This is a genomic window from Mycobacterium paraffinicum (assembly GCF_025822865.1).
Classification (GTDB): domain Bacteria; phylum Actinomycetota; class Actinomycetes; order Mycobacteriales; family Mycobacteriaceae; genus Mycobacterium; species Mycobacterium paraffinicum.
The window spans coordinates 287,823-344,766 of record NZ_JACKUR010000010.1 but is presented as its reverse complement, the minus strand read 5'-3'; the positions used below and the strand labels follow the sequence as shown (position 1 = coordinate 344,766).

Annotated in this window: 53 protein-coding genes, 1 tRNA gene and 3 pseudogenes (2 of these 57 only partly in view); 35 read left to right on the top strand and 22 right to left on the bottom strand. The window is 69.2% G+C overall.

Going from position 1 to position 56,944, the window contains the following annotated elements:
* From sucT to H7J89_RS01655, 3 genes and pseudogenes are all read right to left on the bottom strand, one after another.
* Window positions 1–1,398, bottom strand: the 5' portion of a protein-coding gene (gene sucT, locus H7J89_RS01665) for an acetyltransferase SucT (protein ID WP_264035818.1). It extends 753 nt beyond the left edge of the window; the window shows 1,398 of its 2,151 coding nt (coding positions 1–1,398); it begins with the start codon at window positions 1,396–1,398; the stop codon falls past the left edge of the window.
* A gap of 348 nt (window positions 1,399–1,746) precedes the next feature.
* Window positions 1,747–2,391 (bottom strand): annotated as a pseudogene (ripD, locus tag H7J89_RS01660) (NlpC/P60 family peptidoglycan-binding protein RipD); the annotation flags it as partial.
* Between the two features lie 319 nt (window positions 2,392–2,710).
* Complete coding sequence (locus H7J89_RS01655; RefSeq protein WP_264035816.1) at window positions 2,711–3,163, bottom strand: hypothetical protein; 453 nt, start codon at window positions 3,161–3,163, stop codon at window positions 2,711–2,713.
* A 62-nt stretch (window positions 3,164–3,225) separates the two neighbouring features.
* Between H7J89_RS01655 and H7J89_RS01650 the strand changes: the two genes are divergently transcribed.
* From H7J89_RS01650 to H7J89_RS01635, 4 genes are all read left to right on the top strand, one after another.
* A complete protein-coding gene (locus H7J89_RS01650) occupies window positions 3,226–4,530 on the top strand; it encodes an adenosylmethionine--8-amino-7-oxononanoate transaminase (RefSeq protein ID WP_264035815.1) in 1,305 nt (434 codons plus the stop codon).
* Window positions 4,531–4,705: 175 nt separating this feature from the next.
* The gene (locus H7J89_RS01645; protein ID WP_264035814.1) at window positions 4,706–5,854 is read left to right on the top strand and encodes an 8-amino-7-oxononanoate synthase; all 1,149 of its coding nucleotides are present in this window, start codon (window positions 4,706–4,708) and stop codon (window positions 5,852–5,854) included.
* Entirely contained in the window at window positions 5,851–6,531 is a 681-nt protein-coding gene (bioD, locus tag H7J89_RS01640) for a dethiobiotin synthase (protein ID WP_264035813.1), read from the top strand. Before H7J89_RS01645 ends, bioD begins: the two co-directional genes overlap by 4 nt.
* A complete protein-coding gene (locus tag H7J89_RS01635; protein WP_264035811.1) occupies window positions 6,531–7,040 on the top strand; it encodes a 2'-5' RNA ligase family protein in 510 nt (169 codons plus the stop codon). The genes bioD and H7J89_RS01635 overlap by 1 nt, the downstream gene beginning before the upstream one ends.
* On the opposite strand, the gene H7J89_RS01630 is transcribed toward H7J89_RS01635, so the two are convergent.
* From H7J89_RS01630 to H7J89_RS01615, 4 genes are all read right to left on the bottom strand, one after another.
* The gene (locus H7J89_RS01630; RefSeq protein WP_264035810.1) at window positions 7,037–8,401 is read right to left on the bottom strand and encodes a hypothetical protein; all 1,365 of its coding nucleotides are present in this window, start codon (window positions 8,399–8,401) and stop codon (window positions 7,037–7,039) included. The two genes, H7J89_RS01635 and H7J89_RS01630, sit on opposite strands and share 4 nt — an antisense overlap.
* Window positions 8,398–8,766, bottom strand: a complete 369-nt coding sequence (locus H7J89_RS01625) for a hypothetical protein (protein ID WP_264035809.1) — start codon at window positions 8,764–8,766, stop codon at window positions 8,398–8,400. Before H7J89_RS01625 ends, H7J89_RS01630 begins: the two co-directional genes overlap by 4 nt.
* A 3-nt stretch (window positions 8,767–8,769) precedes the next feature.
* Window positions 8,770–10,614, bottom strand: coding sequence for a hypothetical protein (locus tag H7J89_RS01620; RefSeq protein ID WP_264035807.1), 1,845 nt, complete (start codon window positions 10,612–10,614; stop codon window positions 8,770–8,772).
* Window positions 10,615–10,698: 84 nt separating this feature from the next.
* Window positions 10,699–10,872, bottom strand: a complete 174-nt coding sequence (locus tag H7J89_RS01615; RefSeq protein ID WP_264035806.1) for a hypothetical protein — start codon at window positions 10,870–10,872, stop codon at window positions 10,699–10,701.
* A 130-nt stretch (window positions 10,873–11,002) separates the two neighbouring features.
* On the opposite strand from H7J89_RS01615, the gene bioB reads away from it, so the two are divergent.
* The 3 genes from bioB to H7J89_RS01600 are packed head-to-tail and all read left to right on the top strand — an operon-like array spanning window position 11,003 to window position 12,941.
* Window positions 11,003–12,037 carry a biotin synthase BioB gene (bioB, locus tag H7J89_RS01610; protein ID WP_264035805.1) on the top strand — a complete coding sequence of 345 codons (1,035 nt, stop codon included), beginning with the start codon at window positions 11,003–11,005 and terminating at the stop codon, window positions 12,035–12,037.
* A 14-nt stretch (window positions 12,038–12,051) separates the two neighbouring features.
* Complete coding sequence (gene bsaP, locus H7J89_RS01605; RefSeq protein WP_264035964.1) at window positions 12,052–12,279, top strand: biotin synthase auxiliary protein BsaP; 228 nt, start codon at window positions 12,052–12,054, stop codon at window positions 12,277–12,279.
* Entirely contained in the window at window positions 12,276–12,941 is a 666-nt protein-coding gene (locus tag H7J89_RS01600) for a DUF2567 domain-containing protein (RefSeq protein WP_264035804.1), read from the top strand. The genes bsaP and H7J89_RS01600 overlap by 4 nt, the downstream gene beginning before the upstream one ends.
* On the opposite strand, the gene H7J89_RS01595 is transcribed toward H7J89_RS01600, so the two are convergent.
* Window positions 12,936–14,276: a lipase family protein gene (locus tag H7J89_RS01595; RefSeq protein WP_264035803.1), complete on the bottom strand. Its 1,341-nt coding sequence runs from the start codon at window positions 14,274–14,276 to the stop codon at window positions 12,936–12,938. The genes H7J89_RS01600 and H7J89_RS01595 overlap by 6 nt on opposite strands.
* A gap of 161 nt (window positions 14,277–14,437) precedes the next feature.
* Entirely contained in the window at window positions 14,438–15,154 is a 717-nt protein-coding gene (locus tag H7J89_RS01590; protein ID WP_264035802.1) for an NUDIX hydrolase, read from the bottom strand.
* Between the two features lie 46 nt (window positions 15,155–15,200).
* Here H7J89_RS01590 and nadA point away from each other — a divergent pair, with 46 nt between their 5' ends.
* Genes nadA through nadC form a run of 3 tightly spaced genes read left to right on the top strand, consistent with a single transcriptional unit; the run spans window position 15,201 to window position 18,672 of the window.
* Window positions 15,201–16,250, top strand: coding sequence for a quinolinate synthase NadA (nadA, locus tag H7J89_RS01585; protein WP_264035801.1), 1,050 nt, complete (start codon window positions 15,201–15,203; stop codon window positions 16,248–16,250).
* Complete coding sequence (locus H7J89_RS01580) at window positions 16,247–17,821, top strand: L-aspartate oxidase (RefSeq protein ID WP_276041552.1); 1,575 nt, start codon at window positions 16,247–16,249, stop codon at window positions 17,819–17,821. The genes nadA and H7J89_RS01580 overlap by 4 nt, the downstream gene beginning before the upstream one ends.
* Window positions 17,821–18,672: a carboxylating nicotinate-nucleotide diphosphorylase gene (nadC, locus tag H7J89_RS01575; RefSeq protein WP_264035800.1), complete on the top strand. Its 852-nt coding sequence runs from the start codon at window positions 17,821–17,823 to the stop codon at window positions 18,670–18,672. Before H7J89_RS01580 ends, nadC begins: the two co-directional genes overlap by 1 nt.
* 5 nt (window positions 18,673–18,677) lie before the next feature.
* Here the strand turns inward: nadC and H7J89_RS01570 are convergent, their stop codons facing one another.
* On the bottom strand, window positions 18,678–19,244 hold the full coding sequence (locus H7J89_RS01570) for a TetR/AcrR family transcriptional regulator (protein ID WP_264035799.1): 567 nt from the start codon (window positions 19,242–19,244) through the stop codon (window positions 18,678–18,680).
* 40 nt (window positions 19,245–19,284) lie between these two features.
* Here H7J89_RS01570 and H7J89_RS01565 point away from each other — a divergent pair, with 40 nt between their 5' ends.
* Window positions 19,285–20,313 carry an alcohol dehydrogenase catalytic domain-containing protein gene (locus tag H7J89_RS01565; RefSeq protein ID WP_264035798.1) on the top strand — a complete coding sequence of 343 codons (1,029 nt, stop codon included), beginning with the start codon at window positions 19,285–19,287 and terminating at the stop codon, window positions 20,311–20,313.
* Window positions 20,314–20,411: 98 nt separating this feature from the next.
* Here H7J89_RS01565 and H7J89_RS01560 read toward each other — a convergent pair whose 3' ends face one another.
* Window positions 20,412–20,834, bottom strand: a complete 423-nt coding sequence (locus tag H7J89_RS01560) for a nitroreductase family deazaflavin-dependent oxidoreductase (protein WP_264035797.1) — start codon at window positions 20,832–20,834, stop codon at window positions 20,412–20,414.
* Between the two features lie 125 nt (window positions 20,835–20,959).
* Between H7J89_RS01560 and hisD the strand changes: the two genes are divergently transcribed.
* The 8 genes from hisD to hisI are packed head-to-tail and all read left to right on the top strand — an operon-like array spanning window position 20,960 to window position 27,334.
* Window positions 20,960–22,276, top strand: coding sequence for a histidinol dehydrogenase (hisD, locus tag H7J89_RS01555; RefSeq protein WP_264035960.1), 1,317 nt, complete (start codon window positions 20,960–20,962; stop codon window positions 22,274–22,276).
* Window positions 22,273–23,409, top strand: coding sequence for a histidinol-phosphate transaminase (locus H7J89_RS01550; protein WP_264035796.1), 1,137 nt, complete (start codon window positions 22,273–22,275; stop codon window positions 23,407–23,409). The genes hisD and H7J89_RS01550 overlap by 4 nt, the downstream gene beginning before the upstream one ends.
* Entirely contained in the window at window positions 23,406–24,026 is a 621-nt protein-coding gene (gene hisB, locus H7J89_RS01545; protein ID WP_067204021.1) for an imidazoleglycerol-phosphate dehydratase HisB, read from the top strand. The genes H7J89_RS01550 and hisB overlap by 4 nt, the downstream gene beginning before the upstream one ends.
* Window positions 24,023–24,643, top strand: coding sequence for an imidazole glycerol phosphate synthase subunit HisH (hisH, locus tag H7J89_RS01540; RefSeq protein ID WP_264035795.1), 621 nt, complete (start codon window positions 24,023–24,025; stop codon window positions 24,641–24,643). The genes hisB and hisH overlap by 4 nt, the downstream gene beginning before the upstream one ends.
* Before the next feature lie 20 nt (window positions 24,644–24,663).
* Entirely contained in the window at window positions 24,664–25,395 is a 732-nt protein-coding gene (gene priA, locus H7J89_RS01535) for a bifunctional 1-(5-phosphoribosyl)-5-((5-phosphoribosylamino)methylideneamino)imidazole-4-carboxamide isomerase/phosphoribosylanthranilate isomerase PriA (RefSeq protein ID WP_264035794.1), read from the top strand.
* A gap of 4 nt (window positions 25,396–25,399) precedes the next feature.
* Window positions 25,400–26,203, top strand: a complete 804-nt coding sequence (locus tag H7J89_RS01530) for an inositol monophosphatase family protein (RefSeq protein ID WP_264035793.1) — start codon at window positions 25,400–25,402, stop codon at window positions 26,201–26,203.
* Window position 26,204: 1 nt separating this feature from the next.
* Window positions 26,205–26,990, top strand: coding sequence for an imidazole glycerol phosphate synthase subunit HisF (gene hisF / locus H7J89_RS01525; RefSeq protein WP_264035792.1), 786 nt, complete (start codon window positions 26,205–26,207; stop codon window positions 26,988–26,990).
* Complete coding sequence (gene hisI, locus H7J89_RS01520) at window positions 26,987–27,334, top strand: phosphoribosyl-AMP cyclohydrolase (RefSeq protein ID WP_264035791.1); 348 nt, start codon at window positions 26,987–26,989, stop codon at window positions 27,332–27,334. The genes hisF and hisI overlap by 4 nt, the downstream gene beginning before the upstream one ends.
* Before the next feature lie 30 nt (window positions 27,335–27,364).
* Here hisI and H7J89_RS01515 read toward each other — a convergent pair whose 3' ends face one another.
* Entirely contained in the window at window positions 27,365–27,721 is a 357-nt protein-coding gene (locus H7J89_RS01515) for a WhiB family transcriptional regulator (RefSeq protein WP_308205045.1), read from the bottom strand.
* Between the two features lie 264 nt (window positions 27,722–27,985).
* On the opposite strand from H7J89_RS01515, the gene H7J89_RS01510 reads away from it, so the two are divergent.
* Window positions 27,986–29,080 (top strand): calcium:cation antiporter, encoded by a 1,095-nt coding sequence (locus H7J89_RS01510; RefSeq protein ID WP_264035790.1) that lies wholly within the window; start codon window positions 27,986–27,988, stop codon window positions 29,078–29,080.
* Here the strand turns inward: H7J89_RS01510 and H7J89_RS01505 are convergent.
* Window positions 29,070–29,540: a peroxiredoxin gene (locus H7J89_RS01505; protein ID WP_264035789.1), complete on the bottom strand. Its 471-nt coding sequence runs from the start codon at window positions 29,538–29,540 to the stop codon at window positions 29,070–29,072. The genes H7J89_RS01510 and H7J89_RS01505 overlap by 11 nt on opposite strands.
* Window positions 29,541–29,592: 52 nt before the next feature.
* On the opposite strand from H7J89_RS01505, the gene H7J89_RS01500 reads away from it, so the two are divergent.
* The 10 genes and pseudogenes from H7J89_RS01500 (at window position 29,593) to H7J89_RS01455 (ending at window position 40,672) form a co-directional block, all read left to right on the top strand.
* Complete coding sequence (locus H7J89_RS01500) at window positions 29,593–31,131, top strand: anthranilate synthase component I (protein ID WP_264035788.1); 1,539 nt, start codon at window positions 29,593–29,595, stop codon at window positions 31,129–31,131.
* Complete coding sequence (locus tag H7J89_RS01495) at window positions 31,124–31,813, top strand: TIGR02234 family membrane protein (protein WP_264035787.1); 690 nt, start codon at window positions 31,124–31,126, stop codon at window positions 31,811–31,813. The genes H7J89_RS01500 and H7J89_RS01495 overlap by 8 nt, the downstream gene beginning before the upstream one ends.
* Window positions 31,814–31,926: 113 nt before the next feature.
* Complete coding sequence (gene trpC, locus H7J89_RS01490; protein ID WP_066953187.1) at window positions 31,927–32,745, top strand: indole-3-glycerol phosphate synthase TrpC; 819 nt, start codon at window positions 31,927–31,929, stop codon at window positions 32,743–32,745.
* Between the two features lie 74 nt (window positions 32,746–32,819).
* Window positions 32,820–34,082, top strand: coding sequence for a tryptophan synthase subunit beta (gene trpB, locus H7J89_RS01485; RefSeq protein WP_276041549.1), 1,263 nt, complete (start codon window positions 32,820–32,822; stop codon window positions 34,080–34,082).
* Window positions 34,079–34,891 (top strand): tryptophan synthase subunit alpha, encoded by an 813-nt coding sequence (trpA, locus tag H7J89_RS01480; RefSeq protein ID WP_264035785.1) that lies wholly within the window; start codon window positions 34,079–34,081, stop codon window positions 34,889–34,891. The genes trpB and trpA overlap by 4 nt, the downstream gene beginning before the upstream one ends.
* Window positions 34,891–36,270 (top strand): prolipoprotein diacylglyceryl transferase, encoded by a 1,380-nt coding sequence (locus tag H7J89_RS01475; protein ID WP_264035784.1) that lies wholly within the window; start codon window positions 34,891–34,893, stop codon window positions 36,268–36,270. The genes trpA and H7J89_RS01475 overlap by 1 nt, the downstream gene beginning before the upstream one ends.
* A gap of 28 nt (window positions 36,271–36,298) precedes the next feature.
* Window positions 36,299–36,730: a DUF2752 domain-containing protein gene (locus H7J89_RS01470; RefSeq protein ID WP_264035783.1), complete on the top strand. Its 432-nt coding sequence runs from the start codon at window positions 36,299–36,301 to the stop codon at window positions 36,728–36,730.
* Between the two features lie 66 nt (window positions 36,731–36,796).
* A complete protein-coding gene (pyk, locus tag H7J89_RS01465) occupies window positions 36,797–38,215 on the top strand; it encodes a pyruvate kinase (RefSeq protein WP_067209610.1) in 1,419 nt (472 codons plus the stop codon).
* 18 nt (window positions 38,216–38,233) lie between these two features.
* A complete protein-coding gene (locus H7J89_RS01460) occupies window positions 38,234–39,130 on the top strand; it encodes an acyl-CoA thioesterase II (RefSeq protein WP_264035782.1) in 897 nt (298 codons plus the stop codon).
* Window positions 39,131–39,273: 143 nt separating this feature from the next.
* Window positions 39,274–40,672 (top strand): annotated as a pseudogene (locus tag H7J89_RS01455) (MprF family protein).
* On the opposite strand, the pseudogene cydC reads toward H7J89_RS01455, so the two are convergent.
* From cydC to H7J89_RS01425, 6 genes and pseudogenes are all read right to left on the bottom strand, one after another.
* Window positions 40,606–42,314: pseudogene (cydC, locus tag H7J89_RS01450) on the bottom strand (thiol reductant ABC exporter subunit CydC). The pseudogenes H7J89_RS01455 and cydC sit on opposite strands and share 67 nt — an antisense overlap.
* Window positions 42,301–43,914, bottom strand: a complete 1,614-nt coding sequence (gene cydD, locus H7J89_RS01445) for a thiol reductant ABC exporter subunit CydD (protein WP_264035957.1) — start codon at window positions 43,912–43,914, stop codon at window positions 42,301–42,303. The pseudogene cydC and the gene cydD overlap by 14 nt, the downstream one beginning before the upstream one ends.
* Window positions 43,915–43,988: 74 nt before the next feature.
* Window positions 43,989–45,029 (bottom strand): cytochrome d ubiquinol oxidase subunit II, encoded by a 1,041-nt coding sequence (gene cydB / locus H7J89_RS01440; RefSeq protein WP_264035781.1) that lies wholly within the window; start codon window positions 45,027–45,029, stop codon window positions 43,989–43,991.
* A gap of 34 nt (window positions 45,030–45,063) precedes the next feature.
* Window positions 45,064–46,536: a cytochrome ubiquinol oxidase subunit I gene (locus H7J89_RS01435; protein ID WP_264035780.1), complete on the bottom strand. Its 1,473-nt coding sequence runs from the start codon at window positions 46,534–46,536 to the stop codon at window positions 45,064–45,066.
* 87 nt (window positions 46,537–46,623) lie between these two features.
* Window positions 46,624–47,220, bottom strand: a complete 597-nt coding sequence (locus H7J89_RS01430) for an HdeD family acid-resistance protein (RefSeq protein WP_156622759.1) — start codon at window positions 47,218–47,220, stop codon at window positions 46,624–46,626.
* Between the two features lie 29 nt (window positions 47,221–47,249).
* The gene (locus H7J89_RS01425; RefSeq protein ID WP_264035779.1) at window positions 47,250–48,590 is read right to left on the bottom strand and encodes an adenylate/guanylate cyclase domain-containing protein; all 1,341 of its coding nucleotides are present in this window, start codon (window positions 48,588–48,590) and stop codon (window positions 47,250–47,252) included.
* Window positions 48,591–48,804: 214 nt separating this feature from the next.
* Here H7J89_RS01425 and H7J89_RS01420 point away from each other — a divergent pair, with 214 nt between their 5' ends.
* Entirely contained in the window at window positions 48,805–48,993 is a 189-nt protein-coding gene (locus H7J89_RS01420; RefSeq protein ID WP_156659506.1) for a hypothetical protein, read from the top strand.
* A gap of 337 nt (window positions 48,994–49,330) precedes the next feature.
* On the opposite strand, the gene H7J89_RS01415 is transcribed toward H7J89_RS01420, so the two are convergent.
* Window positions 49,331–49,407 (bottom strand) — tRNA-Leu (locus H7J89_RS01415).
* Window positions 49,408–49,520: 113 nt separating this feature from the next.
* Between H7J89_RS01415 and H7J89_RS01410 the strand changes: the two genes are divergently transcribed.
* A complete protein-coding gene (locus tag H7J89_RS01410; RefSeq protein ID WP_264035778.1) occupies window positions 49,521–50,138 on the top strand; it encodes an ANTAR domain-containing response regulator in 618 nt (205 codons plus the stop codon).
* 81 nt (window positions 50,139–50,219) lie between these two features.
* Here the strand turns inward: H7J89_RS01410 and H7J89_RS01405 are convergent, their stop codons facing one another.
* Window positions 50,220–51,416, bottom strand: a complete 1,197-nt coding sequence (locus tag H7J89_RS01405; RefSeq protein WP_264035777.1) for a lipid-transfer protein — start codon at window positions 51,414–51,416, stop codon at window positions 50,220–50,222.
* On the bottom strand, window positions 51,416–51,856 hold the full coding sequence (locus H7J89_RS01400; RefSeq protein WP_264035776.1) for a Zn-ribbon domain-containing OB-fold protein: 441 nt from the start codon (window positions 51,854–51,856) through the stop codon (window positions 51,416–51,418). The genes H7J89_RS01405 and H7J89_RS01400 overlap by 1 nt, the downstream gene beginning before the upstream one ends.
* Before the next feature lie 144 nt (window positions 51,857–52,000).
* Here H7J89_RS01400 and polA point away from each other — a divergent pair, with 144 nt between their 5' ends.
* The 3 genes from polA to coaE form a co-directional block, all read left to right on the top strand.
* Window positions 52,001–54,661, top strand: a complete 2,661-nt coding sequence (gene polA / locus H7J89_RS01395) for a DNA polymerase I (protein ID WP_264035955.1) — start codon at window positions 52,001–52,003, stop codon at window positions 54,659–54,661.
* A 207-nt stretch (window positions 54,662–54,868) separates the two neighbouring features.
* The gene (rpsA, locus tag H7J89_RS01390; protein WP_264035775.1) at window positions 54,869–56,308 is read left to right on the top strand and encodes a 30S ribosomal protein S1; all 1,440 of its coding nucleotides are present in this window, start codon (window positions 54,869–54,871) and stop codon (window positions 56,306–56,308) included.
* Window positions 56,309–56,332: 24 nt separating this feature from the next.
* Window positions 56,333–56,944, top strand: the 5' portion of a protein-coding gene (gene coaE / locus H7J89_RS01385) for a dephospho-CoA kinase (RefSeq protein WP_264035774.1). 603 nt of this gene lie beyond the right edge of the window; only the first 612 of its 1,215 coding nucleotides appear in the window; the start codon lies at window positions 56,333–56,335; the stop codon falls past the right edge of the window.

The following is a 56,944-nucleotide window of genomic DNA, read 5'->3' as shown; positions in this document are numbered from 1 at the left end:
TTCTTTGACCTCCAGCACGCTGGGCCGCATCGGCAACGCCGGCACCCGCACCCGTTCGGTCAGGGCGCGCGCCCCCGGATAGTCCTGCGGGTTGAGCACGCTGAGCTCCTTGCCCGCGGCGCGCAGGACGGTGACGTGCTGTCGCCACGTGAACGACGTCGCCGTCAGCGTCACGCCGAGCAGCACGATCGCGGTTCCCAGCGCCATCGTGGGCCGGGGCAGGCGCGCCAGCCACGCGGGTGCGGGCGCCGGTGATTTCCCGGAGGCGCGGTAGCGCAGGGGGTCCTCGACGAGCCGGGTGGTCAGGTAGGCGAGCAGGCCCGACACCAGCAGCACGGCCGTGCCTTCAACGAAGCTGGCGTGTCGGTGCCCGGTGAACGACAGCCAGAAGATCAGCAGCGGCCAGTGCCACAGGTACAGGGAGTACGCCATCGCACCCAACGCGACGAGCGGCCCGGCCGCCAGCAGGCGATTCGGCAGCGGCAGCCGGTCCCTGAGATCACGCTGCAGGTTCGCCCCGGCCAGGATCATCAGCATGGTGGCCCCGACGGGCACCAGGGCCCACGGGCCGGGAAACTCCTGCACGCCGTCGATCAGGGCGCCGCAGGACACGATCGCCGCCAGCGCGACGGTGGCCGACACCGTCCGCAACCACATCGGCCAGCGGATGGCCGGCACCACCGCGCCGACCAGTGCCCCGAGTAACAACTCCCAGGCGCGCCCGAAGCTGTTGTAGTAGGCGGCGGCCTGGTCGTCCTGATGCGCCACGATCGCGTACACGAACGACGCCACCGTCAGCGCCGTCAGCATTACCAGGAAAAGGGTGCGCAGGTGGGCGCCCAACGGACGCCGGAAAAAGTATGCGCAGCCGGCGATCAACAGCAGGAAGGCGACGTAGAACTGGCCCTGCACCGACATGGACCAGATGTGCTGCAGGGGGCTGACGGCTTCGCCCGCGCGCAGGTAGTCCGAGGCGGTGTTGGCCAGCTCCCAGTTCTGGAAGTAGCCGAGGCTGGCGAGACTCTGGTCGGCGAAGGTCTCCCAGCGGGTCTCCGGTTGCACCAGGATGGTCAGCACCGCGCATCCGGCCAGCACCACGACCAGAGCGGGGACCAGGCGGCGGACGAGCCGGATCACCTCGGCAACCGGCGACAGGGTGACGGCCGGATTGAGCGCCGCACGAATGATTTTGCCGCCGAAGAAGAATCCGGACAGCGCCAAGAACACGTCGACACCACCGGAGACGCGGCCGAACCAGACATGGAACACGGCGACCAGCGCGATCGCGATACCCCGCAACCCGTCGAGGTCATAGCGGTAGAACCCCGCATTACGCGTTCCCGCAGCGACCGTTTCCTCGGTCGCGATCGGCAGGGCAGGCGGGGACAGGGTCGACATGATCGACCGCTAATTTACCGAAAACCGCCACCCGCTCCCGTTTAGGAGCAGGTGGCGGCGGTCGATAGTCCCGGAAGCCCCGGGAAATTACCGGGCGGGGCCGGCGGCCGGGGGCAGGAACGGCGATTGCTGAGGCGGCAACAGCTGCACCGGGGCCTGTTGCGGCGGCACTTGCTGCGCCGGCAGCTGCGGGAGCAGGGCCCGCGGCGCCTGTTGCGCCGGGAGTTGCTGCAGCGGCGCTTGCTGCACCGGGGCCTGCGCGGACTGCTGCTGCAACGGTGCTTGCTGCACCGGCGCCGGTTGCACCGGTGCCGGCTGAGCCGGAGCCTGCGGCAGCGGGGCCTGCTGCTGGGCGGGCAGTTGCTGCAGCGGCGCTTGCTGCAATGGGGCCTGCTGCAATGGGGCTTGCTGCGCGGGCAGCTGCTGCACCGGGGGCTGTTGCAGCGGGGCCTGCTGCGTCGGCACCTGCTGCGGCAGTTGCTGGGCCGGCGACGGCTGGACCCCGAGGACCCGGACCAGATAGGGGGCCATGCCGTTGGCGCGCACCGGCGAAACCTGGACGACGTCGCCCACCTCGAGCATCTGGTTGTTACCCAGGTACATCGCGACGCTCTGCGTGCCTTCGGGGCCGTAGAAGATCATGTCGCCCTTCTGCGCCTGCTGCGGCAGTACCTTCTGGCCGACCTTGTATATCGCCCCGGACGACCGCGGCAGCTTGATGCCCGCGCCGGCGTACGCGTACTGCATCAGGCCCGAGGCGTCGAAGCCGACGGTGTTGATGCCCGTCCCGGTGCCGCGGGTGGGCCCGGTGATGCCGCCTCCGGCCCAGGAATACGGCACCCCTCGCTGCGACAGCCCGCGCGCGATCACCACGTCGGCGGCCTGCTGGTAGTCCATCGGCCGGATGCCCGGGTCGGCGGACGCGATCACGGGGGCGACCATCGGCGCGGCAAGCAGCGCCAAACCGATCGCGAAGGCGTAGATGCGGTTCATTTTCGTGGCCTCTCAAGGCTGTGTGGCGTCAGCGCGGTGACTTCACGCGTCCGCCGCCGATCCATGACCTGGGCGACGACCCCCTCGTTGGGGCCGGCGCCGCTGCATGACACTTGCGGATGTGGCAGCGGGCACGACGCCCCTGTTTTCACATCAGTCACTGCAACCACTCTGACAACAAAGGGTGTTAGCCGCCAGGTCCCGGCGGGATTTTTTGTCGTACCGTGACCGGACGGTGACTGGTCGGCGCGAATCCCGTATGCGCAGTTGTGATTTCGGTCTCAGTCGGGCGCGCGGCGGACCGACCGCGGCGGCGCGCCTAGAGCCAATAGCGTTCGCTGAAGGTGGTCAGCAGCGAGCCGACGACCGAGCTGACCATCACCAGCGTGAGGGCCAGAACCGGCCAGAAGGACATGTACCAGCCCTTCAGCATGGAAACGAGGGGGCCGACAACGGCGGCGGCGATCGCCGCGCCGATACCGCCCCAGACCACCGGGCGGATGTAGTAGTCGATCCCGAAGGGCACCGGCCCGCATGTCTCGTCGGCGCACACGTGCTCGAGGAAGCCGAAGAGGCGATCCGGCCACGTCGTCGCGGTGGCCAGGATGACGAGCACCACCAACAGCGTGACGGTGGAAACGACGTCCCACGGGGCCAGCCGCACGCGAATGACCCGCGGCGCTTCGTCGTCGTAATCGACCAGCGGGGAATTGGTTTTCGCGGTCGGAGACGCGCCCGCGGCGGGGTTACCGGGCGAATGCGGCGTGGCCATCGGATCCTATGCTCCCCGATGGGCGGGCTTTGTGCGACTCGGCTGCTTTACCCTCGATCACTATGCCTGCGGCGAGGGCCGGGTTGACGCCCGAGCAGATCAGCGCGATCGACGCCGCGCATCTATGGCACCCGTACAGCACCATCGGCGGCGAGGCCGTCGCGCCGGTGGTGGCCGTCGCGGCGCGCGGCGCCTGGCTGACCCTGATCCGTGACGGCCGGCCGATCCAGGCGCTCGACGCGATGAGCTCCTGGTGGACCGCGATCCACGGGCACGGCCATCCGGTGCTGGACGCGGCGCTGAGCAAGCAGCTGGGCGTGATGAACCATGTCATGTTCGGCGGGCTCACCCACGAACCGGCCGCCCGGCTGGCGCAGCTGCTGGTGGACATCACCCCGGCGGGGTTGGACACCGTCTTCTTCAGCGACTCGGGCTCGGTGGCGGTCGAGGTAGCGGTCAAGATGGCGCTGCAGTACTGGCGCAGCCGCGGCCGGCCCGGCAAGCACCGGCTGATGACGTGGCGGGGCGGCTACCACGGGGACACCTTCACGCCGATGAGCGTCTGCGACCCCGACGGCGGCATGCACTCGCTGTGGACCGACATCCTGGCCGCCCAGGTGTTCGCCCCGCAGGTGCCGCGTGACTACGACCCCGGCTACAGCGCGGCGTTCGAGCGGCAACTCGCCCGGCACGCCGGCGAGCTGGCGGCCGTCATCGTCGAGCCGGTGGTGCAGGGCGCGGGCGGAATGCGCTTCCACGACCCCCGCTACCTGCGCGACCTGCGCGAGCTGTGCTTCCGGCACGACGTGCTGCTGATCTTCGACGAGATCGCCACCGGCTTTGGCCGCACCGGCGAGCTGTTCGCGGCCGACCACGCCGGGGTGAGCCCCGACATCATGTGTGTGGGCAAGGCGTTGACCGGCGGGTACGTCACCCTGGCGGCCACGCTGTGCAGCACCGACATCGCGCACACCATCAGCACCGGCGAGGCCGGCGCGCTCATGCACGGGCCCACCTTCATGGCCAACCCGCTGGCCTGCGCGGTCTCGGTGGCCACCGTCGAGCTGCTGCTCGACCAGGATTGGCGCGCGCGGGTCGGCGAGATCGCCGCCGGGCTGGCCGCCGGGCTCGAACCAGCCCGGGCGCTGCCCGGCGTCATCGACGTGCGGGTGTGCGGGGCGATCGGCGTCATCGAGTGCGCCCGCCCGGTCGACCTGGCCGTCGCCCCGCCGGCGGCCATGGAGCGCGGCGTGTGGCTGCGCCCGTTCCGCAACCTCGTCTACGCGATGCCGCCCTACATCTGCTCGGACGGCGAGATCGCCCAGATCACCTCGGCGATGCTCGAGGTCGCGCGCCTCGTTGGCTAGCCGTGTCGCCCCGCAGCGCCCGGCTTCGCCGCGCTCGCGGTCGCCACTGTCCACGAGCGGTGCCGACCCGCAGCGCCCGGCTTCGCCGCGCTCGCGGTCGCCACTGTCCACGAGCGGTGCCGACCCGCAGCGCCCGGCTTCGCCGCGCTCGCGGTCGCCACTAGGCTGATCCCCGATGAGGGCACCGATCGAGACGTCACCGCTGGCCTGGCTGGAGGCGGTGGAAAGTCAGCGCCGCGAGGCCGGACTGCGCCGGTCGTTGCGGCCGCGGCCCGCCGTCGCCACCGAGCTGGACCTGGCGTCCAACGACTACCTCGGGCTGTCCCAGCACCCCGACGTGATCGAGGGCGGCGTCGCGGCGCTACGCATGTGGGGCGCTGGCTCCACCGGTTCCCGCCTGGTCACCGGCGACACCGAACTGCACCAGCAGTTCGAGTCCGAGATCGCCGAATATGTCGGCGCCGCATCGGGATTGCTGTTCTCCTCGGGATACGCGGCCAACCTGGGCGCGGTCGTCGGCCTGTCGGGCCGGGGCGCACTGCTGGTGTCCGACGAGCTTTCGCACGCCTCCCTGGTCGACGCCTGCCGGCTGTCGCGGTCCCGGGTGGTGGTCACACCGCATCGCGACGTCGATGCCGTGGACACCGCCCTCGCCGCACGCGACGAGGAGCGCGCCGTCGTCATCACCGAGTCGGTGTTCAGCGCCGACGGCGCCTTGGCGCCGCTGCGGGAGCTGCACGAGGTCTGTCGCCGGCACCGCGCGCTGCTGATCGTCGACGAGGCCCACGGCCTGGGCGTGCGCGGGGGCGGGCGCGGGCTGCTGTACGAGCTCGGGCTGGCGGGCGCCCCCGACGTGGTGCTCACCACGACGCTGTCCAAGGCGCTGGGCAGCCAGGGTGGAGTGGTGCTCGGGCCCGCGGCCGTGCGGGCCCACCTGATCGACGCGGCGCGCACGTTCATCTTCGACACCGGCCTGGCGCCCGCGGCGGTGGGCGCCGCGCTGGCCGCGCTGACCGTGCTGCGGGCCGAACCGTGGCGACCCGAGGCGGTGTTGCGGCATGCCCGCATCCTGGCCGAGGTGTGCGACGTGCCCGAGATCCCGCAGTCGGCGGTGGTGTCGGTGATCCTGGGGGGCCCGGAGGTGGCCCTGGCCGCCGCGACCGCCTGCCTGGACGCCGGCGTGAAGGTGGGCTGCTTCCGGCCCCCTACCGTGCCGGCCGGGACCTCCCGGCTGCGGCTGACCGCGCGCGCGTCGCTGGATGGGGCCGAGCTCGAGATCGCCCGGCGGGTGCTCACCGACGTGCTTGCTGTGACGCGCCCTTGACCGTCCTGGTCGTCACGGGCACGGGAACCGGGGTCGGCAAGACCATCGTCACCGCCGCGCTGGCCTGTCACGCCCGTCAGGCCGGCCTCGACGTGGCGGTGTGCAAACCGGTCCAGACCGGCACCGACACCGGCGACGACGACCTGGCCGAGGTCGCCCGGCTGTCCGGCGTGACCGAGTTGGCCGGGCTGGCGCGCTACCCGCAACCGCTGGCGCCGGCCGCCGCCGCCGAGCTGGCCGGCGCCGCGCTGCCCAGCGGCGAGCAGGTGCTGCGGCTGATCGCCGGCCTGGATCGCCCGGGCCGGCTGACGCTGGTCGAGGGGGCCGGCGGGCTGCTCGTCGAGCTCGCCGCCGCGGGCGTCACCCTGCGCGATCTGGCCGTCCAGACGGGTGCCGCGGCGCTGGTCGCGGTGACCGCGGAACTGGGCACCCTCAACCACACCGCGCTGACGCTGGAATCGCTTGCCGCCCATAAGGTCCCGTGCGCCGGGCTGGTCATCGGCAGCTGGCCGGCGCGCCCCGGGCCGGTGGAGACCTCGAACCGGTCCGCCCTGGACCGGCTGGGTCCGGTGCGGGCCGCGCTGCCCGCGGGGGCCGGATCGATGGACGCCGCGCGGTTCGCGGCCATGAGCGCCGCGGCGTTCGACCGCGACTGGGTCACCGCGCTGGTCCGCTGATGGTGCATTCCATCGAGCTGCTCTTCGACGGCGACACCGAGTCGACGATCCGCGGGCTCTGGGACGCGCTGGCCGGAGCCGGAATACCCAGCCAGGCGCCGGCCGGGCGGCCGCACATCACGCTCGCGGTGGCCGACCGCATCGCCGAGGAGGCCGACGCCGCGCTCCGGCCGCTGACCGACCGGCTGCCGCTGGGCTGCGCCGTCGGCGCGTCGTTGCTGCTCGGGCGGTCCAACGCGATCCTGGCCCGCCTCATCGTGCCGACGGCGGAGCTGCTGGATTTCCACGCGGAGGTGCACCGGCTGTGCGGCGAGCACCTGGCCCCCGCGCCGGCCCCCACCAGCCTGCCCGGCCAATGGACGCCGCACGTCACGTTGGCCCGTCGCGTCGGGGGACCGGCGCTGAGTCGGGCGCTCCGGATCGCGGGGCGGCCCACTCTCGTCGAGGGAAGCTTCGCCGGCTTGCGGCACTGGAACGGCGAGAAGAAGGTCGACCACGTGATCGGCTAGCCGCCGAACAGCAGGTACAGGCCGGTGAACGTGTAGCCGACCATGACCAGCATCATGGTCAGCTGGCCGGTGAGCTGATGGCCGCTCGGCAGCAGCCGCAGGGCCTTGTCGTGGGCCGCGATCACCGCGACGATGTGGCCGGTGACCACGCAGGCCACCTTGATCCCGGCCAGCACCGGCGGGTGGGCGGACAACACGTAGGCCACCTGCTGGTGCGCCAGCCCCAGCAAATTCCAGCCGCGGCCGAACGGGTCGGCCAGCGCGACCACGGCCTGCTGTCCGCGCTCGACGAGGTAGGTCAGATAATGCGCGAAGATGTAGCCCACCACGATCGGGATCAGGGAATGCGCCATCTGGCCGGGCAGGGCGCCGCGCTGCTCTCGGTCCACGCCGCCCGTCGCGCGCGCGGCGAGTGAAAAGGTCACCGCCACAACAGAAATGAAGACCACCAGTCCGAGGGTCCGCAGCACCGACGACGCCAGCGTCGGCGTCAGGCCGACGCCGCGAGACAGCCCGTCGGCAAAGCCGCGCCACGTCGGGGACGACGAGAAGCTGTCAAACGCCGTGGACCCGAGTAAGACCGCGAGCAGGGCGACCACCCCGGGCCGCACGGGCAGCGACGGCAAATGGTCGAGCGGGTTCCCGATGACCAGCTTCCCGCTCTCCGGGTTGCGGCGAAACGGGGACAGGCGAGACACCGCCATGCTGTACACGCCGAACGGGTCGGCGCGGGCCAGCCAGCGCCGGCCACACAGCCAGGCGCCCGCCAGCATGGCCACGGCATACACACCCAGCCACGCGCGCACCCAGGGCAGCGACGCCGGGTTCGGGCTGGCCAGTTCCGTCCAGACGAACGCGAACAGACCAAGCGCGGCCGGCCGATAACCCCAGCGTTCGGGATAGGACCGCCGCGGTCGATGCAGGCGCTCGGGTGTGGCCCGTCGCAGCAACAGGTAGACCGTCCGCATCGGGGAAATGACCCGCCAAACCGGCCCGATCGCCAGTGACAGCGCCACCAACCCGACCCACAGCAGCACGTAGAACACGCCCAGCAGGGCATTGGTCTCCGACTGCGGGCCCCACACCCCGGCCGCCACCGCCCACGCGGCGAACACCAGCGCCAGCCCGGCGGCCGTCCACCGCGTCGCCCGGGCGTCAACCAGCGCGGTCACCGCCGCGGGCAGTGGGCGGCCGGGCTTGTGCGTATCGAACCGCGGCCGCCGCCAGGCGAAGGCGACCAGTGCGAAGGTGAACGTCAGCGCCCACGCCGCGCCGACCATCGCGTACATGTAGGGCACCGGAAGGTCGCCGGAACCGCCGAGCCCGTGCGCGAGCACCACGGTCGCGCCGCCGCCGGTCACGGTTGGACTTGGACGGTCGCAATCGTGCGGTCCAGGTGGTGCAACTCCACCTCGACGTTGCCGGGCACGTCGGCGCTGAACTGGAACGTCTGGTTGGGCGCGGCCGCCACGTGGAACTTGTGGTCGGGCGTCGAGTGCACGTGCAGCTCGTCGGCGGCGTCACTGGTCACCTTCACCGTGATCGGCTGGTGCACCTTGGCCTGCAGGGCGGCGTTGGTGGGAGTCACCTGCCCCTTGGCGATGGTGACATCGATCGTCGGGCCGGCGCCGGCGGGCTGCGACTGGTTATGTGAACCGCCGCAGGCGATCAGCGCCCACGCCAGGACCGCCACCCACGCCGCGGGCAGGGCGCTGCGCATCCTCATCGATCACGCCGCCTGGGGGGTGCCGGGCACGGTGTGCTTCTCCTCCTCCGGCCGCTTGGGCAGCGTGTCGTGGTTGTTGATCCGGCCGGCTCCCCAGGTCAGGGCGCTGATCACCATCAGCGTCAGGAACAGCACGACGATCCCCCCGCCGGTGAACAACCAGGCCGGCGCGCTCTGATCGCGTTCGCGCTGCAGGATCGTGACCTCCAGGACGAACGGCCGGGTGCTGGTCGCGAGCGCGGGGACCTCGGGTGCCGGGATGGCGGCGTCGGCCGGCTCGTAGATCGGCACGGCCGTCATCGTGCGGCCGTCCTGCACCCGCAACAGCGTCTTCCAGTCTCCCCACACCGGGACCGGCTGGGTGGACCGGTAGTGGCCCGGCCCGACCTTGGCGAGCTTGTCGATCATCAGGCCACGGTCGTTCTGCATCCGCCCCTGCCAGGACAGGATCGTCAGCCAGTCCGGGTGGTCACTGACCATGGTCGTCGGGGAGATCATCACGTCGGCCGACACCATCCGCTGCCCCGCGGGGCTGGGGAGATCCGTCAACGTCACCGTGGCGGTGTTCTGGCCCGGCACGAGGATGTGCAATCCGTTGGCCACCGCGACGCCGATCACCAACACCGCCGCCGCCACCACCGAGATGCCGACCCCGCGGCTTGGCAGGCGCCGGCCGGTGAGGACCAAGCCGAATAGCGCGCCGCATACCCCGGTCAGCGCCGCGACGGGCACCGACATCGCGAGCGCCTCGCCCCACATGCTGGTCGGCCACGGGTAGTGGTACACCGCCCCGATCCACAGCGATTCCAGCCACAGCCCCACCGTGGCGACCGCGAGGCCGGAGACGGCGCCGAAGGCCACCGGACGCTTGATCAACGGGGTCAGCGCCACCAGCTCGACGACGAGGGCGGGACCCAGGTACAGCGGGAACCAGTTGATCGGGGCGCCCAGGATGGGGCCGACCACCACCGCAACCGCGCCGCGCAGCGCGATGGCGAACAGCGCCGCGATGATCGCGGCACCGCGTCCCATCGTCATGCGGGCGGCGACGGCCGCCAGCGCGGACGCCGCGGCGATCAGCATCGGCTGAAACACAAGCCGGAACTGCGGGACCCCGAAATCGAACTCGATCTGGTAGACGGACAGGCCGATGAACAGTCCGCCGAAGGACAGGTAGCGCAGGAAGGTGATGAAGGCACCGTGGGTTACCTCATCGGCTTCGTGCGCCTCACCTTCACGCTCCAGCATCAGCACCGAGAAGAGCGAGAAACACGCCCCGCCGATCATCATCAAATGCGTTGGGCCCCAGAGAGTTACGTCTTGCCCAAAGATCCGGTGCCAGATGTCGTCGAGCGGGAACCCGATCATCGCGTACATCCCGCAGCCCGCCATCAGCAGGCCGCCGACGGGCGCATGCCAGTTGCGCGTGATGCGCACCGACGCGGGGCCCGGCTTGTCGAACGGCAGCACGACCGAGACCATGCCGGCGACGAAGATTCCGAACAGGCCGATGATGATGAAGTAGTGCGCGGGGTTGGCCAAGGGGCCGGGGTCGCGCCCGTTGCCGATGTGCCAGCTGACGTCCCAGATGAACCCGAACAGGGCGCAGATGATGAACGTCGTGAAGATGAGGACCGGAAGCGCCACCCAATTGGGCCGATGGAACTTCTCGCCCAGCTTGTCGGCGACCCGGGTCAACCACTCGATCCGATGGGTGCGGTGGGCATAACCGACCCACAGCATTACCGCGGCGATCACTACCGCCGCGACCGACAGCCCGATCACCTGGTTCAGGCCGGCGCCGCGCGCCGGTGCCTCGGCAACGAAAGTGAGTTCCGCCGATTTCATCGTCAAACCCTCCCAACAGCGCCCGACCGCCTGGCGAGCTGTGATCCAGCTCGCAGGAAGCGGAATGCCCAAATTGACGGCCGGTCAATCACCGATTTCGTCGTTGCCCTGCGCGGCGTCCTCCTTGTCGCCGGGGGAGCGGCGGTCCTTGAGCGCGATGTAGAGGATCACGCCGACGACGATGATCGCCGGCAGGAAGGCCGGGATCGCCAGCAGGATCATGTGGTGAGCCACATACGCGACGTGTGGATCGGTCATTGTGGTGAGATACCCCGGCGGACGGCATGTTCTGCGGCCGTTACCCTACTTTGAACACTTTTATTCAAGCTGCCACCACCGTGGGCAGGGGGGCCGCGTGCGCGGCCACCGATGATGCAGGGGAGTACGGGTGACTCAAGCGGCAACTCGACCGGCCACCGGCGCCAACGACGCAGACATCCTGGCGGTTGCCCGCGAACAGGTACTCGAGCGCGGCGAGGGACTGAGTCGCGAGCAGGTGCTGCGGGTGCTGCAACTGTCCGACGACCGGCTCGACGACCTGCTGGCGCTGGCCCACGAGGTGCGGATGCGCTGGTGCGGGCCCGAGGTCGAGGTCGAGGGCATCATCAGCCTGAAGACTGGCGGCTGCCCGGAGGATTGTCATTTCTGCTCGCAATCCGGGCTGTTCGCCTCGCCGGTGCGCAGCGCCCGGCTGGACATTCCCAGCCTGGTCGAGGCCGCCAAGCAAACCGCGAAGTCGGGTGCCACCGAGTTCTGCATCGTGGCCGCCGTCCGTGGGCCCGACGAGCGGTTGATGGCCCAGGTCGCGGCCGGCATCGAGGCCATCCGCGACGAGGTCGAGATCAACATCGCCTGCTCGCTGGGGATGCTGACCGCCGAGCAGGTCGAGCAGCTGTCGGCGATGGGCGTGCACCGCTACAACCACAACCTGGAGACCGCCCGCTCGTTCTTCACCAACGTGGTCACCACCCACACCTGGGAAGAGCGCTGGCAGACCCTGTCGATGGTGCGCGACGCCGGCATGGAGGTGTGCTGCGGCGGCATCTTGGGCATGGGCGAGACGCTCGAGCAGCGCGCGGAGTTCGCCGCCGAACTGGCCGAACTGGCACCCGACGAGGTGCCGTTGAACTTCCTCAACCCGCGGCCCGGGACGCCGTTCGGTGACCTGGAGGTGCTGCCGGTGGCCGAGGCGCTGAAGTCGGTAGCCGCCTTCCGCCTCGCGTTGCCGCGCGCGATGCTGCGATTCGCCGGGGGCCGCGAGATCACCCTGGGTGACCTGGGCGCCAAGCAGGGTATCCTGGGCGGCATCAACGCGGTGATCGTCGGGAACTACCTGACCACCCTCGGCCGCCCGGCCGAGGCCGACCTGGAACTGCTCGACAACCTGCAGATGCCGATCAAGGCGCTCAACGCCACCCTGTAGGAAACTTGGCGACTGTGGTTCGGGATCTGGGCGCTCCGGTCAGCGCCGGCGTGTACAACGTCTACACCGGGGAACTGGGGGGCACCGTAGTGCCGACAGCGGCGCAGTTGGGCCTCGAGCCGCCCCGGTTCTGTGCGGAATGCGGACGCCGGATGATCGTGCAGGTTCGCCCCGACGGCTGGCGGGCGCAGTGCTCGCGGCACGGTCAGGTCGACTCCGTCGACCTGGAGGCCCAGCGATGACAGAGCCCATGCAAGGTCGGGACGCGCCGCCGGCCGCGGCCGCCCCGCGCAAGCCTCCGGTGCGCGCCATCGCCATCGCCGCGCTGGGGTCCGCGGCGGCCGGTGTGCTGGCCGGCGGGCTGTGGGCGTGGATCGCCCCGCCGATCCACGCCGTGGTGGCGCTCACGCGGGCGGGTGAACGGGTCCACGACTATCTCGGCACCGAATCTGAGCACTTCTTCGACGCGCCGTGCCTGATGCTGGGCCTGCTGACCGTGCTGGCGGTGGTGGCGCCCGTGCTGGGGTGGCAGTGGCGCGAGCACCGCGGCCCGGGGATGGTCGTCGCCCTGTCCGCCGGCCTGTTGACCGCCGCCGCGGCCGCGACGGCTACCGGGGCCGCGCTGGTCCGGATCAGCTACGGCGCATTGAACTTCGACGCGGTGCCGCTGTCCAAAGGCCCGTCGGTGGCGTACGTCGTCCAGGCGCCCCCGGTGTTCTTCGCCCACAACCCGCTGCAGCTCGCGCTGACCCTGCTGTGGCCCGCCGCTATCGCCGCGCTGGTGTATGCGGTGCTGGCGGCCGCCGACGCCCGCGACGACCTGGGCGCCCTTCCGCCGGGCGGCCGGCCTTCCGAAGCGCTGCCAGTGGGAGCCGGGGGTGCCGCCGAAGCGGCCGTGTCATAGCGGACGGCGGTGAATGCTCCGGCCGAAGATGACCTTGGCCGCGATCTTGGCCAGCCGGGCCATCCCGACGTAGGTCATCGGATGGAACATCGTCGGCCAGGTGGTCCGGATGAGGTGCTCGGTCAGCGGGCGGCGGTCGAACCGGTCCGTGAGCCAGCGCAGCGTCATCGGCGCCGACAGCGGGTGTAGCAGCATGTGCTCGTTGAACGCGTCCCGGTGGTAGGTCACCTGGGCGCCGCCGGCCGAATAGGCGTCGGCGAGCACGTCGATGTCTTTCACGTCGATGAGGTAGTCGTGGACGGCCTGCACGATCAACACCGGCGGCGTCGGCACGGCCGCGCCCAGCTTGATGTTCTCGAAGACGTGCATCACCTCGGGCGTCGACAGGATGCTCTCCAGCGGCTCGTCGAGGTAGTCGCCCATGTTTTTGCCGGCCATCCGGACGACCGCCTCCACGGTGGTCATCTTCTCGAGCGACTCGAGCAGGGCGCGCCCCTCCTCGTTGCTGTGCTCCTTGATCACCCTGTCCAGCTCGGGGTAGATGTGGGCGAGCGCGGCCACCACCAGCGCGGGCAGGCCCGAAAGGAAACTGCCGTTGAGCCTGCGGAAGGTGTTGCCCAGATCCCCGACCGGGGATCCCAATACGGCCCCGACGATGTCCAGTTCGGGTGCGTAGTCGGCGCACACTTCGGCCGCCCAGGCACTGGCCAGCCCGCCGCCGGAGTACCCCCACAGCCCGATCGGCGCCTCCGGGGAAAGCCTGAGGCGTTCCGAACCCAGAGCGGCCCGGATGCCGTCCAAGACGCGATAGCCGGGCTCGTACGGCGCGCCCCACAGGCCCTGGAGTCCCTCGTGGTCCGGCACGGAGACGGCCCAGCCCTCGGCGACGGCGGCGGCGATCAGGAAGAGCTCGAACTGACCGATCGACCCGAGGGCCTTCGCCCGGCGCCGCAGCGCGTAGGACGGGAAGCAACGGGACGACACGGCGTCGATCGCGCACTGGTAAGAGAGCAGCGGGCACGGACGTTCGGGCGCGAGCTCGGCCGGAACGATCACGGTGGTCGCCGCCGCCTCCGGCTCGCCGTGCATGTCCATCGTCCGGTAGAGCAGCTGGATGGCCTTGACCGGCTGCGGGATCAAACCCAAAAACGCCAGTTCGACGTCGCGCGAACGCAGCACCGTCCCGGGTTCGGCGTGCTGGAAGCCCAGTGGCGGCTGGTAGAACGGGTCGTCCGAGGGCAGCAGCGGGCGCACTTTGCGCTGCAGCTCCTCGTGCGGCGGCCGGGCGATCCACTCCGCGCCATGCGTGCCTGCCAGATTGCCGAGCTCAGCCATTGAGGCTCCCTTCTAGGCCATCCGGCATTGTCGCGCACGAACGGCAGGTAACCAAAACGTAATCGCCGCACTGTGAGCGAATTCCTGCCGGGGCGTGCGGAGTCGGACGCGCCACTGGCACCAATTGACGATCGCGTCACCCGAAGACGCTTTCCGCGAGCCTAGCCGGGGGGCCGCAGCGCGGCGAATTCATCGGTGATCCGCAGTCGGGAGTCGGTGAAGTGGTACAGGGCCGCCGGCCGCCCGCCGCTGCGGCCCGACTGCGCGATGGTGCCGGTCTGGCTGATCACGCCGCGGCGGACCAGCACGCGTTGCAGGTTCGTCGCATCGACTTGGTATCCGAGCGCGGCGCCGTAGATGTCGCGGAGTGTAGAAAGCGCGAATTCCTTTGGGGCCAAAGCAAACCCGAGGTTGGTATAGGACAGCTTGGCGATCAGCCGGGCGTGCGCGTGCGTCACCATCGGCCCGTGGTCGAAGGCCATCGGCGGCAGGCGGCTCACCGGATGCCAGCGGGTGTCCGGCGGCAGCTCGGGGGTGGCGGGGGAGGGCACCAATCCCAGGAATGTCGACGCGATCACCCGGGCGCCCGGCACCCGGTTCGGGTCGGAGAACACCGCCAGCTGTTCCAGGTGCGCGAGCTCTTTGAGGTCCACCTTCTCGGCCAGCTGTCGCAGCACCGAGGTGGTCATGTCCTCGTCGTTGCGCAGCTGCCCGCCGGGCAGCGACCAGGCGCCGCGCTGCGGATCCTTGGCACGCTGCCATAACAGCACGTTAAGCTGCGGTTTTTCCGTCGGGCGGCCCTTCGTAACCTGCTCGGTGACGTGGCGAACCTGGAATACGACCGCGAGCACTTCGTGGGCGGTGTTACCATGGGCCATGTTTTCGATTATAAGTCGAAAACCTCCCGGGCTGAAAGGGGCCGCCGTGACGGTTATAAATCGCATGGACACGCTCGCCGAAGACATGATGGCCGACGTCACGAATTCACCCGCCGGCTACGCCGGTGTGCGGGGCGACGAGCAGTGGGCCGCCGAGATTCGCCGACTGGCGAAGCTGCGCGGCGCCACTGTGCTCGCGCACAACTACCAGCTGCCCGCCATCCAGGACGTCGCCGACCACGTCGGGGACTCGCTGGCGCTGTCGCGGATCGCCGCCGAGGCGCCCGAGGACACCATCGTGTTCTGCGGGGTGCACTTCATGGCCGAGACCGCCAAGATCCTCAGCCCCGACAAGACGGTCCTCATCCCGGATCAGCGGGCCGGCTGCTCGCTGGCCGACTCCATCACCCCCGACGAACTGCGCGCCTGGAAGGACGAGCACCCCGGCGCCGTCGTCGTCTCCTACGTCAACACCACCGCCGCGGTGAAGGCGCTTACCGACATCTGCTGCACGTCGTCCAACGCGGTCGACGTGGTCGAGTCCATCGACCCCGACCGCGAGGTGCTGTTCTGCCCGGACCAATTCCTCGGGGCCCACGTGCGCCGGGTGACCGGCCGCACGAACGTGCACGTGTGGGCCGGCGAATGCCATGTGCACGCCGGGATCAACGGCGACGAGTTGTCCGAGCAGGCCAGGGCGAACCCCGACGCCGAGCTCTACGTGCACCCCGAATGCGGTTGTGCCACTTCGGCGTTGTACCTTGCCGGCGAGGGCGCCTTCCCGGCGGATCGGGTGAAGATCCTGTCCACCGGCGGCATGCTCGACGCGGCGCACCACACTCAGGCTCGCAAGGTGCTGGTCGCCACCGAGGTCGGCATGCTGCACCAGCTGCGCAGGGCCGCACCACAAGTCGACTTCCGCGCGGTCAACGACCGGGCGTCCTGCAAGTACATGAAGATGATCACGCCCGCGGCCCTGCTGCGCTGCCTGGTGGACGGGGCCGACGAGGTCGACGTCGACCCGGAGACGGCGGCGGCGGGCCGCCGCAGCGTGCGGCGAATGATCGAAATCGGTCACCCGGGCGGCGGCGAATGATCGTGCGCCCCGCCTGGACCCACAGCGCCGACGTGGTCGTGATCGGTACGGGCGTCGCGGGATTGGCCGCGGCGCTGGCCGCCCATCGCGCCGGGCGCAGCGTCGTGGTGCTGAGCAAGGCCGACCAGGCGAAGGGGGGGACCGCGACGCACTACGCGCAGGGCGGCATCGCGGTGGTCTTGCCCGACAACGACGACTCCGTGGAGGCCCACGTCGCCGACACCCTGACGGCCGGGGCCGGCCTGTGCGACCCCGACGCGGTGTATTCCATCGTCGCCGACGGGTACCGGGCGGTGTCCGAATTGGTGGGTGCCGGAGCGCGATTCGACGAGGCATCCCCGGGCCGCTGGGACGTGACGCGCGAGGGCGGGCACTCGCGGCGGCGGATCCTGCACGCCGGTGGCGACGCCACCGGAGCCGAGGTGCAGCGGGCGCTCGACCACGCCGCGGCCACGCTGGACATTCGCGCCGGCCATGTGGCCCTGCGGGTGCTGCGCAACGATGCTGCCGTCACGGGGGTCTTGCTGGGCAGCGTGGACGGCTACGGAATCATCAACGCGCCCGCGGTGATCCTGGCCTCCGGCGGGCTCGGGCACCTCTACGGCGCGACCACCAACCCCGAGGGCTCCACCGGCGACGGCGTCGCGTTGGCGCTGTGGGCCGGCGTCGCGGTCAGCGACCTGGAGTTCATCCAGTTCCACCCGACGATGCTCTTCGGCGGGACCGGCGGGCGGCGTCCGCTGGTAACCGAGGCCATCCGTGGCGAGGGCGCGATACTTGTTGACCGGCAAGGCAATTCGGTAACGGCCGGTGTTCACCCGATGGGCGACCTGGCCCCGCGTGACGTCGTCGCCGCGGCCATCGACACCCGGCTGAAGGCCACCGGCGACCCGTGCGTCTTCCTCGACGCGCGCCGCATCAAGGGTTTCGCGGCCCGGTTCCCGACCGTGACCGCCGCGTGCCGCGCTGCCGGCATCGACCCCGTCCGCCAGCCCATCCCGGTCGTGCCGGGGGCGCACTACAGCTGCGGTGGCGTCGTCACCGACGTGCACGGCCAAACCGAATTGCCCGGGCTGTTCGCCGCGGGCGAGGTGGCGCGCACCGGACTGCACGGCGCCAACCGGCTGGCGTCCAACAGCCTGCTGGAGGGCCTGGTGGTCGGCGGGCGCGCCGGCAAGGCCGCGGCCGCGCACGCGGTGGCGGCGGGGCGCGTTCTGGCTGTCGAGCCGGAGCCCATCGCCCACACCGCCCCGGAGCGTTCCGCATTGCAGGCCGCGATGAGCCGCGACGCCTCGGTGGTGCGCGACGCCGCCGGGCTGCACCGCTTGTCCGACACGCTGTCGGGGGCGCGGGCGCGGCCCATCTCCGGCCGCCGTGACTTCGAGGACGTCGCGTTGGCCGTCGCCGCCCGCGCGGTGACCGCCGCGGCCCTGGCCCGCCACGAGAGCCGGGGCTGCCACCATCGCGCCGAATATCCCGACCCCGCACCGGAACAGGCCCGCAGCAGCGTGCTGCGGCTGGCCGACGACCAGAACTCGGTGCTGGTGGAGGCGCTGGCGGCGGTGGGCTGATGATGCTGCCCGACGAACGAAGCGCCGCTCAGGACACCATCCGGCGCGGGCTGGAAGAGGACCTGCGCTACGGCCCCGACATCACCACCCTCGCGACAGTGCCCGCCGGTGCGGTGGCGACGGCGTCGATGGTGCCCCGGGAGCCGGGCGTGATCGCCGGCGTCGAGGTCGCGCTGCTGGTCCTCGACGCCGTCCTCGCCGGGGGCTACGAAGTGGTGCACAGCGTCGAGGACGGCACCCGGCTGCAGCCGGGCGAGCCGGTGCTGACAGTGCGCACGGACACCCGCGGCCTGCTGACCGCCGAGCGGACCATGCTGAACCTGGTCTGTCACCTGTCGGGCATCGCCACCACGACGGCGGCCTGGGTCGAGGCCGTCGAGGGCACCAAGGCCAAGGTCCGCGACACCCGCAAGACCCTGCCCGGGCTGCGCGCGCTGCAGAAGTACGCGGTGCGGGTCGGCGGCGGCGTCAACCACCGGATGGGGCTCGGCGATGCGGCGCTGATCAAGGACAACCACGTGGTGGCCGCGGGCTCGGTGGTGGACGCGCTGCGGGCGGTGCGCGACGCGGCGCCGGAGCTGCCGTGCGAGGTGGAGGTGGACTCCCTCGAGCAGCTGGACGAGGTGCTGGGCGAAAAGCCGGAACTGGTGCTGCTGGACAACTTCCCGGTGTGGCAGGCGCAGATGGCCGTGCAGCGTCGCGACGCGCGCGCCCCCGCCGTGCTGCTGGAGGCCTCCGGCGGGCTCAGCCTGGAAAACGCCGCCACCTACGCGGCAACCGGGGTGGACTACCTGGCCGTCGGCGCGCTGACGCACTCGGTGCGCGCGCTCGATGTCGGCCTGGACATGTAAGAGGCCTAGCCGCGCAGCAACGTGCGCGCGGCCGGTTTGGCGGCGTCGAGCGCGCCCGCGTCACCGGAGATCCTGGACAGGATCAGAGCCCCCTCGATCAGCGAGATCACGGCCAGTGCAACCTGTTTCGCCTCGGCCGCCGACCAGCCGTCGGAGCACAGCCGCTGCTCGACCGCGGCACACCAGCCCCTGAAGGCGCGGGCCGACGCGTCGCGCACCAGCGGGCTCGCGTTCACCGACTCGGTGGCGATCGGCTCGATCGGGCAGCCGTCGCGCCGGTCGCCGGCCAACCCCGCGGACAGCAGATCGATCCAGCGAGCGACGATGTCGGCGGCCGGCCGGTCCGTCGCCAGGAACCGCCGCAGCAGTTGTTCGATGCCGCCGCCTTCCGTTTCGACGACCGCCGCGGCCAGCTGTTGTTTGCCCTGCGGGAAGTGGTGATACAGCGAACCGGGCTTGACGCCGGCTTCCTCGAGGATCTGGTTCAGGCCTGTCGCCGCGTAGCCCTGACGGCGAAACAGCGTGGCGGCCTTATCGATCAACGCGGTGCGGCTGCGGTCGGGTCTCGGCATGCTATTGACTTTACTTGAGTGATCACTCAAGAATGCAGAGATGAGGCAGCTGACATACGAAGACACCGGGCGATACGCGTGGCGTGAGGTGCCCGAACCCCAGCTCAGCGCTCCCGAGCAGGCGCTGGTCCGGCCGCTGACGGTGGCGTGTTGCGACCTCGACGGCGCGGTGTGCAATGGGCGGCTGCCCTTGCCGCCGGGGTACGCGGTGGGCCACGAAGGATTGGCCGAGGTCGTTGCCGTCGGCGATGAGGTAAGGGGCGCCCGGGTCGGCGACCGCGTCGTGGTGCCGTTTCAGATCAGCTGCGGGGCCTGCCGCGAATGCCGCCGCGGCGTGACCGGTTCGCGCAGCGCAGTGCCATTGATGGCGGCCTACGGGATGGCACCGATCGCCGGCCTGGACGGTGGCGGCTTCATGTCGGATCTGGTGCTGGTCCCGTACGCCGACGCGATGCTCATCCCGTTGCCCGACGCCGTCGACCCCGTCTCCATCGCGTCCCTGTCGGACAACATTCCCGACGGCTGGCGCACCGTCGGGCCGTTTGGGGCAGAACTGGAGGCACTGGATCCGGTCGATCGCCGCGTCCTCGTGCTCGGACGGCTGTCGATCGGCCTGTACTCGGCTGCGATCGCCGCGGCGCTGGGGGCTCACGTCGACTACGTCGACACCGACCCGCAGCGGCTGGCCGCCGCCGAGAAGCTCGGCGCGGTGGTCCACGACGCCGCCAAACCGGACAAGTCTTGGGGCTCTTACCCGGTCACGGTGCACACCACCAGCGATCCGGCGCTGTTAGCGGCGACACTGCGCGCGACCTGGCCGGACGGCGTGTGCACCGACACCGGGATCTACCCCGAATACAAGGTCGAGATGCCGCTGCTGCCGATGTACTCGCGCGGCGTCCGGTTCATCACCGGACGCGTCAGCGCGCGCACGGTCATCCCGCGCGTGCTCGAACTGCTCGCGGGCGGTCTGGACGTGTCGCCGGCCGTCGACCGCGTCGTCGCGTGGGAGGACGCCCCGTCGGCCTGGCCGACGATGACCGGCGAGACGGTCTTCACCAGGGCGTAGACCGCTCGAGTGTGCGTCCAGGGCGTTGAGTGTGCGCCCAGAGCGCTCTCCAGCGGCGTGTCGCCGCCGTGAGCGCACCCGCAAAAGCGCACCCGGCCTCAGGCGATGTCGCCGACGAAAACACCGATCCGCCGCAGCTGCATCCGGGCCATCCGCGGCAGACGTTCGGCGTCGGGGCCTTCGGAACCGGCCGGCAGGATCCGCGGATTGGTGATGTGCACCACGCGGTTGCGGCTGAACGCTACGTCGGCCTCGCCTGCCGCCAGCACGTTCTTGACCCAGTTCGTCTTGCCGTGGCCCAGCGCGATCGCCAGCACGTTTCCCTTGCGATAGGGGGTGATGATCGTCTCGTACGGCGTGCCGGAGGTGCGGCCGCGGTGCCTGATGGTCGCCGTGCCGGGCAGAAAGCGGGCGATCGGCTTGACCGCAGGGTTGAAATACTTGATCTGAAAGCGCTCGAACCAGGGCGGGAACACCATCGGGACGCCCGGGGCGTTGTTGGGGTGATCCTTCGCGGACATCACGGCTCCCTGCGTTGTGTGGGCCTAACCCGGCTTTACTCGGCCTTTCATCGGCACTGTACCGGGCGGATATCCACTTGAGTTGCTCTGGGACAATGGAGGCAATGAGTACCGCGTCAGCACCCGTGATGGCCCGCATAGACCTGCGGGGGGTCGAGCTGACGGCTGCCCGATTGCGGACCGCGCTCCCGCGCGGCGGCGCCGACGTGGAGAGCGTGCTGCCCAAGGTGCGGCCGATCGTGCAGGCCGTGGCCGAGCGCGGCGCCGAGGCGGCGCTGGAATTCGGGGCGTCGTTTGACGGTGTGCGCCCCGCGGCGGTCCGGGTGCCCGAGGCGGCTCTGGCGGCGGCGCTGGCCGGCTTGGACTCCGACGTCGTGGACGCCCTGCGGCTGATGATCGAACGCACCCGCGCGGTGCACGCCGACCAGCGCCGTGCCGACGTCACCACCACGCTCGGCCCGGGCGCGACGGTCACCGAGCGGTGGGTGCCGGTCGAGCGGGTGGGCCTGTACGTGCCCGGCGGCAACGCGGTGTACCCGTCCAGCGTGGTGATGAACGTGGTGCCCGCGCAGGCCGCAGGCGTCGACTCGCTGGTGGTGGCCAGCCCGCCGCAGGCCCGCTTTGACGGCCTGCCGCATCCGACGATCCTGGCCGCCGCCCGGCTACTCGGGGTCGACGAAGTGTGGGCCGTCGGCGGCGCGCAGGCGGTGGCGCTGCTGGCCTACGGCGGCACCGACATGGACGGCCGGGACCTGGCGCCCGTCGACATGATCACCGGGCCCGGCAACATCTACGTCACCGCCGCCAAGCGGCTGTGCCGCTCGCGCGTCGGCATCGACGCCGAGGCCGGGCCCACCGAGATCGCCATCCTCGCCGACCACACCGCCGACCCCGCGCACGTGGCCGCCGACCTGATCAGCCAGGCCGAACACGACGAGATGGCCGGCAGCGTGCTGGTCACCCCGAGCGAGGACCTGGCCACCGCGACCGACGCCGAGGTGGCCGCTCAGCTAGGCACCACGGTGCATCGCGACCGGGTGACCGCCGCGCTCGGCGGCCGCCAGTCGGCGATCATCCTGGTCGACGATCTCGACGCCGGCATCCAGGTGGTCAACGCCTACGCCGCCGAGCACCTGGAGATCCAGACCGCCGAAGCGCCGGCGGTCGCCGGCCGAATCCGTTCGGCCGGAGCCATTTTCGTCGGTCCGTATGCGCCGGTGAGCCTCGGCGACTACTGCGCCGGATCCAATCACGTGCTGCCCACCGCGGGCTCCGCCCGCCATTCCAGCGGCCTGTCGGTGCAGACCTTCCTGCGCGGCATCCACGTCGTCGACTACACCGAGGCCGCCCTCAAGGACGTCTCGGGACACGTGGTCACGCTGGCCAAGGCCGAAGATCTTCCGGCGCACGGCGAGGCGATCCGGCGGAGGTTCGAGCGATGACCGGCGCGGAGAACCCAACGCTGGACGACCTGCCCCTGCGCGAGGACTTGCGCGGCAAGTCACCCTATGGCGCACCACAACTGGCCGTCCCGGTGCGGCTGAACACCAACGAGAACCCGCACCCGCCCAGCCGGGCGCTGGTTGATGATGTGGTGCGGTCGGTGGCCGAGGCGGCCGCCGACCTGCACCGTTATCCCGATCGCGACGCGGTGGACCTGCGCCGCGATCTCGCCGGTTACCTCACCGCGCAGACCGGCGTGCAGCTCGGGGTGGAAAATATCTGGGCCGCAAACGGATCCAACGAGATCCTGCAACAGCTGCTGCAGGCATTCGGCGGGCCCGGGCGCACCGCGATCGGGTTCGCCCCGTCCTACTCGATGCACCCGATCATCGCCGGCGCCACGCGCACGGAATGGCTGGAGGGTGTCCGCGCCGACGACTTCAACCTCGACGTGGACAGGGCGGCCGCCGCCGTCACCGAACATCGACCCGATGTGATCTTCCTCGCCAGCCCGAACAACCCGTCCGGGCAGAGCGTTTCGCTGCCGGCTCTGCGGCGGCTGCTCGACGCGGTGCCGGGCATCTTGATCGTCGACGAGGCCTACGGTGAGTTCTCCTCCGAGCCGAGTGCCGTCGCGCTGGTGCGGGAATATCCGACCAAGCTCATCGTCACCCGCACCATGAGCAAGGCGTTCGCCTTCGCCGGCGGCCGGCTCGGCTACCTGATCGCCACGCCCGCGGTGATCGACGCGATGCTGCTGGTCCGGCTGCCGTATCACCTGTCGTCGGTCACGCAGGCCGCGGCCCGGGCCGCGCTGCGGCACGCCGACGACACCCTGAGTAGCGTTGCGGCACTGATCGCCGAACGGGAACGGGTCACAACCGCCCTGACCGGCATGGGTTTTCGCGTGATCCCCAGCGATGCGAACTTCGTGCTGTTCGGACAATTCGCCGACGCACCGGCCGCCTGGCAGCGCTACCTGGACGCCGGCGTCTTGATCCGCGACGTCGGGATTGCCGGCTACCTGCGGGCCACGACCGGACTGGCCGAAGAGAACGACGCGTTCCTGCGGGCCAGCGCCCAAATCGCCGCCACCGAACTGGCCCCAGCCACCCCAGTAGGAGCCCCGTGACCACTATTGCGACTCGGCGCGCGCGTATCGAGCGTCGCACCAAGGAATCCGACATCGTCATCGAGCTCGACCTCGACGGCACCGGGCAGGTCCACGTCGACACCGGCGTGCCGTTCTACGACCACATGCTGACGGCGCTGGGCACCCACGCGAGCTTCGACCTGAACGTCCGCACCAAGGGCGACGTCGAGATCGAGGGCCACCACACCATCGAGGACACCGCCATCGCGCTGGGGCAGGCGCTCGGCCAGGCCCTCGGCGACAAGCGGGGCATCCGGCGGTTCGGCGACGCCTTCATCCCGATGGACGAGACGCTGGCCCACGCCGTGGTCGACGTGTCCGGCCGGCCCTACTGCGTGCACACCGGTGAGCCGGATCATCTGCGGCACACCACCATTGCCGGCAGCTCGGTGCCCTACCACACCGTGATCAACCGGCACGTCTTCGAGTCGCTGGCCATGAACGCTCGCATCGCGCTGCACGTGCGCGTCCTCTACGGGCGCGACCCGCACCACGTCACCGAGGCGCAGTACAAGGCGGTGGCGCGCGCGTTGCGTCAGGCCGTCGAGCCCGATCCCCGGGTATCGGACGTGCCGTCCACCAAAGGTGTTCTGTGACAAAACCATCCGTCGTGGTCCTGGATTACGGCTCGGGCAACCTACGGTCGGCCCAGCGCGCGCTTGAGCGGGCGGGCGCATCGGTCGAGGTGACCGCCGACGCCGATGCGGCGGCCGCCGCCGACGGGCTGGTGGTGCCCGGCGTCGGGGCCTTCGAGGCCTGCATGACCGGCCTGCGCAGAGTCAAGGGGGACCGCATCATCGCCGACCGGGTCGCCGCCGGGCGCCCGGTGCTGGGCGTCTGTGTGGGCATGCAGATCCTGTTCGCCAGCGGCGTCGAATTCGGTGTGCAGACAACGGGTTGCGGCCAGTGGCCGGGAGAGGTCACCCGGCTGGATGCCCCGGTGATCCCGCACATGGGCTGGAACGTCGTCAACGCCGGGGGAGGCACCACCCTGTTCAAGGGGCTGGACGCGGACACCCGGTTTTATTTCGTGCATTCCTACGCCGCGCAGCGCTGGGAGGGTTCGCCCGATGCCGTGCTCACCTGGGCCACCCACCGGGTGCCCTTTCTGGCCGCCGTCGAGCAGGGTCCGCTGTCGGCCACCCAGTTTCACCCCGAGAAGAGTGGGGATGCGGGTGCGGCCGTGTTGCACAACTGGATTGAGGCACTGTGACGAGCGGCTTGGGAGGGAATGTGTTGATCTTGTTGCCCGCGGTCGACGTGGTCGAGGGCCGCGCCGTGCGGCTGGTCCAGGGCAAGGCGGGCAGCGAAACCGAATACGGCTCGGCGCTGGACGCGGCGCTGAATTGGCAGCGCGACGGGGCGGAATGGATCCATCTGGTGGACCTGGACGCGGCGTTCGGACGGGGCTCGAACCGCGAACTGCTGGCCGAGGTGGTCGGCAAGCTCGACGTGCAGGTCGAGCTGTCCGGTGGGATCCGCGACGACGACTCGCTGGCCGCGGCGCTGGCCACCGGCTGCGCCCGGGTCAACCTGGGCACGGCGGCCTTGGAGAACCCCCAGTGGTGTGCCCGCGCGATCGGCGAGCACGGCGACAAGGTGGCCGTGGGACTGGATGTCCAGATCGTCGACGGACAGCACCGACTGCGCGGACGCGGCTGGGAAACCGACGGCGGCGACCTGTGGGAAGTGCTGGAACGCCTTGACGGCGAAGGGTGTTCGCGCTTCGTCGTCACCGACGTCACGAAGGACGGCACGCTGGGCGGCCCCAACCTCGACCTGCTGGCCGCCGTCGCCGAGCGCACCGACGCCCCGGTGATCGCCTCCGGCGGTGTGTCCAGCCTGGACGACCTGCGCGCGATCGCGACCCTCACCGACCGCGGGGTCGAGGGCGCCATCGTGGGCAAAGCCCTCTATGCCGGGCGGTTCACCCTGCCGCAGGCGCTGGCCGCGGTCGCGGGGTAGGGCCGTGGCGGACCTGGACGCGTTGGTGGAGAAGGCTTCGGCGATCCTCGACGACGCCACCGAGACGTTCCTGGCCGGCCACCGCGCCGATTCGGCGGTCCAGAAGAAGGGCAACGACTTCGCCACCGACGTCGACCTCGCGATCGAGCGGCAGGTGGTCGGCGCGCTGGAAGAGACGACCGGCATCGGTGTGCACGGTGAGGAGTTCGGCGGCGCCGACGTCGACTCGGAGTGGGTGTGGGTGCTGGACCCCGTCGACGGCACGTTCAACTACGCGGCCGGATCGCCGATGGCGGGGATCCTGCTCGGCCTGCTGCATCACGGCGACCCGGTCGCCGGGCTGACCTGGCTGCCCTTCGTCGACCAGCGCTACACCGCCGTGGTGGACGGTCCGTTGATGAAAAACGGTGTCGCGCAGCCGCCGCTGGCCGACATCGACCTGGCCGACGCCCTGATCGGCGCCGGCTCGTTCAGCGCCGATGCGCGGGGCCGGTTCCCGGGCCGCTACCGGATCGCGGTGCTGGAGAATCTGAGCCGGGTCTCGTCGCGGTTGCGGATGCACGGGTCCACCGGACTCGACCTGGCCTACGTCGCCGACGGAGTCCTCGGTGGCTCGATCAGCTTCGGCGGTCATGTGTGGGACCACGCCGCCGGCGTCGCGCTGGTGCGGGCGGCGGGTGGTGTCGTCACCGATGTCCACGGTCAGCCGTGGAGCCCCGCGTCGGATTCCGCACTGGCCGCGGGCCCCCGCGCACACGCCGAGATACTCGAGATCCTGCGCAACACGGGCCGACCGGAGGACTTCTGAGATGTCCACCGCCAATGGCCTTGCGGTGCGGGTGATTCCGTGCCTGGACGTCGACGCCGGACGAGTCGTCAAGGGGGTCAACTTCGAAAACCTCCGCGACGCGGGCGATCCCGTCGAGCTCGCGGCCGCCTACGACGCCGAGGGCGCCGACGAGCTCACCTTCCTCGACGTCACCGCCTCGTCGTCGGGCCGGGCGACCATGCTGGACGTGGTGCGCCGCACGGCCGAAGAGGTTTTCATTCCGCTCACCGTCGGCGGCGGGGTTCGCACGGTGGCCGACGTCGACGTCCTGCTGCGCGCGGGGGCCGACAAGGTTTCGATCAACACCGCCGCGATCGCCCGGCCCGACCTGCTGGAAGAAATGGCGCGGCAGTTCGGTTCGCAATGCATCGTGCTGTCGGTCGACGCCCGCACGGTGCCCCCGGGGTCGGTGCCCACACCGTCCGGTTGGGAGGTCACCACCCACGGCGGACGCCGCGGGACGGGGATCGACGCCGTCGAATGGGCTTCCCGCGGCGCCGATCTGGGCGTAGGGGAGATCCTGCTGAACTCGATGGACGCCGACGGCACCAAGGCCGGGTTCGACTTGCCGATGCTGCAGGCGGTTCGCTCCGCGGTCACTGTGCCGGTGATCGCAAGTGGCGGCGCCGGCGCGGTCGAACACTTCGCGCCGGCCGTCGCGGCCGGCGCCGATGCGGTGTTGGCGGCCAGCGTCTTTCACTTCGGGGAGCTGACCATCGGCCAGGTGAAGGCCGCGATGGCCGCCGAAGGGATCACCGTGCGATGACGCTGGACCCACGGATCGCCGCGCGACTGAAGCGCAACGCCGACGGCCTGTTCACCGCCGTCGTGCAGGAGCGTGGCAGCGGGGACGTGCTCATGGTCGCGTGGATGGACGACGCGGCGCTGGCCCGAACGCTCGAAACCCGTGAGGCGACCTATTATTCGCGGTCGCGCGGCGAGCAGTGGGTCAAGGGTGCGACGTCCGGTCACACCCAACACGTGCACTCGGTGCGGCTGGATTGCGACGGCGACACCGTGCTGCTGACGGTCGACCAGGTGGGCGCCGCATGCCACACCGGCGACCACAGCTGCTTCGACGCCGACCTGCTGCTGGCACCGGAGTCCTAGGTTGCTGCGGCCCGAGCCGGCGCCCCGGCACTAAATCGCGGTGCGACGCTGCCGCCGGGCGGCGGCCAGGAAGTCGACCCAGGACACCACGTCGGAGTGCTGCCTGAGCAGGGCGCGCCGCTGGCGTTCCGTCATGCCGCCCCAGACTCCCCACTCGACCCGGTTTTCGAGCGCATCCGCGCCGCACTCCAGGACCACCGGGCAGTGCCGGCAGATCGTCGCGGCCCTTCTCTGGGCGGCGCCGCGAACGAACAACTCATCCGGGTCGCCGGCGCGACAGAGTGCTTTGGAAACCCAGGCGTCGCGAACCTCAGTCTTCACACTGCGGAGATGGTTTCGGATCGGACCGTTGGTGCCGCCTTCTGCGGTGGTTCGGGTAGCTGACACCGCTTCCCCCTTTGCTCCGGCCGCGCTGAGAGTTCAGCGTTCGGATATGTGGCTGTTCTGATTTCCCTCCGGCCGAGCCCGTGTAAACCCGAGGCGAATGTTGGGACCGTATGAAACGTCGCCGGACAAACGTAGGGGCTTTGGTCGCATACGTCCGGGGACTTTCGGCTCAAGGCTCCGCGGCATCACCGTCGCGCCGGCCGAAAAATCACGACCGAGGTCCGAGGTCGCCCGATCGCGAGCCGTGGATGAGAATGGCGGTCGATGTTGAGACGGGTGTCGTGGACCGCGGTCGTACCGCTGCTTGCCGTCGCCGTGCTGGCCGTGATCTGGGGCGAGAAGCTCGGCCCGGCATTGGTCGCGCTCGCGGCGGCGTTGCTCATCGGAGCCGTGCTGGCCGCGGTGCACCACGCTGAGGTGGTCGCCGCGCGGGTCGGTGAGCCGTTCGGCTCGCTGGTGCTCGCCGCCGCGGTGACGGTGATCGAGGTGGCGCTCATCGTCTCGCTGATGGCGTCCGGGGGCAACGAGGCCGCGACCCTGGCCAGGGACACCGTGTTCGCCGCGGCGATGATCACCACCAACGGCATCGCGGGGCTATCGCTGCTGCTCGGCTCGCGGCGCTACGGCGTGACGCTGTTCAACGCCGAGGGCAGTGGCGCCGCGCTGGCCACGGTCACCACGCTGGCGACGCTGAGCCTGGTGCTGCCCGCCTTTACCACCAGCCAAGTGGGCAGGGAGTTCTCCCCGGGCCAACTGACGTTCGCGGCGGTCGCGTCATTGCTGGTCTATCTCGTCTTCGTCTTCACGCAGACGGTGCGCCACCGCGACTTCTTCCTGCCGGTCGCGCAGAAGGGCCAGAAGAAGCGGCTGTTCGAGGATGAAAGCCACGCCGAGCCGCCGAGCCGCGGCGCCGCGCTGGGCAGTCTGGGGCTGCTGCTGGTCGCCCTCGTCGCGGTGGTGGGACTGGCCGAGGAGGAGTCACCGGCCGTCGAGAGCGCGGTGACAGCGGTGGGCTTCCCGCAGTCATTCGTCGGCGTGGTGATCGCCACGCTGGTCCTGTTGCCGGAGACCCTGGCGGCCGCGCGCACGGCGCGCCAGGGCCGCATCCAGACCAGCCTCAACCTGGCGTATGGCTCGGCTATGGCCAGCATCGGGCTCACCATCCCGGTGATCGCCCTGGCGTCCATCTGGCTCAAGGGGCCGTTGGTGCTCGGCCTGGGCCCCATTCAGCTGGTCCTGCTAGCGCTGACCGTCGTGATCAGCATGCTGACGGTCGTTCCGGGGCGCGCCACCCGGCTGCAGGGGGAGCTGCATCTGGTACTGCTCGCCGCCTACGTGTTCCTGGCGATCAGCCCGTAGGCGCTGACCGGCTGCGCAGTGTCTCCAACGCCTTGTCGGCGTGGGTGTCCATGCTGAACTCGCTGGAAATCACGTTGAGCACCGTGCGATCGGTGTCGATGACGAAGGTGGTGCGCTTGACCGGCAGCAGCTTGCCGAGCAGGCCACGCTTCACGCCGAACTGCGCGGCGACGGTGCCCCCGGTGTCCGACAGCAGCGGGTAGTCGAACTTCTGCATGTCGGCGAACTTGGCCTGCTTCTGCACGGGATCGGCGCTGATGCCGACCCGATTGGCGCCCACGGCGGCGAACTCCGCGGCCAGGTCGCGGAAATGACAGGCCTCCTTGGTGCAGCCGGGCGTCATCGCGGCGGGGTAGAAGAACAGCACCACCGGTCCGCCGGCGAGCAACTCGCTGAGCTTGCGCGGCGTCCCCGTCTGATCGGGAAGTTCGAAGTCCGCGACGGTGTCACCAGTATTCATGGGCGCCAGGCTACGCCGATGGCCTGATCAGCCCATCTGCGAGGATGGTTCGGTGCACGCCCACCTCGCCGCGACGACCTCCCGAGAGGACTTCCGCCAGCTCGCAGCCGAGCACCGCGTCGTTCCGGTGACCCGCAAGGTGCTGGCCGACAGCGAGACGCCGCTGTCGGCCTACCGCAAGCTGGCCGCCAATCGCCCGGGCACGTTTCTGCTGGAATCCGCCGAGCACGGCCGATCCTGGTCGCGGTGGTCGTTCATCGGCGCCGGCGCGCCGTCGGCGCTGACCGTCCGCGACGGGGAAGCGGTCTGGCTGGGCGCCGTGCCGCAGGACGCGCCCACCGGCGGCGACCCGTTGCATGCGCTGCGGGCCACCCTCGAGCTGCTGGCCACCGGCACCCTGCCCGGGCTGCCGCCGCTGTCGGGCGGCATGGTCGGTTTGTTCGCCTACGACATGGTGCGACGCTTGGAACGCCTGCCCGAGCTCGCCGTCGACGACCTGCAGTTGCCGGACATGTTGCTGCTGCTGGCCACCGACGTGGCGGCGGTCGACCACCACGAGGGCACCATCACGCTGATCGCCAACGCGGTGAACTGGAACGGCACCGACGAGCGGGTCGACGAGGCCTACGACGACGCGCTCGCGCGCCTCGACGTGATGACCTCGGCGCTCGGCCAGCCGCTGCCGTCTACGGTCGCCACGTTCGACCGGCCCGAGCCGCGGTACCGCTCGCAGCGCACCGTCGAGGAGTACGGGAAGATCGTCGACTACCTCGTCGAACAGATCGCCGCAGGCGAGGCGTTCCAGGTCGTCCCCTCCCAGCGCTTCGAGATGGACACCGCCGTCGACCCGATCGACGTGTACCGGATGTTGCGGGTCACCAACCCGAGCCCGTACATGTACCTGCTGCATGTGCCGAATGGCAGTGGCGGGACGGACTTTTCGGTGGTCGGTTCCAGTCCGGAGGCGCTGGTGACCGTCACCGAGGGCTGGGCGACGACGCACCCGATCGCCGGGACGCGGTGGCGCGGGCAGACCGAGGAAGAGGATCAGCTGCTGGAGAAGGAACTGCTGGCCGACGAGAAGGAGCGCGCCGAGCACCTGATGCTGGTGGACCTGGGGCGCAACGACCTCGGCCGGGTCTGCGCGCCGGGCACCGTGCGCGTCGAGGACTACAGCCACATCGAGCGCTACAGCCACGTCATGCACCTGGTGTCGACGGTGACCGGGATGCTCGCCGAGGGCCGGACCGCCCTGGATGCGGTGACGGCCTGCTTCCCGGCCGGCACGCTGTCGGGCGCACCGAAGGTGCGGGCGATGGAGCTGATCGAGGAGGTGGAGAAGACGCGTCGCGGCCTCTACGGCGGTGTCGTCGGCTACCTCGATTTCGCCGGCAACGCCGACTTCGCGATCGCCATCCGCACCGCGCTGATGCGCGACGGCACCGCCTATGTGCAGGCAGGCGGCGGCGTGGTGGCCGACTCGAACGGGCCCTACGAGTACACCGAGGCCGCCAACAAGGCGCGCGCGGTGCTCAACGCGATCGCCGCCGCCGAGACGCTGGCCGCCCCGGACACCGGCGGCCATGACTGAGGCCCGGCCGGGTCGGCGGGCCCGACTGATCGTCGGGGTGGCCCAGGTGTTGCTGGTGCTGGCCGCGGCGGCGCTGTGGGCGGCGTCCCGGCTGCCCTGGGTGGTGATCCGGTCGTTCGACGGGCTGGGGCCGCCGCGGGAGGTGACGCTGTCCGGCGCGTCGTGGTCGACGGCGTTGTTGCCGTTGGCGGTGCTCATGCTGGCAACGGCCGTGGCGGCGATCGCGGTGCGCGGCTGGCCGTTGCGCGTGCTGGCCGGGCTGCTGGCGGTGGCCAGCCTGGCGGTCGGATATCTCGGGGTCAGCCTGTGGGTGCTGCCGGACGTCGCCGTGCGCGGGGCCGATCTGGCGCACGTCGCGCTGATGTCGCTGGTGGGCAGCGAGCGACGCTATTGGGGAGCCGGCATCGCGGTGGCCGCGGCGGCGTGCACCCTCATCGCGGCCGTCCTGTTGCTGCGGTCGGCCGGAGATTCCGGGTCGGCCCGGTTGAGCGCGGAAAAGTATGCGGCACCGGCGACGCGCCGCTCAAATGCGCTACGCGAGGGCACCGATGGCGCGATGCTGGAGCAGCCGGAGACGCCGGAAATGTCGGAGCGGATGATCTGGGACGCGCTTGACGAGGGCTGTGACCCAACGCGGGAGCCGACCGATCGGCCGCACGGCTCGGACACCGAGGGTCGGTGACGGGCCGCCAGCCGAGGGCCGCTACCCTTCATTCACGTCGTCGCGATCGACCGGAGTTCGTCAGGTAGGCCGTCGGGTGGCGATGGGTAACGGCGCGAAGGGAAGCAACAGGCATGAGTCCGGCTACCGTGCTTGACTCCATCCTCGAGGGAGTCCGGGCCGACGTCGCCGCGCGCGAAGCCCTCATCAGCCTGTCCGAAATCAAGGCCGCCGCTGCCGCCGCCGCGCCGCCGCGTGACGTGATGGCCGCGCTGCGCGAGCCCGGCATCGGCGTCATCGCCGAAGTGAAGCGCGCCAGTCCGTCGGCGGGATCGCTGGCGACCATTGCCGATCCGGCAAAACTGGCCCGGGCCTACGAGGACGGCGGAGCCCGGATCATCAGCGTTCTGACCGAGGAGCGCCGTTTCCACGGCTCCCTCGACGACCTCGACGCCGTTCGGGCCGCGGTCTCGATACCGGTGTTGCGCAAAGACTTTGTCGTGCAGCCATATCAGATCCACGAGGCCCGTGCCCACGGCGCCGACATGCTGTTGCTCATCGTGGCCGCGCTGGACCAGTCGGCTCTGGTGTCGATGCTCGACCGCACCGAATCACTGGGCATGACAGCCCTTGTCGAGGTGCACACCGAGGAGGAGGCTGACCGGGCGCTGAAGGCCGGGGCCAACGTAATCGGTGTCAACGCGCGCGATCTCGCCACGCTGGAGGTCGACCGGGACTGCTTCGCGCGGATCGCGCCCGGGCTGCCCAGCAACGTGATCAGGATCGCCGAGTCCGGCGTCCGCGGCACCGGGGACCTGTTGGCCTATGCCGGCGCCGGTGCGGACGCCGTCCTGGTCGGCGAGGGTCTGGTCAAAAGCGGTGACCCGCGCGCCGCGGTCGCCGACCTGGTCACCGCGGGTACCCACCCGTCCTGCCCGAAACCGTCTCGCTAGTCGTTAAGTCAGTTGAAGAGCCCCGGCGCTGAAACGTTGAACCCGATGAGCCGTCCCCGCGTAGAGCCTTGGTGATGGTCAACCTGTCCCACCCGGACCTTCCCCTTCCGAGTGCAGCCGTCGCCGAACCCACCCGTCACGAACCCGACGCCGGTGGTCATTTCGGTCTCTACGGCGGGCGGTACGTCGCGGAGGCGTTGATGGCGGTGATCGAAGAGGTCACCGCCGCCTACGAGAAGGAACGCATCAACCCCGATTTCCTGGACACCCTGGATGACCTGCAGGTCAACTACGCCGGCCGGCCGTCGCCGCTGTACGAGGCCAGGCGGCTGTCCGAGCATGCCGGCTCGGCGCGCATCTTTCTCAAGCGAGAAGACCTGAACCACACCGGTTCTCACAAGATCAACAACGTCCTCGGTCAGGCATTGCTGGCCAAGAGAATGGGCAAGAACCGGGTCATCGCCGAGACCGGCGCCGGCCAGCACGGCGTCGCCACGGCCACCGCGTGCGCGCTGCTCGGCCTGGAATGCGTCATCTACATGGGTGCCGTGGACACCGCCCGCCAGGCGCTCAACGTGGCGCGGATGCGGCTGCTGGGCGCCGAGGTCGTGTCGGTCCAGAGCGGCTCGAAAACGCTCAAAGATGCCATCAACGAGGCGTTTCGGGACTGGGTGACCAACGCCGACACCACCTACTATTGCTTCGGTACCGCGGCGGGGCCGCATCCCTTTCCGGCCATGGTGCGCGATTTTCAGCGAATCATCGGGTTGGAGACGCGCGTGCAGATCCAGGCCCAGGCCGGCCGGTTGCCCGACGCGGTCGTGGCCTGTGTCGGGGGCGGATCCAACGCCATCGGGATCTTTCACCCGTTCATCGACGACCCGGGGGTGCGCCTGGTCGGCTTCGAGGCGGCCGGCGATGGCGTCGAAACGGGAAGGCACGCAGCGACATTCGCCGGGGGTTCGCCGGGGGCTTTCCAGGGGTCGTTCTCTTACCTGCTGCAGGACGAGGACGGGCAGACCATCGAATCGCATTCGATCTCAGCGGGTCTCGATTATCCGGGGGTGGGCCCCGAACACGCATATCTCAAGGAGATCGGGCGTGCCGAATACCGGCCGATCACCGACTCCGAGGCGATGGATGCGTTCGCGCTGCTGTGCCGCACCGAGGGAATCATCCCGGCCATCGAATCCGCGCACGCGGTCGCCGGTGCGGTCAAGCTCGGCCTCGAATTGGGGCAGGGTGCCATCATCGTGGTGAACCTGTCGGGCCGGGGTGACAAGGACGTCGAGACGGCCGCGAAATGGTTCGGCTTGATGGGGCCCAGCGAGCGATGACGGTGGAACAAAAGCAAGCCAGCCGGCTCGGGCCGGTTTTCGACATGTGCCGCAAAGACAATCGCGCGGCGCTGATCGGTTATCTGCCCACCGGTTACCCCGACGTGGCGGGTTCGGTCGACGGAATGCTCGCCCTGATCGAATCCGGCTGCGACATCATCGAAGTCGGTGTGCCGTATTCGGATCCCGGCATGGATGGGCCGACCATCGCCCGGGCCACCGAGGTCGCGCTGCACGGGGGAGTGCGGGTGCGGGACACCCTGGCCGCGGTCGAGGCGATCAGTGCGGCCGGCGGCCGCGCGGTGGTGATGACCTATTGGAATCCGGTGCTGCGGTATGGGGTCGACGCGTTCGCGCGGGATCTCGCGTCGGCCGGGGGGCACGGCATGATCACTCCAGATCTCATCCCCGACGAAGCCGGCCAGTGGCTGGCCGCAGCTGAGGAGCATCGGTTGGATCGCATTTTTCTGGTGGCGCCCTCGTCGACGCCGCAACGGCTGGCGATGACGGTCGAGGCGTCGCGCGGCTTCGTCTACGCTGCTTCCACGATGGGGGTCACCGGGGCGCGTGACGCGGTGTCGAACGCCGCGCCCGAACTGGTGCAACGGGTGAAGGCGGTGTCGGACATACCCGTCGGTGTCGGGCTCGGGGTGCGGTCGCGCGAGCAGGCGGCGCAGATCGGCAGCTACGCGGACGGCGTCATCGTCGGCTCCGCGCTGGTATCGGCGCTCGGTGAGGGCGGGTTGCCCGCGTTGCGGGCGCTGACCCAGGAGCTGGCCGCAGGCGTTCGGCAGAAGGCATCCGCCTGATGACGACGTTGCCGACGTATTTTCCCAGCCCGCCCCAGGGTGTTTGGCACCTCGGGCCGCTGCCCATTCGCGCCTACGCGCTGTTCATCATCACCGGCATCGTGGTGGCCCTGCTGATCGGCGACCGCCGCTGGGAAGCCCGCGGCGGGCAGCGCGGGGTGATCTACGACATCGCCCTGTGGGTGGTGCCGTTCGGGTTGGTGGGTGGCCGGCTCTATCACCTGGCCACCGACTGGCGGACCTATTGGGGGCCGGGCGGCGCCGGGTTGGCCGGGGCCATACGCATTTGGGACGGCGGCCTGGGCATCTGGGGCGCGGTAGCCCTGGGCGGCGTCGGCGCGTGGATCGCCTGCCGGCGTCACGGGATTCCGCTTCCGGCATTCGCCGACGCGATTGCGCCGGGAATCATTCTGGCGCAGGCCATCGGCCGGCTCGGCAACTATTTCAACCAGGAGCTCTACGGCCGCGAGACCACCCTGCCGTGGGGTCTGGAAATCTTCTACCGCCGTGACCCGTCGGGATACATCGACCCCCATTCGCTGGACGGCGTGTCGACGGGCCAGGTGGCACTCGTCGTGCAGCCGACGTTCCTGTACGAATTGATCTGGAACGTCCTGGTTTTCGCCGTATTGATCTACGCGGACCGACGATTCGCGTTGGGCCACGGGCGACTCTTTGCGTTGTACGTGGCCAGCTACTGCGTCGGGCGCTTCGGTGTCGAGTTGCTGCGCGACGACACCGCCACTCACATCGCGGGCATCCGGATCAATTCGTTCACATCGACTTTCGTGTTCATCGGGGCCGTGGTGTACCTCATGGTGGCGCCGAAGGGACGCGAGGCCCCCGAAAGCCTGCGCGGCAACGAGGCCGAGGAATCCGCGGAAGCGGAACCGGCGGAAGAGCTCGCGACCGTCGCCGCCGCTGGGGCATCGACCGCGGCGGACGGGGCCGGCACCGAATCCGCCGACGAAGCCGAAACGGATAAGGCCGACGAAGCCGACGAGCCGGAAAGCGCGGAGGCCGAGACGGTCAGCGCGGAGGCCGCGGACACCGACGAAGCCGGGGCCGAGGAGGCCGAGGCGGAAGAGTTCGAAGCCGAAGCGGAAAAGGCGGAAACCGAACAGGCGGAAGCCGAGGAGCCCGAAGCCGACGAGGCCGACGAGGAAGAACCCGAACAAGCCGAGGCGGAAGAGCCCGAAGCCGAAGCGGAACAGGCCGACGAGGCCGAAACCGAAGAAGCCGAAAAGCCCGAAGCCGAAGAGCCCGAATCCGAGCCAAAGCCGGCACCGGACTCGGCCGAACCGGCTTCGGCCGCCGAGCCGTACAAGACACCACGCAACCGGTGGCGGCTGCGAAGGAATCGGTCGTCGAAACCCTAGTGACCGCGCGGTCTGGCATGCTGAACACGTGACGCATCCCAATTCCGCCGGGCCCGTGGCGGAACAGTGTCACCGCCCGCGCCGGTACGTCGCGGCCGGCACCGCCGTCGTGCTCGGCGGCGCGCTCGGCTACGTCGGCCTGGTCGACCCGCACAACACCAATTCGTTGTATCCCCAGTGCCCCTTCAAATTGCTCACCGGCTGGAATTGTCCGTTCTGCGGTGGCCTGCGGATGACGCACGATCTGCTGCACGGCGACCTGTTCGCCGCCGTCAACGACAATGTTTTCCTGTTGGTCGGCATCCCGATGCTGGCGGGATGGCTGCTGATTCGCCGCGGCCGGGGCAGACCGGCGCTCTCGACGCCGGCGTGGCTGACGATGGTGGTGGCCGTCATCGCCTGGACGGTGCTGCGTAACCTGCCCGGCTTCCCTCTGTTTCCGGCGATTAATAGTGGTTAACCACGCACGGCGCGACACCCCGTTCGGTCGGTCCGTGGCGGACCCACGCGACTATGCTGGGTCGGCGTGAGTAGACGCGGGAAGATCGTCTGCACCCTTGGCCCTGCGACAAATTCGGACGAGCTGATCCTGGCGCTGGTCGAGGCGGGAATGGACGTCGCCCGGTTGAACTTCAGTCACGGCGACTACTCCGACCACAAGGCCGCCTATGAGCGGGTACGGGCCGCTTCTGACACCACCGGCCGCGCGGTCGGTGTCCTCGCCGACCTGCAGGGCCCGAAGATCAGGCTGGGCCGGTTCGCCACCGGGGCCACCTACTGGGCCGACGGCGAAACCGTGTGCATCACCGTCGCCGACTGCGAAGGCAGCCACGACCGCGTGTCGACCACCTACAAGAGGCTGGCCGCGGACGCCACGGTCGGCGACCGGGTGCTGATCGACGACGGCAACATCGGACTGGTCGTTTCAGGCATCGAGGGCGACGACGTGATCTGCACCGTCACCGAAGGCGGTCCGGTCAGCAACAACAAGGGCATGTCGCTGCCGGGGATGAATGTGACCGCTCCGGCCTTGTCCGAGAAGGACATCGAGGACCTGACGTTCGCTTTGGATCTCGGTGTCGACCTGGTCGCGCTGTCCTTCGTGCGCTCGCCGTCAGACGTCGAGCTGGTGCATGAGGTGATGGACCGGGTCGGGCGGCGGGTGCCGGTGATCGCCAAGCTGGAAAAGCCGGAAGCCGTAGACAATCTGGAAGCGATCGTGCTCGCCTTCGATGCGATCATGGTGGCCCGCGGCGACCTCGGCGTCGAGCTGCCGCTGGAAGAGGTGCCACTGGTGCAGAAGCGGGCCATCCAGATGGCCCGGGAGAACGCCAAACCCGTCATCGTGGCGACCCAGATGCTCGACTCGATGATCGAAAACTCCCGGCCGACCCGCGCCGAGGCTTCCGACGTCGCCAACGCCGTGCTCGACGGCGCCGACGCGGTGATGCTGTCCGGCGAGACGTCGGTCGGAAAGTATCCGCTGGCGGCCGTGCGGACCATGTCGCGGATCATCTGCGCCGTCGAAGACAATTCCACCGCCGCGCCGCCACTGACGCACGTGCCGCGCACCAAGCGCGGGGTGATCTCCTACGCCGCCCGCGACATCGGCGAGCGCCTGGACGCCAAGGCGCTGGTCGCCTTCACCCAGTCCGGCGACACCGTCAAACGGCTGGCCCGCCTGCACACCCCGCTGCCGCTGCTGGCCTTCACCGCGTGGCCCGAGGTCCGCAGCCAGCTCGCCATGACGTGGGGCACCGAGACGTTCATCGTCCCGATGATGACCTCCACCGACGGCATGATCCGGCAGGTCGACAAGTCGCTGCTGGAACTCGGCCGCTACAAGCGCGGTGACCTGGTGGTGATCGTGGCCGGCGCGCCACCTGGCACAGTAGGGTCGACCAACCTCATCCACGTGCACCGGATCGGTGAGGACGACGTCTAAGCGCCGGGCAATAAGCGAATGAGCCAAGGAGAGGCCGCGATCAGCACCGATTCCGACTTCAAGGAACTGCTGGCGACCCTCGACCTCACTCGGTTCGCCGACGACCGTTTCATCGGCTCTCATCCCAGCAAGAACCCGATGCGGACATTCGGCGGCCAGCTCATGGCCCAGTCGTTCGTCGCGAGCAGCCGCACGCTGATCCGGGACGACCTGCCGCCCAGCGCGCTGTCGGTGCACTTCATCAACGGCGGTGACACCGCCAAGGACATCGAATTCCACGTCACCCGGCTGCGTGACGAGCGGCGCTTCGCCAACCGGCGCGTGGACGCGGTGCAGGACGGCGTCCTGTTGTCCTCGGCGATGATCTCCTACATGGCCGGCGGCCGCGGCCTCGAACACGCCGTCGACCCGCCGCAGGTGGGCGAGCCCGAAACCCAGCCGCCGATCGGCGAGCTGCTTCGCGGTTACGAGGAGACCGTCCCGCACTTCGTCAACGCGCTGCAGCCGATCGAGTGGCGCTACACCAACGACCCGGCCTGGGTGATGCGCGAGAAGGGTGACCGGCTTCCGCACAACCGGGTGTGGATGAAGGCCGGCGGCACCATGCCCGACGACCCGGTGCTGCACACCGCGACCATGGTGTACTCCTCGGACACCACGGTGCTGGACTCGGTGATCACCACCCACGGACTGTCGTGGGGTTTCGACCGCATCTTCGCCGCCTCCGCCAACCATTCCGTGTGGTTCCACCGGCAGGTCGACTTCGACGACTGGGTCTTGTATTCGACGTCGTCGCCGGTGGCCGCGGATTCGCGCGGGCTGGGCACCGGCCACTTCTTCGATCGCTCCGGGCAGCTCCTCGCGACGGTGGTCCAAGAAGGGGTGCTGAAATACTTTCCGCCCGCCCGCCGATAGACAGGGCGGAGTGCCCGCAGGACATCGCGGCGAAATCGGCCCGTCGGGGCCGGTATCGAGCGTAGGTTTTTAGCTGCCGGGTATTCGGTGCAGAGGCGGCAAACAGCCGCCCAGCTGGAATTTCAGCGCATCGGGAGGTGAGTGTGAGCGGGCCGTTGGTCGACGTCTCAGCGAAGGCCCGCGCGCGCGAACGCGTGGTCGTCTCGGTCGATTCGCGGGCGGCCCGGCTGATCGGCGCGCAAGGCGCTGTTGAGCGCCACCTGCTGGTTGGCCGAAATCCTGGTGCGCCACCATCACCAGCCGGCGTGGCACTACACCGATCGGTTGGCCTGGTCGCTGACCGTCCTGGTCGCGGTGGCGTGGATCGCACGCGGCATCTTCCTGGGGCGTCCCGTTACGGCCATGCACGCCGTCGCGGCGTTCTGCTTCGTGCTGGCCGGGCTCGGCCTGCATGTGCTGTCCTTCGATCTACTCGGTGATCTGATGATCGCCGGCTCCGGCATGGTGCTGATGTGGCCGACGTCGTCGCATCCGCGTCCGGAGGATCTGCCCCGGGTGTGGAAACTGATCCAGGCCACCCGGGATGATCCGCTCGCGCCCTTCGCGATGCAGACGGGCAAGAGTTACCACTTCACCGCGGACGGCAGCGCCGCGCTGGCCTACCGGACGCGCCTGGGTATCGCCGTGGTCGGCGGTGACCCGATCGGTGACGAGTCCCGATTCCCCGAGCTGGTCGCCGACTTCGCCGCCATGTGCCACACCCACGGCTGGCGGATCGCGGTGGTCGGTTGCGGCGAGCGACGACTCGAATTGTGGAACGACGCCGCGGTGCTCGGACAGTCGTTGCGCGCCGTGCCGATCGGGCGCGACGTCGTCATCGACGTCACCGGTTTCGACATGGTGGGACGCAAGTTCCGCAACCTGCGCCAGGCGGTGAAGCGCTCCCACAACTGCGGCATCACGACCGAGATCGTCGGGGAGCAGGAACTCAGCGATGAGCAACTGGCCGAGCTGACCGAGGTGGTCCGCGCGTCGAGCAAGGCGGCCCACACCGAGCGCGGCTTCCACATGAATCTCGACGGCGTGCTGGAGGGCCGGTTCCCCGGCATCCAGCTGATCCTCGCCCGGGACGCCTCGGGCAAGGTGCAGGGATTCCACCGGTACGCGACCGCCGGCGGCGGCAGCGACATCACCCTCGACGTGCCGTGGCGCCGGCGCGGAGCCCCCAACGGCATCGACGAACGCCTCAGCGTGGACATGATCGTGGCCGGCAAAGAGAATGGCGCCCAACGGCTTTCGCTCGCGTTCGCCGCGTTCCCGGAAATCTTCGACGAGAAGAATCGCAGCCGTGTCCAGCGCGTCTTCTACCGGTTGATCCATGTCCTCGACCCGCTGATCGCCCTCGAGTCGCTCTACCGCTACGTGCGCAAATTCCACGCGCTGGACGCCCGGCGCTACGCGCTGGTCTCCATGACTCAGATCGTCCCGTTGTTGGTCGTGCTGCTGTCGCTGGAGTTCATGCCGCGCCGGCGACACCTCTGAGCGCATCGAGGTGCAGTTCGCGACACCCAATGCCCTGGGGCAGGTGGTGGGTGGCCACCACCACCGTCCGATCTGCCGACATCAGCGCGGAATTCGGCCCCAGCAGGTCGCAGAGAATCGGTTCGGCGTCGCCGGCGTCCAGGTGCTCGGTCGGCTCGTCGAGCAGCACGATCCGGGCGGGCGAGAGCATCGCCCGCGCCAGGAGCAGCCTCCTGCGCTGACCGCCCGAAAGCGCCTGCGCGCCACCGGTCAACACCGTCGACAGGTTCTCGGGCAGACCGGCGAGCCAGGTGCCCAGCCCGACCGCGTCCAGTGCGCCCTCCAGTTCGGCGTCCCGGCAGTCGCCGCGGGCCACCAGCAGGTTGTCTCGAACCGTGGTGGCGAAGATGTGCGCGTCCTCGGCGAAAAAGCTGACGGCGTCGCGCAAGTCGTCTTCGTGGAAGGCGGTCAGATCGGTGCCGCCGAGCCTCACCTGCCCCTCGAGCGGGGGAAGCAGCCCGGCGAGCGTCATCAGCAGCGTGGTCTTGCCGCACCCGCTGGCGCCGGTGACGGCCAGCCGGGCACCCGGGGGCAGCTCCAGCGCGATGCGGTTCGAGCGGGTGGCGCCGGCGTGCCCGGCCCGAATGTCGGCGGACAGCACGGCGTCGGGCCGCGGCGGGGCCGCGGGCGATTCGGGCTGAGGCGGGCGGTCGCTCGTCGCAAGGTCGAGCAGGCAACGGGCGGCGATGCGCGATCGCGTCAGCTGGACCGCAGCGGCCGGCAGCGGTGTCATCGCCTCGAACGCGGACAGCGGCAACAACATCAGGACGGCGAGCGTGGTGGGCGCGACCGAAGGGGCCAGCCAGATACCGGCCACCACCGCGCCGAGCACGCTGGCCCCGATTGCTGCGGTCGGCGCGGCTTCTGCGAGGGCGGCCGGCCTGGCGGCCGCGTCGAGCGCGGCGCCCCACGCCCGTTGGCGGCGTTGCGATTCGGCGATGACGCGGGGGAGCAGGCCGGCGACACGGAGCTCGGGCGCGTGTTCCAGAGCGATCATCGCCGATGTGTCGCGGTCGGAATGACGCTGCCGGGCAAGGCTTTCCTGGCTGGCCGCGGCCCTGGCCGCCAACCGCGGTGCGACGAGGCCCGCGACCAGCAGGCAGATCGCCAGCACCGCAGCCGCCGGCAGCGAGATGGCCGCGACCACCACGGTCGCCGCCAGCCCCAGCACCGAAGCGACCCCGATCGGCACCACGGCACGCACCAGCACGTTGGCCAGTTCATCGACATCGGAGCCCACGCGGGTGATGAGCTCGCCGCTGTGCAGACGGACGGCGGCCGCCGCCGGCCCGTGGGCCAGCCGCTGATAGATCCCCGCCCGGGCGGTGCCGGCCGCGCGCAGCGCGGCGTCGTGGGTGACCAGCCGCTCGCAGTAGTGCAACACCCCCCGCGAAATCGCGAAAGCGCGCACCGCGACGGCCGCGACCGACAGGTCCAGCACCGGCGGCATCTGCCAGGCCCGCGTGATGAGCCAGGCCGAGGCACCGGCCAGCGCGAGCGCGCTGCCCAGCGACAGCACGCCCAGCGCGACGGCCGCAAATAGCCGGGGGAGTCGGGGCCGCAGCAGCGGCGCGGCCGCCAACAGCGGATCAGGCCGGGACATAACGCACCCCACTGTCGGCGACCACTTCGACCACCCGGTCACCGATCGCCATAACCGGTGCGCGGTGCCCGACGACGACGACGGTCGCACCCGAACGGGCGCGCTCCACGATGGCCCGCAACACGCGTTCCTCGGCGTGCGCGTCGAGGTGCGCGGTGGGCTCGTCGAGCAGCAGCACGGGTGCGGACGATCCAAGCGCCCGGGCGAGGCCGAGCCGCTGCCGCTGCCCCAGTGACAGGCCGACGCCGCCGCGGCCGAGCACCGTGTCCAGCCCATCGGGCAGGTCGGCCAGCACCGCATCGAAATCGGAAGCTGTACAAGCCGTTTCGAGGTTGTCCAGGTCGCCGAACAGGACCAGGTTGTCCCGAACCGTGCCCGCGACGAGCGCCGGGCGCTGCGGAAGCCACGACAACTGCCGCCACCAGGCGCCCGGCTCCAGATCGGCGACGTCGATGCCGGCCACGGTGACCCGGCCCGAGGACGGCACGGTGACCCCGGTGATCGCCTGCAGCGTCGTGCTTTTGCCGGCACCGTTGCGCCCGGTCAGCACCGTCACCGCGCCCGGTTCGATGAGCGCGGTGAGGTCGCGCGGCGCGTGGCCGTCGCGACCGGCGACGCTGAGCCCGTCGAGGCGGATCTCCGCCCCGCGGGCGGTGACCGTCTCACCTCGGGCCTTTGCCGGGGTTGGCTCGCCGATGAGGGCGAAGGCCTTGTCGGCGGCGGTTCTTCCGTCCTGTGCGGCATGGAATTCCACGCCGATGCGGCGCAGCGGCCAGTAGACATCGGGTGCCAGCAACAGCACAGTGAGGCCGGTCGCCAGCGTCATCTCGCCGAACACCAGGCGGAAACCGATCCCCACCGCGATCAGCGCCACGCCCAGCGTCGCCAGCAGTTCGAGCACCAGTGCCGACAGGAACGCGATCCGGAGGGTCGCCATGGCCGAGCGGCGGTGCGCGGCGGCCAGTTCGGCGATGCGGCGTTCCGGGCCCCGAACGCGTCCCAGCGCCCGCAGGGTGGGGATGCCGGCGATGAGATCGAGCAACCGCCCCTGCAGCGTCGTCATGGCGGCCAGGGCCGCCGCCGACCGGTCCGCGGTTGCCAGGCCGATCAGGACCATGAAAATCGGTATGAGCGGCAAGGTGATCGCCACGACCGCCGCCGATTTCAGGTCGTAGAGAGCGATGACGGCGACGGTCGCCGGGGTGAGGATCCCGGCGAGCAACAACGTCGGCAGGTACCCGGTGAAGTAAGGGCGTAGGCCATCGAGGCCTCGCGTGACCACCACCGCGGCGGCATCCCGCTGTTCGGCGAGCTCACCGGGCTGGCGGGCGGTCACCGCCGTGAGCACCTGACCGGAGAGATCGGCGATGACCGCGCTGGCGCCGCGTTGACCCAACCGGGCCTGCAACCAGTGCGCCAACGTGCGAATGGTCCACAGCAGCAACAGGACCGACAGCGGCCCGAGCCAGACGCGCGGGCTGTGCGCCGAGCGATCGCTGACGGCACGGGCAACCACGCCAGCCAGCACGACCGCCGAGCCGATCGCGCAGCCGGAGATCACCGCTCCGCAGCACACCGTCGCGGTCAGGTAGCGGCGCAGGGCGCTCGATGCCTGCCACAGTCGCGGGTCCAGTGGGCCCCGCGCTCTTGAGCCGGGCGGTGAATCGGTCGCGCTCAGGACACCCGCCTCGCCAGGCCGATGGACGGCGGTATCCGGTCCGCCGAGATCCGTTGCCGGAAAACCCAGTACGACCATGCCTGGTATACCACCGTCAGGGGAGCCATGAACGCGGTAACCCACGTCATGACCTTGAGGGTGTATGGCGTCGACGAGGCGTTGTAGATCGTCAGGCTCCACTGCTTGTTCAGCGTGGACGGCACCAGGTTCGGGTACAGCGCGCCGAACAACAGGATCACCACCGCAAGAACGACGGTCGCGGTGCAGGCGAAGGCCCAGCCATCGGAGACGCGCCGCCATACCAGCAACACCGCCGCCAGCTGCGCCACCACGGCGACGGCGAGTACCAGCCAGGTCCAGCCCTTGCCGTAGGCCAGTTGCGTCCAGATCCCAAAGCCCGCAACCAGTCCGGTCACCGGCAGCGACAGCCACACCGCCAGCCGGTGGGCGTCGTCGCGGATGGCCCCGGAGGTCTTCAGTGAGATGAACACCGCGCCGTAGAGCAGAAACAGTCCGGCGGTGGCCAAGCCGCCCAGCAGGGTGTAGGCGTTGAGCACGTCGGTGATCGACAGGTTGACCTGCCCGTCGGCGTCCACCGGCAAGCCGCGGACCAGGACGGCGAAGGCGACCCCCCACAAAACGGCGGGCAGCCAGGACCCGGCGGCGATGCCGAAATCGGCCCAGCCGCGCCACTTTGTGTCATCGACCTTGCCGCGCCACTCGATCGCCACGGCGCGCAGGATCATGCCGAACAGGATGGCCAGCAGCGGCAGGTACAGCGTGGAGAACACGGTTGCATACCAGCCCGGAAACGCGGCGAACATGCCCGCGCCGCCCACGATCAGCCACACTTCGTTGCCGTCCCAGACCGGCCCGATGGTGTTGAGCGCCGTGCGCCGGATGGGTTCGGCCTCGCCGATCCCCACGCGGGCGAGCGGTTCCATCAGCATGCCTACGCCGAAATCGAAGCCCTCCAGAACGAAGAAACCGAGGAACAGCAACCCGATGATGCCGAACCACAACTGCTGGAGTCCCATCGGTCAGCCCCTTTCTGAGTTCGTGACTCTCGGCCTAGTAGGCGAACGAGAGCGGCGCCACCTCGTCGTCGTGGGGTGCCGGCGGGGGAGCCGGTTCGGCGTCGTGTTCCCGCGGCCCTTCGGTGATGTATCGCTTGAGCAGCCAGAACCAGACGACCGCGAGCACCGCGTAGACGAGGGTGAACGTCACCAGGGAGGTGACGACCATGCCGGGTGCATGGTGCGAGACGGCCTCATGGACGGTGAACCGAACCTGTTGGTCGCCGGTCGGATTCGGTGCGACGATCCAGGGTTGCCGCCCCATTTCGGTGAACACCCACCCGGAGATGTTCGCCAGGAACGGCGTGGGGATGGTCAGCAGCGCCAGCCAGGAGAACCACCGCTGGTTGGGCACCCGGCCACCGCGGGTGAGCCACAGCGCGGCAAGCGCGAACAATATCGGAACGGCCAGGAACCCGATCATCGCGCGGAACGACCAGTAGGTGACAAACAGGTTGGGCCGGTAGTCGTTTGGGCCGAATCGTTGCTCGAAGTCCTGCTGGATATTGCGCACGCCCTGCAACGTCACGTCGCTGGTCCGCCCCTCCGCGAGGAACGGCAGCACGTAGGGGACCTCGATGACGCGGGTGATGCTGTCGCAGTTGTTGTGCGTGCCAACGGTGAGGATCGAGAAGTCGGGGTCGGTTTCGGTGCCACACAACGACTCCGCCGACGCCATCTTCATCGGTTGCTGAACGAACATCAGCTTGCCCTGGCGGTCACCGGTGAAGAACAGGCCGACGGCCGCGAGCAGCACCACCCAGCACCCCAGGATGGCCGCTGGACGAAACATGGAGCGCGCGTCCGATTCCGCGGCGGGGGTGGCGGTCGCCGGGCGGCGCGAACGGACCAGGAACCACGCGCTGATGGCCGCGACGAACGTCGCAGCGGTCAGCAATGCGCCGGTGACCGTGTGGGTGAACGCCCACCGCGCGGTGTTATTGCCCAGCAGCGCGGTGATGCTGTCCAGCTCGGCACGATGTGTCGCCGGGTTGTAGTGCGCGCCAACCGGATGCTGCATGAACGAGTTCGCCACGATGATGAAGAACGCGGACACGTTCACACCGATCGCGACGATCCAGATGCAGGCCAGGTGGATCAGCTTCGGCAGCCGGCCCCAACCGAAAATCCACAACCCGATGAAGGTGGACTCGAAGAAGAAGGCGAACAAGCCCTCCATGGCCAGCGGCGCGCCGAAGATGTCGCCGACGAACCGCGAATACTCGCTCCAGTTCATGCCGAACTGGAATTCCTGGACGATCCCGGTCGCCACACCGATGGCGAAGTTGATCAGGAACAACTTGCCGAAGAACTTGGTGAGCCGGTACCACGCGGCGTTATCCGTGACCACCCATACCGTCTGCATGACCGCCAGCAGCGGCGCCAAACCGATGGTGAGCGGCACGAAGATGAAGTGGTAGACGGTAGTGATACCGAACTGCCACCGCGAAATATCGACGACATTCATCTGTCATCTCCCGAAAGTGCGGAGCCGTACGACACGGCTACTACAGAGTGTAGTAGAAGGGCTGGGGCGGCGCTACCGAGAGCCGCCTCAGGGGGCCAGGGTCTTCGACGCCTTGCGGATGCCGAAGGACGACAGGATCTCGAAGATGCCGAGGACCACGAACCAGACCCCGACCACGAGCGCCAGCGTGACAATCGATTCGAGCGGCGACGCCAGGACGACTATGCCGGCGAGCAGACTGATCAGGCCGATGAAGATCGCCCATCCCCGCCCCGGCAGGTGCGGGTCCTGGATGGCCGAGACCGTCGTGCCGACCCCGCGGAAAATGAATCCGATGCCAATCCAGATGGCTAACAACAGGATTGCGTATCCCTGACCGAAATGGCGAAACGCCAACAACGCCAGGATGAGTGACGCGGCACCGCTGATGAAGAGCAGGATCCGGCTTCCCGCCGAGACATGCAGGCTGAAAGCGAAGAACACCTGTGCGGCGCCGGTGATCAGCAGATAGACGCCGAACGCGGTTGCGGCGACCACGATGGATATTCCGGGCCACGCCAGCACCACAATGCCGAGAGCCAGCGACAGAAGTCCCGACAACAGCGTCGATTTCCACAGGTGCGGCAACAAACTTGGAGCAGGGGGAGATCCAGGTGTGGTTTGCATGGCCGCAGTCTGACACAAACGCCGCCTTGGGTATAGGGCACTTTGGGCTACACGTGGGCCGTGCGTGAATCCCCTGTCAGCAGACCGGTGATTTCCTCGGCGGTCTCGCCGGCCTCCTTGCGCCCGATCAGATACCAGGTACGCATGAGGCCTTTGCCCTTGACGTCAATGTGGCCGCGCTCCTGCAGCACGAATTCGTCCTTGAGGCGCTCGTACATGGCCTCGGGCACCTGAATTCGGCCCACCGAGTCGGTGGATTCCATCCGGGACGCGACGTTGACCGCGTCACCCCACACGTCATAGAAGAAGCGCCGGGAACCCACCACGCCGGCGACCACCGGTCCGCATGCCATGCCCACCCGCAGTGGAACCGCGTTGCCGTGTGGATCCTGCAGTCCGGCCGCAACATTGGCCATGTCGAGCGCAAAGTCCGCGAGGGCATGCGCGTGGTCGGACCGGGCGCGCGGAACGCCGCTGACCACCATGTAAGAGTCGCCGCTGACTTTGATCTTCTCGAGTCCGTGCCTGTCCACCAGTGCGTCGAAGGCGCTGTACAACCGGTCGAGGAAGCGCACCAGGTCGGCCGGAGCCGTGCCGCTGGCCCGCTCGGTGAATCCGACGATATCGGCGAACAGGACGGACGCGTCGTCGAACTTGTCGGCGATGACGCTGCGGTCTGGCTCCTTGAGCCGCTCGGCGATGCTGGCCGGCAACATGTTGGCCAGCAACGCCTCCGAACGTTCGTACTGCGTCTCCATCATGGCCTCGGCGCGCGCGGTGTCACGCAGGGCGAACCACACCGTCACGACCACCATCACGACGCTGGAGATCGCCGTGACGATGAAACCGGTCGATTGGGCCCAGGCCGGCTGCAGCCCGGTGTCGCGGGGAACCAGGAACTCGACGGCGACGATGAGGCCGGCGGCAATGGCGGCCAGCGCGGATGCCAGAACGATGTGTTCGATCCCCAGCAACAGCACCACGATGCAGGCGCCCACCAGGAAGAAGAACTGTGCGCCCGACCCGGTGCCGACGTCCACGCAGCTGGCAACGACGGACACGTAGGCCGCGCCCATAAAGGTAAGCGGGGCAACCAGTTCGCCGAATCGCTGCAGCCACGGGACCATCGCAAAGACCATCGCGCCGAGGATGTTGATCGAGCTGACCTGCCACAGCCAGGTGCCGCCCAGGATCTGCACGAGCACGAAGCTCGCGCTCACCATGACGGCCAGCCACGAAGTGATCGTCAGGATCCGGGCCCGGCGCGCGGCGCTGGCGGCGTAGTGCTGATTACGGTCGCGCGTCTGCGCCCGCACTGCGGCTACGCAGTCCGGGCGTCTCGTCGAGCCGGCTGACACGGGTGGGGCGCCGCACTTCTTAGCCGCCACATTCAAAAGCGTAACCGCTGAGCTCGGTTTGTGGGCCAGGCGACGGCGTCCCGACGACGCGCCCGGATGCCTGTCGATGCTCGACGCTTACGCGGCATCGAAAAATTAAAAAAAGATTTTCGCCTGAAGGGGTTTACAAAATTTTCCGACGTGTTATTAAACATATGTCGGGCTGTGATGTGGGTCATGTGTTCCTCTAATACGGGGGTGCGGTGTGGCAAGTCTCAGCAGCAGGATCGGGATCGCGCTAATGCTGGCGTGCACCGCGGCGGCAACCCCCGCCTGCGGGGTGGGATGCGGTGGGGCGGGCTCACTGTTGCGGGTGGCCACCGACTCGATGCAGAACGATCCGATGCAGGTCAACGTGGTGCACTCCGAAGAACAAGTGTGCATCAGTCGCTGACGCGGCAGTCACAACCCGGCCGCGCTTGGCGCGCCATAGGTCGCTGATTGGCGCTTCGGCGCGGCCCCAAAAATGGCATGAATTCATCGTCAAACCGACGCGATTCTATTTGAATGCAACTGCCCCTTTATTGCGCGGGTATTTAATTTTGGCGAGTTCATACCTTTGGCATGGATTTGACGCATTTAGCAAACCTGGGGCTTGGAACCGCCGGTTTCGCCGGAAGGGGCTGGGATGCCGGGCCAGGGCCACCGGCAGCTGGCATCGCTCTGCAAGGCGAATCGGCCCCGGGGCCGCCGGTACGCCCTGACGGGCCGTAGCTTGTCTGTCCTACCTGTGGTGCCCTCGGTGGGATTCGAACCCACACTGGACGGGTTTTGAGTCCGTTTCCTCTGCCAGTTGGGATACGAGGGCTTACTCGGCCTCCTACCTTAGAGGCAGCCTCCCACCATAGAGGATTCGGCGTAGACACCCTTCTCACCGCCCCGAGGTCGCTGGCCTCGGACGTTCACGAGAGAATGTCCGTCATGACAGGCCCCACGACCGACACCACCGACGCCGCTGTGCCGCGCCGGGTCCTGATCGCGGAAGACGAAGCGCTGATCCGAATGGACCTCGCCGAGATGCTGCGGGAGGAGGGTTACGACATCGTCGGTGAGGCCGGCGACGGTCAGGAGGCCGTCGAGTTGGCCGAACGCCATCAGCCCGACCTCGTGATCATGGACGTGAAGATGCCTCGCCGCGACGGGATCGACGCGGCGTCGGAGATCGCCAGCAAGCGCATCGCACCGATCGTGGTGCTGACCGCGTTCAGCCAGCGCGACTTGGTCGAGCGCGCCCGCGATGCCGGGGCGATGGCCTACCTGGTGAAGCCCTTCACGATCAGCGACCTGATTCCGGCGATCGAGTTGGCGGTCAGCCGCTTCAGCGAGATCACCGAGCTGGAACGCGAAGTGGCGACACTGTCCGAGCGGCTGGAGACCCGCAAGCTCGTCGAACGCGCCAAGGGCCTGCTGCAGACCAAGCAGGGCATGACCGAGCCCGAGGCGTTCAAGTGGATTCAGCGCGCCGCCATGGACCGGCGCACCACGATGAAGCGGGTCGCCGAAGTCGTCCTGGAAACCCTCGGCGCCGAAGACGAGTAGCGCTCGGCCGTCGAGTGTGCGCTCAGGGCGGCGACACGCGGGGCGCGGCCGCCGTGGCCGCACGCTCGATGAACGAGCGGGCTAGCGCGCCACGATCACCGACGAGCCGTGTCCGAACAGGCCCTGGTTGGCGGTGACGCCGACGGTGGCGTTCTCCACCTGCCGGCCGGTCGCCTGACCGCGCAGCTGCCAGGTCAGCTCGCAGACCTGCGCGATGGCCTGGGCGGGGATGGCCTCGCCGAAGCAGGCCAGACCGCCCGACGGGTTGACCGGGACCTTGCCGCCGATGCTGGTCGCGCCGGTGCGCAGCAGCGCCTCGGCCTCGCCCTTGGGGCACAGCCCGAGGTGCTCGTACCAGTCGAGCTCCAGCGCGGTCGACAGGTCGTAGACCTCGGCCAGGCTGACATCCTCGGGCCCGATGCCCGCCTCGGCGTAGGCCGCATCCAGGATCTGATCCTTGAACACCCGGTCCGGTGCGGGCACCGCGGCGGTGGAATCCGTTGCGATGTCCGGTAATTCGGGCAGGTGCTGCGGGTAGCGGGGGGTGACCGTGCTGACCGCGCGCACCGATGGAACGCCGTCGAGCGAGCCGAGGTGCTTGCGGGCGAACTCGGCGCTGGCGACGATCAGGGCCGCCGCACCGTCGGAGGTGGCGCAGATGTCAAGCTGCCGCAACGGGTCGGCCACCACGGGGCTGGCGAACACGTCGTCGGCCGAAGCTTCCTTGCGGTAGCGGGCATTTGGGTTCTGCAGGCCGTGCCGCGAGTTCTTCACCTTCACCTGCGCGAAATCCTCGGCCGTGGCGCCGTAGAGGTCCATCCGGCGACGCGCCAGCAGCGCGAAGTACACCGGGTTCATCGCGCCGATCAAGTGGAACCGCTGCCAGTCCGGGTCGTTCTTGCGTTCTCCGCCGACGGGAGCGAACGCCCCCTTCGGTGTGGTGTCGGCCCCGATCACCAGCGCGACGTCGCAAAAACCGGCCAGGATTTGGGCCCGCGCGCTCTGCAGCGCCTGGGAGCCGCTCGCACACGCGGCGTAGCTCGAGCTGACCGGGACGCCGTTCCAGCCCAGCTTCTGGGCGAACGTCGACCCGGCGATGAAGCCCGGGTAACCGTTGCGGATGGTGTCCGCGCCGGCGACCAACTGGATCTGCGTCCAGTCCAGGCCCGCCTCGGCCAGCGCGGCGCGTGCGGCGACGACCCCGTATTCGGTGAAGTCGCGGCCCCACTTGCCCCAGGGGTGCATTCCGGCGCCGAGAATGTACAGCGGTTCGGGCATCAGGCGATCCTCCACGCATGGACGAGGCGCTCCACGCCGTCGTCGTCGGTGAACAGCGGCATGGTGGTCAGCTCCATCTCCATGCCGACCTTCAGATCGGCGGCCAGCGTCCCCTCGACCACCTTGCCCAGCACGATGATTCCCTCATCGGCCAGCTCGACGGCGGCGATGGCGAACGGCTCGAAGGGATCCGGGGCCGGGTAGGGCGGCGGCGGCGGATACCGGTTTTCGGTGTAGCTCCACAGCGTTCCCCGGGTCGACAACGCGACGGGCTCTAGTGTGTCGCTGGCGCAGCCCGGGTTGGGGCAGTTGTTCTCGCGCGGCGGGAAGACATAGGTGCCGCACTCGGGGCACTTGCTGCCGATCAAGTGGGCGCTTCCGGTGTCGTCGGTGGCGAACCATCCGTCGATCGCGGGTTGTTGGCTGGTGACCTCTGGCACTCGGCCAGACTACCCAGGCCCGATACAAAACTGAAACGTGTTGCAGTTCTGGCCCGGATGGTTGGGGCGCGTGCCGCGTCGTACCGGATGCCTAGAGTGTGAGCCGTGAGTATCGCCAGCGAGGAGCAGACCAAGCCGACGCTGATGCTGCTGGACGGCAATTCGCTGGCCTTCCGCGCGTTCTACGCGCTGCCGGCCGAGAACTTCAAGACCCGCGGCGGCCTGACCACCAACGCGGTGTACGGGTTCACCGCGATGCTGATCAACCTGTTGCGCGACGAGGCCCCCACGCACGTCGCCGCGGCGTTCGACGTGTCCCGGCAGACCTTCCGCTCCGAGCGGTACCCCGAGTACAAGGCCAACCGGTCGGCGACACCGGACGAGTTTCACGGCCAGATCGACATCACCAAGGAAGTGCTGAACGCGCTGGGCATCACGGTGCTCGCCGAGCAGGGCTTCGAGGCCGACGACCTCATCGCGACGCTGGCCACCCAGGCCGAACACCAGGGCTACCGCGTGCTGGTGGTGACCGGGGACCGGGATTCCCTGCAACTGGTCAGCGACGACGTCACGGTCCTGTACCCGATCAAGGGCGTCAGCGAACTCACCCGGTTCACGCCCGAGGCCGTCGTCGAAAAGTATGGGTTGACCCCCGCGCAATACCCCGACTTCGCCGCCCTGCGTGGCGATCCCAGCGACAACCTGCCCGGCATTCCCGGCGTCGGGGAGAAGACCGCGTCCAAGTGGATCGCCGAATACGGCTCGCTGCAGGGGCTGGTGGACAACGTCGACTCGGTGCGTGGCAAGGTCGGCGACGCGCTGCGGGCCAACCTGGCCAGCGTGATCCGCAACCGCGAGCTGACCGATCTCGTCAAGGACGTGCCGCTGGCACAGACCCCGGACACGCTGCGCATGCAGCCGTGGGACCGCGACCACATCCACCGGCTCTTCGACGACCTGGAGTTCCGGGTGTTGCGCGACCGGTTGTTCGACACCCTGGCCGCGGCAGAGCCCGAGGTCGACGCCGGTTTCGACGTCCGCGGGGGCGCGCTGCAGCCCGGCGAGTTGGCGGTGTGGCTGGCGGAGCACAGCTCGGGCAAGCGGTTCGGCCTGGCCGTCGTCGGCACGCATTTGGCCTACGACGCCGACGCCACCGCGGTGGCCATCGTCTCGGCCGACGGTGAGGGCCGCTATATCGACACCTCGACGCTGGATCCCGACGACGAGGCGGCGCTGGCGTCCTGGCTGGCCGACCCGGGTCCGCCCAAGGCGCTGCACGAAGCCAAGCTGGCCATGCACGACCTCGCCGGCCGGGGCTGGACGCTGGCCGGCGTCACCTCCGATACCGCCCTGGCCGCCTACCTGGTGCGGCCCGGGCAGCGCAGCTTTTCCCTCGAGGACCTGTCGCTGCGCTACCTGCGCAGGGAGCTGCGCGCGGAAACCCCTGAGCAGCAACAGCTTTCGCTGCTCGACGATTCCGATGGAACGGATGACCAGGCGGTGCAGACGCTGATCCTGCGGGCCGTGGCGGTGCTGGATCTGGCCGACGCGCTCGATGAGGAGCTGGCCCGCATCAACTCCACGTCGCTGCTTGGCGGCATGGAGCTGCCGGTGCAGCGGGTGCTGGCCGGGATGGAACACACCGGCATCGCAGTCGATTTGGATTTGCTCGGCGAGCTGCAGAGCGATTTCGCCCACCAGATCCGCGACGCCGCCGAAGCGGCCTACGCGGTGATCGGCAAGCAGATCAACCTGGGTTCGCCGAAACAGTTGCAGGCGGTGCTCTTCGACGAGCTGGAGATGCCGAAGACCAAGCGCACCAAGACCGGCTACACCACCGACGCCGACGCCCTGCAGTCACTGTTCGACAAGACGGGCCATCCGTTCCTGCAACACCTGCTGACCCACCGCGACGCCACCCGGCTCAAGGTGACCGTCGACGGCTTGCTGAATTCGGTGGCCTCGGACGGGCGTATCCACACCACGTTCAACCAGACCATCGCGGCGACGGGCCGGCTGTCGTCGACCGAGCCGAACCTGCAGAACATTCCGATCCGCACCGAGGCCGGCCGGCGCATCCGCGACGCATTCGTGGTCGGCGAGGGCTACAGCGAGTTGATGACCGCCGACTACAGCCAGATCGAGATGCGGATCATGGCGCACCTGTCCCGGGACGAGGGCCTGATCGAGGCGTTCAACACGGGGGAGGACCTGCACTCGTTCGTCGCGTCCCGGGCTTTCGGCGTGCCGATCGAGGAGGTCACCGCCGAGTTGCGCCGCCGGGTCAAGGCGATGTCGTACGGGCTGGCCTACGGATTGAGCGCCTACGGCCTGTCGCAGCAGCTCAAGATCTCCACCGAAGAGGCGAAGGAACAGATGGACGCCTACTTCGCCCGGTTCGGCGGGGTGCGCGACTACCTGATGAACATCGTGGAGCAGGCCCGCAAGGACGGCTACACCTCGACGGTGCTGGGCCGCCGCCGCTACCTTCCCGAGCTGGACAGCAGCAACCGCCAGGTGCGGGAGGCGGCCGAGCGGGCGGCGCTCAACGCGCCCATCCAGGGCAGCGCCGCCGACATCATCAAGGTCGCGATGATCGAGGTCGACAAGGCGATCAACGAAGCCGGACTGAAGTCCCGGATGCTGCTGCAGGTGCATGACGAACTCCTGTTCGAAATCGCTCCGGGCGAGCGGGACCAGCTCGAGGCGCTGGCCCGCGAGAAGATGGGCGGCGCCTATCCGCTCGATGTCCCGCTGGAGGTCTCGGTGGGCTACGGCCGGTCATGGGACGCGGCAGCGCATTGACGGCGGCGTTAGTGGCCGAGGATGATCTGGCGGAGAGAAAATTGCCGCGAAATTCGCGTTGCCGTCACCTTCGCCGTGGGCAAATGCCCGGTGTCGCGCAAGTGGCGCGCCGCCCGGGTTTGGCCAGCGTGTACGCAGTCGAGTAACCTCAACAGATAAATCCCAGTTTTGTCCCTACGACCCAACCTGTCCGGAGCAACCCACCACATGCCGAGTCCCACCGTCACCTCGCCCCAAGTAGCCGTCAACGACATTGGCTCCAGCGAGGACTTTCTTGCCGCAATAGACAAAACGATCAAGTACTTCAACGATGGCGACATCGTCGAGGGGACGATCGTCAAAGTGGACCGGGACGAGGTGCTCCTCGACATCGGCTACAAGACCGAGGGCGTCATCCCCGCCCGCGAGCTCTCCATCAAGCACGATGTCGACCCCAGCGAGGTCGTTTCCGTCGGTGATGAGGTCGAAGCCCTTGTTCTCACCAAGGAGGACAAAGAGGGCCGCCTGATCCTGTCCAAGAAGCGCGCGCAGTACGAGCGCGCCTGGGGCACCATCGAGGCGCTCAAGGAGAAGGACGAGGCCGTCAAGGGCACCGTCATCGAGGTGGTCAAGGGTGGCCTGATCCTCGACATCGGCCTGCGTGGCTTCCTGCCCGCGTCGCTGGTCGAGATGCGTCGGGTCCGCGATCTGCAGCCGTACATCGGCAAGGAGATCGAGGCCAAGATCATCGAGCTGGACAAGAACCGCAACAACGTCGTGCTGTCGCGGCGTGCCTGGCTGGAGCAGACCCAGTCCGAGGTGCGCAGCGAGTTCCTCAACCAGCTGCAGAAGGGCGCCATCCGCAAGGGTGTCGTCTCGTCCATCGTCAACTTCGGCGCGTTCGTCGACCTTGGTGGTGTGGACGGCCTGGTGCACGTCTCCGAGTTGTCCTGGAAGCACATCGACCACCCGTCCGAGGTGGTCCAGGTCGGCGACGAGGTCACCGTCGAGGTGCTCGACGTCGACATGGACCGCGAGCGGGTTTCGTTGTCGCTCAAGGCAACCCAGGAAGACCCGTGGCGCCACTTCGCCCGCACGCACGCCATCGGCCAGATCGTGCCCGGCAAGGTCACCAAGCTGGTGCCGTTCGGTGCGTTCGTCCGCGTCGAGGAGGGCATCGAGGGCTTGGTGCACATCTCCGAGCTGGCCGAGCGCCACGTCGAGGTGCCCGACCAGGTGGTCGCCGTCGGCGACGACGCCATGGTCAAGGTCATCGACATCGACCTGGAGCGTCGCCGGATCTCGTTGTCGCTCAAGCAAGCCAACGAGGACTACACCGACGAGTTCGACCCGGCGAAGTACGGCATGGCGGACAGCTACGACGAGCAGGGCAACTACATCTTCCCCGAAGGCTTCGACGCCGAGACCAACGAATGGCTCGAGGGCTTCGACAAGCAGCGCACCGAGTGGGAGGCCCGCTACGCCGAGGCCGAGCGCCGGCACAAGATGCACACCGCGCAGATGGAGAAGTTCGCCGCGGCCGAGGCGGCCGGGCACGCCGAGCAGTCGACGGGCAACGGCGCGCCGCAGGAGAAGGCGGCCGGCGGGTCGCTGGCCAGCGACGCCCAATTGGCCGCCCTGCGGGAGAAGCTCGCCGGCAACGCGTGACCTGCTTCTGATCGCTCTGACGCCATGCTGCGTATCGGGTTGACCGGTGGCATCGGCGCCGGCAAGTCGGCGCTGTCGGCCACCTTCGCGAAATGCGGTGCGGTCATCGTCGACGGTGACGTCATCGCGCGTGAGGTGGTCCAGCCGGGCACCGAGGGATTGGCCGCGCTGGTCGATGCGTTCGGTGAGGACATACTCCTTCCCGACGGATCGCTGGATCGTCCCGCGTTGGCCGCCAAGGCCTTCCGGGACGACGAGGCGCGTCAACGGCTGAACGGCATCGTGCACCCGCTGGTCGGCAAGCGCCGCGCCGAGATCATCGCCTCGGTGCCCGAGGATTCGGTTGTCGTCGAAGACATCCCGCTGCTCGTGGAGTCGGGGATGGCGCCGCTGTTCCCGCTCGTCGTCATCGTGTACGCCGACGTCGAGGTCCGGCTGCGACGGCTGGTCGATCAGCGCGGCATGCCCGAATCCGACGCACGCGCCCGGATCGCCGCGCAGGCCAGCGACGAGCAGCGCCGTGCCGTCGCCGACATCTGGGTGGACAACTCCGGCAGCCCGGAGGAGTTGGTGCAGCGGGCCCATGACGTGTGGGACCACCGGATACTGCCCTTCGCGCACAACCTGACTCAGCAT

Excerpts from the sequence above, each read along its gene's own strand:
- H7J89_RS01655 (WP_264035816.1), bottom strand. The coding sequence starts at position 3,163 with ATGGCCACGCCGCATTCGCCCGGTAACCCCGCCGCGGGCGCGTCTCCG.
- H7J89_RS01650 (WP_264035815.1), top strand. The coding sequence starts at position 3,226 with ATGCCTGCGGCGAGGGCCGGGTTGACGCCCGAGCAGATCAGCGCGATC.
- H7J89_RS01645 (WP_264035814.1), top strand. The coding sequence starts at position 4,706 with ATGAGGGCACCGATCGAGACGTCACCGCTGGCCTGGCTGGAGGCGGTG.
- H7J89_RS01635 (WP_264035811.1), top strand. The coding sequence starts at position 6,531 with ATGGTGCATTCCATCGAGCTGCTCTTCGACGGCGACACCGAGTCGACG.
- H7J89_RS01625 (WP_264035809.1), bottom strand. The coding sequence starts at position 8,766 with ATGAGGATGCGCAGCGCCCTGCCCGCGGCGTGGGTGGCGGTCCTGGCG.
- H7J89_RS01620 (WP_264035807.1), bottom strand. The coding sequence starts at position 10,614 with ATGAAATCGGCGGAACTCACTTTCGTTGCCGAGGCACCGGCGCGCGGC.
- H7J89_RS01615 (WP_264035806.1), bottom strand. The coding sequence starts at position 10,872 with ATGACCGATCCACACGTCGCGTATGTGGCTCACCACATGATCCTGCTG.
- H7J89_RS01600 (WP_264035804.1), top strand. The coding sequence starts at position 12,276 with ATGACAGAGCCCATGCAAGGTCGGGACGCGCCGCCGGCCGCGGCCGCC.
- H7J89_RS01595 (WP_264035803.1), bottom strand. The coding sequence starts at position 14,276 with ATGGCTGAGCTCGGCAATCTGGCAGGCACGCATGGCGCGGAGTGGATC.
- H7J89_RS01590 (WP_264035802.1), bottom strand. The coding sequence starts at position 15,154 with ATGGCCCATGGTAACACCGCCCACGAAGTGCTCGCGGTCGTATTCCAG.
- H7J89_RS01580 (WP_276041552.1), top strand. The coding sequence starts at position 16,247 with ATGATCGTGCGCCCCGCCTGGACCCACAGCGCCGACGTGGTCGTGATC.
- nadC (WP_264035800.1), top strand. The coding sequence starts at position 17,821 with ATGATGCTGCCCGACGAACGAAGCGCCGCTCAGGACACCATCCGGCGC.
- H7J89_RS01570 (WP_264035799.1), bottom strand. The coding sequence starts at position 19,244 with ATGCCGAGACCCGACCGCAGCCGCACCGCGTTGATCGATAAGGCCGCC.
- H7J89_RS01565 (WP_264035798.1), top strand. The coding sequence starts at position 19,285 with ATGAGGCAGCTGACATACGAAGACACCGGGCGATACGCGTGGCGTGAG.
- H7J89_RS01560 (WP_264035797.1), bottom strand. The coding sequence starts at position 20,834 with ATGTCCGCGAAGGATCACCCCAACAACGCCCCGGGCGTCCCGATGGTG.
- H7J89_RS01550 (WP_264035796.1), top strand. The coding sequence starts at position 22,273 with ATGACCGGCGCGGAGAACCCAACGCTGGACGACCTGCCCCTGCGCGAG.
- hisF (WP_264035792.1), top strand. The coding sequence starts at position 26,205 with ATGTCCACCGCCAATGGCCTTGCGGTGCGGGTGATTCCGTGCCTGGAC.
- hisI (WP_264035791.1), top strand. The coding sequence starts at position 26,987 with ATGACGCTGGACCCACGGATCGCCGCGCGACTGAAGCGCAACGCCGAC.
- H7J89_RS01510 (WP_264035790.1), top strand. The coding sequence starts at position 27,986 with ATGTTGAGACGGGTGTCGTGGACCGCGGTCGTACCGCTGCTTGCCGTC.
- H7J89_RS01505 (WP_264035789.1), bottom strand. The coding sequence starts at position 29,540 with ATGAATACTGGTGACACCGTCGCGGACTTCGAACTTCCCGATCAGACG.
- H7J89_RS01495 (WP_264035787.1), top strand. The coding sequence starts at position 31,124 with ATGACTGAGGCCCGGCCGGGTCGGCGGGCCCGACTGATCGTCGGGGTG.
- trpC (WP_066953187.1), top strand. The coding sequence starts at position 31,927 with ATGAGTCCGGCTACCGTGCTTGACTCCATCCTCGAGGGAGTCCGGGCC.
- trpB (WP_276041549.1), top strand. The coding sequence starts at position 32,820 with ATGGTCAACCTGTCCCACCCGGACCTTCCCCTTCCGAGTGCAGCCGTC.
- trpA (WP_264035785.1), top strand. The coding sequence starts at position 34,079 with ATGACGGTGGAACAAAAGCAAGCCAGCCGGCTCGGGCCGGTTTTCGAC.
- H7J89_RS01475 (WP_264035784.1), top strand. The coding sequence starts at position 34,891 with ATGACGACGTTGCCGACGTATTTTCCCAGCCCGCCCCAGGGTGTTTGG.
- H7J89_RS01460 (WP_264035782.1), top strand. The coding sequence starts at position 38,234 with ATGAGCCAAGGAGAGGCCGCGATCAGCACCGATTCCGACTTCAAGGAA.
- cydB (WP_264035781.1), bottom strand. The coding sequence starts at position 45,029 with ATGGGACTCCAGCAGTTGTGGTTCGGCATCATCGGGTTGCTGTTCCTC.
- H7J89_RS01435 (WP_264035780.1), bottom strand. The coding sequence starts at position 46,536 with ATGAATGTCGTCGATATTTCGCGGTGGCAGTTCGGTATCACTACCGTC.
- H7J89_RS01410 (WP_264035778.1), top strand. The coding sequence starts at position 49,521 with ATGACAGGCCCCACGACCGACACCACCGACGCCGCTGTGCCGCGCCGG.
- H7J89_RS01405 (WP_264035777.1), bottom strand. The coding sequence starts at position 51,416 with ATGCCCGAACCGCTGTACATTCTCGGCGCCGGAATGCACCCCTGGGGC.
- polA (WP_264035955.1), top strand. The coding sequence starts at position 52,001 with ATGCTGCTGGACGGCAATTCGCTGGCCTTCCGCGCGTTCTACGCGCTG.
- rpsA (WP_264035775.1), top strand. The coding sequence starts at position 54,869 with ATGCCGAGTCCCACCGTCACCTCGCCCCAAGTAGCCGTCAACGACATT.